Origin of the sequence: Bacillus sp. JJ783, from assembly GCF_036963225.1 — a bacterium.
GTDB classification, from domain to species: Bacteria; Bacillota; Bacilli; order Bacillales; family Bacillaceae_G; genus Bacillus_A; species Bacillus_A cereus_U.
The window spans coordinates 1-51,986 of the sequence record NZ_JBALMG010000006.1 but is presented as its reverse complement, the minus strand read 5'-3'; the positions used below and the strand labels follow the sequence as shown (position 1 = coordinate 51,986).

The window sequence follows — 51,986 nt, the reverse complement described above, 5'->3', positions numbered from 1 at the left end:
GGCAGCAGGGCTCCCACCTAACTTCTTTGCTCCACCTGAATTTTGAGGTGAGAGTTTTACTGCCCACAAATAGCGTGATAAAAAAATTGACGAAGCGAGCATCGCATAGTAATCTAGAATAACAATTTGAAACCTGCTGAAATTCAGCAGGTTTTTTTATTAAAGAATAGATGTTTAAAGAGAATTTGGAGAAATTATAAATGGATTGTAATTTATTTATTAAACTTTTTAACGTCACTAAAATATCACTTGCTAACATATTGTAATGAATGTATAGTATCATGTTGTACATTCATTATGACAAGAGAAAGGATATCAATAAGGGTATGAAACTTGGTGCTCGCATTTTAAAAACGGGTATTGCCATTACATTAGCTTTATTTGCTTGTATTTTACTTCAATTACCGAGTCCAGTATTTGCGGGAATCTCAGCTATCTTTGCTGTCCAACCGTCTGTATACCGCTCGTATTTAACAGCTCTTGAGCAAATTCAAGCAAACGTAATTGGTGCGGTATTCGCTATCGTATTTGCTACTGCTTTTGGACATAATCCTTTTATTATTGGATTAACGTGTATATTAGTAATTGCTCTTACTTTACAATTACGCTTAGAAAAAACAATATCAATCGCTTTAGTAACAGTTATCGCCATTATGGAGTATCAAGGCGAAGATTTCTTTAATTTTGCCTTACTTCGATTCGCGACGATTATGATTGGAATTATTGCGGCTTCACTTGTAAATTTAGTATTTATGCCGCCAAAATATGAAACAAAACTTTACCATCGTATCGTTGATAATACCGAGGAAATTGTTAAATGGATTCGTATGAACAGTAGGCAAGCTTCTGATTTTACAACGCTAAAAACCGATATTGATCGTATGAAAGAAAAAATGATTAAACTAAATCATTACTATTTGCTGTATAAAGAAGAAAGAAGCTATACGAAAAAAATACAATTCGCGAAAATTCGTAAGCTCGTTTTATTCAGACAAATGTTAGCGACAACAAGCCGCGCTTTAAGCACGTTAAAGTCATTGCATCGCACTGAAAATGAACTGCGCTATATGCCAGAAGAGTTTCAGGAATCTATTCAAAACGAACTGGATTCATTAACGCATTATCACGAACAAGTGTTATTAAAATTTATTGGTAAAGCAAAGAAACAACAATCTGTTGAAATGCTTGATGAAGTTGAAACAGGTAAACAAGAATTGATTGATATCTTTATGGATTATCAAAATAAGGACGATGAGGAAGCATATAAAATATGGTTACATCTCTTCCCTCTTATTTCTTCAATTATTAACTACAGTGAGGAAGTAGAGCATTTAGATTTACTTGTGGATAGCTTCTACACATACCATAAACCAGAGAGTGAACTCCAAATCGAAGATAAAAAAGAAGACGAATAAAAAACAGCTCCTTTTACGCTAAAGGAGCTGTTTCTGTTATATGCTGAAGTTGATATAGATTGTAATAAAACCCCCTCTTTTTCATTAACTCTTCATGAGAACCCTTTTCTTTTATTTCACCATCTTCAACATAAATAATTGTATCGACATGCGTAATCGTCGCTAATCGGTGTGCAATGATAATTGTTGTCCGATCTGCAGCTAACGTTTGCAGCGCCTCTTGAATATATCGTTCATTCTCTAAATCTAAAGCGGAAGTTGCTTCATCTAATATAAGTAAAGACGGATTCTTTAGAAAAACCCGTGCGATTGCTACACGCTGTCTTTGCCCGCCAGATAATTTCACACCACGTTCCCCAACGACAGTATCATAGCCCTCTGGCAACTCTATAATAAAATTATGAATTTGTGCAGCTTTGGCAGCTGAAATCACTTCCGCCTCTGTAGCTTTCGGATTACCATATAAAATATTAGCCCCGATTGTATCGCTAAATAATAAATTATCTTGTAGCACAATTCCAATATGACTACGTAAATTTCTCATATTATACTTTCTTACATCTATCCCGTCTATATAAACTGCACCTTCAGAAACATCATAAAAACGCGGAATTAAACTAGCAAGAGATGACTTTCCTCCTCCACTTGCCCCTACAAGCGCAACCTTCTCTCCCGGGCGCATAGTTAATGACAGATTATGCAATATTTCTTTTTCATCCGCATTATAACGAAAAGAAACATTATCAAATGTAACTTCCCCATTTAACCTTTTCGTTTGCACCGCATTTGGCACATTAACAATATCGTATTTTTCATCCAACAATTCAAACACTCGATCCATCGAGGCAAAAGACTGTGTTAATGTTGTAGATGAATTAACAAGGCGACGAAGCGGACTATATAAACTATCCATATATCCAACAAAAGCAACCATAGTCCCTAGAGTTAACTGACCTTGAATCACTTCATATGCTGCAAAACCAATCACAAGTAACGGTCCTAAATCCGTTAACGTATTCACTGCCGAAAACGTTCTGGCCGTCCAACTCGTATGAGTTAGTGCTTTCGTTAAAAATTCATTATTTCTCTTTTCAAACTGTCCTCTTTCATACTCTTCTAATGCAAAACTACGTGTCACTTGCATTCCTTGAATACGTTCATGTAAATACCCTTGCATAGTTGCTAACGCTTGTGAACGCTCTTTAGTTAATTTCCGAAGACGCCCGAAAAAATATTTCACTGCAACTACATAAATAGGTAAGATTAATAAAGCAACAAAGGTTAATTTTATATTCATAGAAAACATAACGATAATGGCAATAACAATTGTTGCAGTATCTAACCAGACATTCATAAGACCCGTAATTACAAAATCCTTCGTTTGTTCTACATCATGGATTACACGTGAAATAAGCTCCCCTGTTTTTGTGTTCGAATAATAACGTAAGCTCAATTTTTGCAAGTGCCCAAAAATGTATTTTCGTAAATCGTATAGTATTGTATTGGCGATACGTTGCGCGAAATATTGGCGATAATATTCTATTGGTGGTCTTACTACTGCAAAAATAAAAAAAGCAATCCCGATTGCGGTTATTAATTGGGACGTTTTTTCTTGAAGTGAGCCCGCGCCTTGAATAACATCATCAATAATATACTTTAATAACCATGGCATAATAAGCGGGATACCAAACTTCACAAGACCAATAATTATTGTAATAGCAATGAGCCATCGATATGGTTTAACAAATTGTAAATATCTTTTTATACCTTGCACATAATCCCCCCTCTAATAGGACAAACCTGCCGGGAAATCCCCTGCAGGTTTGTTTTAATTTCTGTACATTAAATATCTTTCATACCACATATCTACGAAATCCGGTGCAAATGGACCCTTTCTTTGATGAATCCACTGTGTTAAATGTGCTACATTTCGTTTTAAAATTGTATCAATAACAGGTGGATACTGCATGATTTGACTATGCTTCTCATACTCATCTTCATCTAAAAGTGTATATGTCATATCTGGATACACTTTAATGTCTAAGTCGTAATCAATATACTTTAATGCTTCAGAGTCATATGCAAAAGGAGAACTTAAATTACAATAATAATATACTCCTTCTTCCCTCAGCATTCCAATCACATTAAACCAATAATTAGCATGGAAGTAACAAATCGCAGGTTCGCGAGTAATCCATGTTCGACCATCTGATTCCGTAACTACTGTACGATCATTCGCTCCGATCACAAGACTCTGCGTCCCTTTTAAAATCGTTGTCTCTTCCCACATTCTATGAATGGAGCCATTATGTTTATAACTATGTATTTGTACCTTTTCTCCTTCTTTGGGAAATCCCATATATGCTCCCTGCTTTCAACTGCAAATGCCATTCTTAAGTTGTCTTAACTACCCCTTGAACTGCATTCACTTTTTTTCTATTATAACTTTTTTGTCGAAATTTTAAAACTAAAGCGATAGGACACTTGTTTTCATGAGGAATATAATGAAGTTTGTACTATTGAATACCACATCACCAATCCTTTTAATAAAGGAAAATCCTCTATGAATTAGCAATACGTATTTAGAAGATTAAACGAAGATATAACAAAAAGAAAAGTCCCTTCATCTCTGTTTAAGAAAGGACTTCCCCCCTAAAATCAACAACATATCTCACCCTTAATTTTAAATTATTTTTTCGGTTTCAAAAGATTGAATCACATTATTCGTTTGCTGTTCAAATTTTTCATGCAAAAGTTTTAATGCTATTTCTGTTCTGTATATTTCTTGACGGATAAAGTGCAATTCTTTTTTATCGCACGTATCCCTTCCACTCATTTCAATTTGCTGATACTTCTCTAAATGTGATTGTAACTTTAAAAGCTCATCCATCGTTTCCAACTGCTCTCCTACCAACTTATCAAAGTCGTTCATCACTTACCCCCTTTTTGATTCATTCGCCAGTTATAATTCCTATTACATATTTCTAATCGTGAACTTCTTTCTCCTTTGACTACATTTGTTGACTTATTAGAAGTTATGTCGTTCACTTTATTTTCATTACAGTGACACGCACACAAAGAAAACACTTCTCTCGAACGGAGAAGTGTTTTTCCTTCATTACTGATTTGAGCTAGAAGATTGTGATTGTTTTGCAGCTGATTGTGCATTTTGTTTTTTCACTGCATGCACATCTGTTTCAGTTGCAAACTCTGTACCATAACTAGCATTTGCACTTTGAGCACCAGAAGCTTGTGCTTTCTGTGCCTCTGATTGTGCGTTTGCTTGTTTTACTGCTTGTACATTCGTTTCAGTTGCAAACTCTGTACCATAGCTAGCGTTTGTACTTTGAATGCTAGCACCAGAAGTTGCCTTATTATAACCTTGTTGTTTTTTACTCATCTTTCTCACCTCCACAATCAATAATGTAACCAATTCACTTAGAAGTTATCCTTAATTTTCTTTTAAAAAATTCACGCATATATCTCTTATCACTCATTCAAACTACATATGATGGAGGTGGAAATATGTATACTGGACGTGATATGACTGAGCTAACTATGATTTCCAAAAATGAATGGAAAGAGGATGAATTAGCTCATTTTCATCATTCATTTCAGCAAATTATGCCTTATCTAAATGTAGAGGGACAAACGATTTATAAAGAAATTGTGAAAGAAATTGAGTCACGGGGCGGATTATAAACGCGTGGATTTTCAACCTCAAAATACAAATTTATTTTCAATATAAAAAACGTGTTCCAAAGTTCTGGAACACGTTTTTATTATTTATCCCGCTATTCGCCAGGCAGTAAGACCCCCACCTCAAAATGCAGCGAAAGCAAAGAAGTTAGGTGGGGGACGGGCTGCCCGTAAAAGCCCGATTGGTGAAGGCTAATAATCAGTGGGGGATGAAGAAAACCCCCACTGATTAAAGTTTCACTTTATTGCATTGTAATTTTCTCAACACACTTTTCGTAAATTGTACGATGTGATTTCGAGAAAGGTAACTGTTCGAACGCTTCTTTCGACACAAACTTTAATGTATCCGTTTCGACAATATTACCTGTTACTTTTCCGTAAAATATAAATATATCCCAAGTACGATGTGTAAAAGTATGTTGTACATTCATCGCGTATTCATCAATCGAAACCGAGAGATCAAAGCTCTCCTTCATATAATCCGTAAGCTGTTGTTTCTGATTACGAATACCTTCACCTAGTTCAATATTCGGGAACTCCCACATATTAGCCAGTAATCCCGTACTTGGGCGTTTATTAATTACGTAACGACCATCTTCAGTTTGAAGTACTCCTGCAACGAGCGGTACCATTGTAGGTGCTTTCGCTTTACTTTTCACTGGTAGTTCTTTTTGAACACCTTCAGCATACCCTCTGCAATGTTCACGTACAGGACAAAGTAAACAAGAGGGATTTTTCGGTATACAAATTAATGCCCCTAATTCCATCAAACCTTGGTTAAAATAAGATGGATTTTTAGCCGAAATAATTTCACGCACAATCTCTTCAAAAACTTTTCTCGTCTTCGGTTTTGCAATATCATCCCACACTGATAAAATACGAGATAATACGCGCATAACATTTCCATCAACCGCTGGCTCTGGTATGCCATATGCAATGCTTAAAATGGCACCTTTTGTATATGGTCCCACTCCTTTTAATTTTTCAATTTTCTTTACATCGCTCGGTACTGTCCCGCCGTATACTTCTTTTACCTCTTTTACTGCAGCGTGTAAATTTCGTGCTCTAGAATAATAACCTAAGCCTTCCCATGCTTTTAATACTTCTTCATCATCGGCAGTTGCTAGCGCTTCAAGCGTAGGAAACTTCCCCATAAAATTTGCGTAATATGGTTTTACAGCCTCTACCCTTGTTTGCTGTAACATAATTTCAGAAACCCAAACACGGTATGGATCTTTATTTTTTCGCCACGGTAAATCACGTTGTTCTTTTTCAAACCAACCAATTAAATCATTTTGAAACTGTTCTATGTTAAACTCATTTAATATTTCAAGTGTCAAACTTGATCCCCCTCATTTTTTTGCATATATGTACTATTATAAAGATTTTAGGAAAAAATTTAAGTAAGATGACATAGGAAATAGAAGGCAAAGGACTTGAGGTATCGAATAAAAAGAGTTACATTAATAAAAAACGGAGGTGGATTTCTATGGACACAGCCACTCACCTTGTTATGGGCGTTACTCTAGGCAGTTTGGCAACATTAGATCCAGCTATAGCACAAAGTGATATTGGGCCACAAGCAGTGATGCTTGCAACAATTGCCGGTTCCAATATTCCTGACATCGATACAGTTTTAAAATTGCGTAATAACGCTAAATATATAAGAAATCATCGCGGGATTACTCATTCCATTCCTGCAGTGATTCTTTGGTCACTCCTTATAAGTGGCATCTCTTTCGCCTTCTTTTCAGACGCTCCCTATCTGCATCTACTACTTTGGTCATTTATTGCCGTCTTTCTTCATGTCTTTGTGGATATTTTCAATGCCTATGGTACACAGGCATTAAGGCCCTTCACAAAAAAATGGGTAGCGCTCGGCATAATTAATACGTTTGATACGGTCATTTTCTTTATCCATATACTCGCTATCGCCTGTATGCTTGTCGGAGCACATAAAGGCTATACTGCTTTAGCAGCGTATATATTAATGTTTGTTTACTACATCGGCCGCATTATGATGCATCGAAATATCAAAAGTGTAGTATACAAACGTTTCAAAAATGTAGAGAAAGTGATTATTTCTCCTTCTTACAAATTTTACCATTATCATTTAGCCGTCGTTACAACTGAACATTACTACGTCGCAAGATGGCACCGCGGTAACATCCTTGTATACGATAAATTTAATCGCGTACCGTTCCCGAATACTGCCATTATGCAAGCTGCTGTGCGAGATGAAAATATATCTGCTTTCTTATCTTTCTCACCTGTATATCGCTGGGATATTTTCGATTATGATAACTATTATGAAGTTCGATTTATTGATTTGCGGTATCGAAGTAAAGATTATTATCCATTCGTCGCAATCGTTCAGCTCGATCAAAATTTAAATATTATTAGTTCCTATACAGGATGGATTTTCAGCGAAGAAAAACTTCGAAAAAAACTAGAATTGCTTCCACATTAAAAAAAAGCGACCTAAGTCGCTTTTTTTAATGTTTCAAATGATCTTCTTGATTGATTAAATGGCTATACTTCGGATTATTTGTACGCATTTCATGAAGGCGACTTCCATGATTATTAATCCATGTTCGTACCACTTGCTCAGTCATTTCCTCACCTTGGTAACGACCTGATTTAGCATAAGTTGTTCGGAAGTCTTCCCACAGTAATTCAACCCATGCACGAGCTTGTGCGTAAGAAAGGTTGTCATTCTTATCTAATAATTCTTTCGTTAATGTTTCATAAATATCATTCATGTTCTATTCTCCTTTTACCTATTTATTCCCTTAATTTCTAAAGGATAGTTTCTTCTATTTTGCACATTCTATAAGTGATACTTCTTAAAGAGGTATCGACTGATAATGAGGGGGCGTTCTTAATGGGTAGACAAGCCGAATTTTGGTCTGAGTCAAAAAACAACAGCAAAATCGAAGGTCAACCGAAAGCGAAATCACGCTTCGCTTCGAAAAGACCTAACGGCACAATTAACACGCACCCACAAGAACGTATGCGTGCTGCAAATCAGCAGGAAGAGTAGTACAGTACAGTAACAAACTAAATTAACTTCCTACACGAGGTGATAAAGATGAGCTACCGTGACCATTTAGATCGTCGTTCTGAATTATTTAACCATACGTGGACTCGTCCAAAACATGCGAAAGCGCAAGTTAATGGACAGACGCAACAAACCCAGTCTCTCATTATACTGGCAAACGAATGTAAAAAACGCCAATTTTAGAATCTCCTATCTCCTTTAACGCCTACCAAAGATGAAAACCAGAGAGATATTCACTCTCTGGTTTTTATTTTTCCTGCAGCAAGGAAATTGGTATTCCAATCTCTTCATTATCATTTTGCTTATATCCCCAAGCAAATACCCCATTGAAATACGTAATTTTAAATACCACACCAGGTTCTTCTACTAATTCATATGTCTCACCAATATGGAATTTATTTATATCTATCATATAAGCACGAGCCATAGCCATTTTTCTCATTAATACATCGAATTCATTTACAATTCCAAGTTGCTCAGCCTTTACTGCTTGCTCCTTCAAAACCCCAATTTCTTCCCTCAGCTCATGTGGCGTCATTTCACTGTAGCGTTTTGGCATACCCATCTTATTTCCTCATCCCTCTTCACGTTTCATTTGTAAAAATATATCTATCTCATCAATAGAGAATCCTTTTCGATATAACGCTTGCTTCACCTTATTTTCGAATGTCCAACCATCATACTTCTTATATTTTTCATAATATTTATTCCCATGATAGTGTAACGCTTCTTGTTGCTGTTCGTCATCTTTTTCGTCTTTCAATTCTTCCAAACAAATTTGAATTACCTCTCTAGAATACCCTTTACGAACAAGCATTTCTTCTAATTTTTGTTTCATTTGTAAAAATGAATGCTTTTGATAAGATTTTTTTTTCTTTTCTATAAGAAACAAAGCATTCTCAATTTGCTTCTCCTTTGGATACTCTTGTAAACTATGTGTAATGATTAAATCCTGAACACCTTTACTTAATAGCCCTCTCCTAATAACAGTTGGACCTTTTTGATTCACATTACTTTGCGTTCGCACGTATGAAATCGCGTACTCTTTATCATTAATATATCGATCATGTAATAATTTCGAAATGACTTCAGAGATGATGGCCTGTCCCACTTCTTTTTTTCGTAAGAAATCTTCTATTTCTTGTTTTGTTCTCATTTGATAGGATAAATAGGAAATTGCTTGTAAATATGCTTTTTGTACCTCTTCATTGTACAAAATATTTCCTAACGCTACTTCATCAATTTCTAAGCCTTTTTGTAACCCATGTTTCATTAAGATTGATTGATTGACACTAAACCCGTACTCTTCACCTTGGCCTTTATCAATATAAATATTAAATCGTTCTTTCGATCGTTTTTGCACTTCTATTTTTGTAATGACAGCCATACTCTCACCTCTCTATTATTTTAACATAGTCAAGGAACGTTTTTGCTTTTCAAGAATATATATAATGAGGAGGAAATGATTGTGAAAATCGCAATTTCTGGTGGCTCTGGCTTTATCGGCAAATACCTTTCTAATTTTTTTATTCAAAAGGGGTATACTGTTTACATTCTTACTCGAAAAAAAACTGCTGAAACTTCACATACTAACCTTCAATACGTACAGTGGACACCGGATTTACAGACCTTCCCCCTCTCCTCTATCGATGTAGTTATTAATCTATCTGGAGAGTCTATTAATAGTAGATGGACAAAGAAACAAAAAGAAACAATTTTAAACAGTAGGATTCAAACAACAAAAGGACTCATGAAACAATTACAAGCACTCGCAACAAAACCACACACATTTATTAACGCAAGCGCTATTGGATACTATGGAACATCTGAAACAGAGTCTTTTACTGAGCAACAAGAAACTCCCGGAAATGACTTTTTAGCAGAAACAGTATTTTTATGGGAGCAAGAAGCATCTAAAGCACGTTCTCTTGGAATAAGAACAATCTACTCAAGATTTGGAGTCGTATTAGGTGCAGACGGAGGAGCTCTTCCAAAAATGCTACTTCCCTATCAATTATATATTGGGGGGACAATTGGATCTGGAAACCAATGGTTATCATGGATTCATATAGACGATGTCGTTCGCATTATTGATTTCATCATTCACAAAAAAGAAATTGACGGACCTTTTAATATTACAGCGCCAACGCCAATACGGATGAAAGAGTTCGGTGAAATTATTGCCACTATAACTAGGCGACCTCATTGGTTACCTGTTCCTTCATTTGTACTGCGCGCTTTACTCGGTGAGATGAGTATACTTGTATTAGAAGGGCAACATGTATTACCCAATAAAGCGATTGAACATGGATATCGATACACATTTCCTACAGTTAACCATGCATTACAAAATATACTCTTGCATACAATGTAGTACTTCTAAAATAGTTTTACGGGTAGTTTATCTCCTTCAAAACTTCTCACTTTCTAAACTCCGGAGCATTACTACACGAACAACCTTTCAGCTACTTTGTCTTAACTTACACTAAATATTACAAAGTAGCAGAAATGAGGTACCTATGAAAACATTGCTCAAACAAGCCATCGTATATCCTATTACCTCTCCAAAATTTCAAGGAGATGTACTGGTTACAGGAGAACGAATCACCGAGGTCAAACCTTATATTAAGCCTACTCAAGATATGACTGTTATAGACGCACGAGCTCTTCATCTTTTACCTGGATTTATTGATGTGCATACTCATCTTGGTCTCTATGACGAAGGCACTGGTTGGGCTGGTAATGATGCAAATGAAACATCTGAAGTTTCAACACCACATATCCGTTCTTTAGACGGGATCCATCCTTTTGATATTGCATTTCAAGACGCTGTACAAAATGGGGTTACGACTGTTCACGTTATGCCCGGAAGCCAAAATATTATCGGCGGTACTACTTGTGTAATAAAAACTGCTGGAACTTGTATTGATCATATGATTATTCAGGAACCCGCTGGTTTAAAAATTGCCTTTGGAGAAAACCCTAAAAAGGTCCATAGCAACGGCACAAAAGAATCAATAACACGTATGGGAATTATGGGGTTACTTCGTGAAACATTCTATGACGCACAACACTACGGGCATGAAGCTGATTTTCGAATGCTCCCTATTTTAAAAGCACTCCGCCGAGAAATACCAGTACGTATCCATGCTCACCGCGCAGATGATATCACTTCAGCTTTACGCTTTGCGACAGAATTCAATCTTGATTTACGTATTGAACATTGTACAGAAGGACACTTTATTGTTGAGGAACTTTCGAAACATAATTTAAAGATTTCAGTTGGTCCGACCCTTACACGACGTTCGAAAATCGAGCTTAAAAACAAAACATGGGATACTTATCATATATTATCGAAAAGTGGCATAGAAGTTTCTATTACAACAGATCACCCTTATACACCCATTCAATATTTAAATGTTTGTGCCGCTATCGCTGTTCGAGAAGGATTAGATGAAAAAACGGCCTTGGAAGGAATAACTATTTTTCCAGCTCGTAATTTACGTTTAGAGAATAGAATTGGAAGCATTGAAGTTGGAAAAGATGCTGATCTCGTGTTATGGACTCACCATCCTTTCCATTATTTAGCCAAGCCTGTACTCACCATGATTGACGGAAAAATAATTTACAAAAAAAATAAAAAAAACTAGTTTATTTTTTTGACTAGATAAAGTATTATACGATTATAAACTGAATGAAACCATAATCAATTTGTGTCGTGATTATCATTTTCAAATTGATGAATGGGGAAGGCAAATGGTGCGCCACCAGCGTTATAAACTGGTTCTAGTGGGTTCGATTCCCACCCCGAAATTTTTTAAAGATTGATATAAAAATTTCGAGGGTGGGTGTTTTTTCGTCATGCTACCCTCGTGTGAGGAGGAGTTAGTGTGTTGAAAAAACGCGACTTACACGACAGCCACGTTCTATACGAGTTAATGGTGGATCCAGCTGTCTTCCCTTTTGTGCGTCAAAAGGCTTATTCTTATGAAGAATATTTATTTTTAACGAAACAAACAATTGAAGCCGAAGAGCGTGGAGAATTAATCTCACGCACAATTTTAGATGAATGGGGTAACCCTATCGGTACAATTACTTTATTTGATGTGCAAGAAAAAGCCGGATTCCTCGGAACCTGGCTTGGCAAACCCTATCATGGCAAAGGATATAATAAATTAGCGAAAGATTCATTTTTTAGCGAACTTTTCTACGAATTAGATATTGAAACGATTTTTATGCGTATTCGTAAAATAAATATCCGGTCTATTAAGGCTGCCGAAAAACTGCAATATGTAAATCTAGCAAACGAAACAAGAAAAGCCGTTTATGATGAAATTAACGCGCATGAAGAAGTATATAATTTATATGAAATTCCAAAAGATCAATATACACTCGCAACAATGCGAGATACAACATTCCAAGAAGCACACCAATTAAAAGAAGCGTAATCTAAAAATTCAGAAATGATAATTAATCTTTTCTAGTTTGACATATATGTATATCACCCCATGTCTTTGGAAACGATAGATAGTGACTTTAGGACACGAGGTGATTTGTAATGGATAAAAAGAAACGTGATAAAGCAAAAAACACATTATCTAGTACACAAGAAGTTCTCTATCAACGAGAATTTCGAAAAGCAGATCGTGCAGCGGGCTATCGCTCAAAAAGCATTTAAAGTGAAACTGAATAATTAGAAGGTTTCCCCCCTAATTATTCAGTTTCATTACATAAGATCTTCCAATAGATTAGCAAAAAAGGTTCCTTATAAATAAGGAATCTTTTTTGTGGACAACTTTATCCACAAAAATCGTAGAATTGTGCATAAATTCCAAAAGTATTTTACGAATTCATCTATTTAAATGAATTCTAAACGTGAGAATTGTGGATAATTTTCTAAAAATTGTGGACTATGTGGATATAGTTGTTAATATTCCGACTTTACTGTCTAATAGAAGCGCAATCCGTTGTGGATAAAGTGAAACTGTAATCAGCGGGGGTTTGTTGATTATTAGCCTTCACCNNNNCCTAACTTCTTTGCTTTCGCTGAATTTTGAGGTAGGGGTCTTACTGCCCGCAAATAGCGGGATAAGTTAATAATTCACGTTTACTTTTTTTACAACAATAAAAAAACCCTCTTTAAATGCTTAAAAGAGGGGTTTCATATTAAGTAAAAGATTCGGCAAGAGCTGGTGATTTAATAGGTATATGATTCGGCTCTGCATGATTTTCTGCCAAAATTGTATCCACAATATGACCAGCTGGCTCAGGACGATAAATACTTTTCATTGCTTCTTTCATTTGAAGAAGCTTCATATCATCTTGTAATAACGCCTCTGTTTTTGCAAAAACTTCACTATCATCACGAATTACAACTGCAGCCCCTTTTTTTTCAAAATACAACGCATTTTCATTCTCTTGTCCTGGGACAGGTTTATATAAAATGACAGGTACTTGTAATGCTGCTGCTTCGCTTAATGTAATACCACCTGGCTTCGTAATCATACAAGAAGTAACACGGAACAACTCATCAATGTTTTCAACATAACCAAATACTTTTAAAGCATCAGAACTTTGTTCCTGTAGTTCCATTAAATCCTGCTTTAAAGCTTCGTTTTTCCCACAAACGACAACTACTTGTAAGTTTGGTACTGACATAAATGACTGGCATAGCTCTTTTACACTCCCTAGCACACCATGAGCACCTGCTACAATTAGTAACATCTTTTTATCCTTACATAACTGATATTTATTATATATAATTGCTGGATTTATCTTTAGCTCAAAACTGCTGCGAATCGGAATCCCTGTTTCAACAATTTGCTCTGCAGGTACACCGATATCAACCATCACTTTTTTCACATGATCGGTTGCTACAAAATAACGATCTACTTCTCGATGGATCCATATTTTATGCACACAAAAATCCGTTAATACGTTATAAACAGGAATAGAAATACCTATTTGCTTTTTCAATTCTGGTACAGCGATGATTGGAAAGGTATTAATAACAATATCCGGTTTCTCCACCTGTAATAGCGTCTTCAAACGCTTTCTCCCAAAATTCGCATACCAAGATGCTATTTTTTTATCATAAATTTTCTCTACACCATAATAAAACAAACGATATAATTCTTTTCCTACCGTATAGCTTTTTAAATATAAATATTTTGTAATATCGGTTATAACTGGATGTGATTCTCCAAACAAGTCGCATACTATTACATCTTTGATTCCTTTTTGACGAAAGGTTTGTTCTAATGTTTTCGCTACTTGCACATGACCGTTACCGTAATGTGCAGTTAATATTAAAACCTTGGGGTTTTTTATCAAACAAATCCACTCCTAGCTTTTTGTTTCTCCATATTGCATATACGACAATAGGAAAAACATTTTCCTTAAACATTACATACTCGGATTCCAATATTCCCCTGTTAGCTATGTACCTGTCGTGGATATGCAAAGCATATAAGATTGACCCCTTAATCCTATCTGTGCTCATATCTTTACATTATACTTTCCTATAAGAGCTTTCGCAATAACTTACAAATGTTCTATATTTCATGATACTCACTCTTTTATTTCTTAATTCTTTTTACTATTTTGATTTCCCTTTACAATTATGTAAATTTCTCCGCCTATCCTTTACAAAAATATGGATATTCTCTCTTCAGTATACTCTTTTCTAAATATATACTCTAGATTTTATTATAAAGTGAAACTTTAATCAGTGGGGGGGTTATTCATCCCCCACTGATTATTAGCCTTCATCAATCGGGCTGCCCACAAATAGCGGGATAAAGAAACAAAAAGCCTAATCCAATATTTGGATTAGACTGCTTTTAAAATATATTTCGCACGCTCAACATTTTCTTCTGTCGGTGGATTCACATCCGCAAGTGGATACTTATGTCCAAGTGCCTCCCATTTATAAACACCGAGTTTATGATATGGCAACACTTCCACTTTCTTAACATTAGATAGACTTTGAATAAAGTTTGATAAATTTTGCAAATCCTCTTCACCATCGGTAACACCGGGAACCAATACATGTCTTACCCAAATTGGTTTCTTTTTATCCGATAAGTAACGAGCAAATTGTAAAATATGTTCATTTGGTTTCCCTGTTAATTTACGATGTTTCTTTGAATCAATATGCTTCAAATCCAATAAAACTAAATCTGTATAATCCATTAAAATATCTAGCTTATTTTGGAATTCTGGTTCTTCAGAATAACAACCGCCCGAAGAATCGATTGTTGTATGAATACCAGCTTCTTTGCACTTTTTAAACAACTCAATTAAGAAGTCTAGCTGCAATAGTGGCTCTCCACCGCTAACTGTTATACCGCCTCCAGAAGCTTCAATAAATGGAAGGTAACATGTCACATCCTGTATCACTTCTTCAACTGTTATTTCTTTACCTTTACCGATTTCCCACGTATCAGCATTATGACAATATTGACAACGTAATAAACACCCTTGTGTAAATATGACATAACGAATCCCAGGGCCATCAACAGTACCACAAGACTCTACAGAATGTATTCTTCCTTTTACCATGTTACTTCCTCCTTTATTGAAACAGCCTCCCTCCGCTATATATTAAAAGCGGAGAGACACTTTTTTCACTTACATGCTTTCATGCATTGTACGGTTAATTACATCAATTTGTTGTTCACGAGTTAATTTAATAAAGTTAACAGCGTAACCAGATACACGAATTGTTAATTGTGGATATTTTTCAGGGTGCTCCATTGCATCCATTAATGTTTCACGGTTAAATACGTTAATATTTAAGTGGTGTCCTTGTTTTATTGCATATCCATCAAGCATAGATACTAAGTTGCGTACTTGTACATCATCTTCTTTACCAAGTGCTTTTGGAATAATAGAGAATGTATTTGAAATACCATCTTGTGCATCTTCATATGGTAATTTAGCTACAGATAATAATGACGCTAATGCACCTTTTGTATCACGGCCATGCATTGGGTTTGCGCCCGGTGCAAATGGTTCTCCAGTACGACGTCCATCTGGAGTGTTACCAGTTTTCTTACCGTATACAACGTTAGATGTGATTGTTAAGATTGACATTGTATGAACAGAATTACGGTATGTTTTATGTTTACGAATCTTGTTCATAAATGTTTTCACAAGATTTACTGCGATTTCATCTACACGATCATCATTGTTACCGTATTTAGGGAAATCTCCCTCAATTTCGAAATCAACTGCAATACCATTTTCATCACGAATTGGTTTTACTTTTGCGTATTTAATTGCACTTAAAGAGTCTGCTACTACAGATAATCCAGCGATACCTGTTGCCATTGTACGAAGAACATTTGTATCATGAAGTGCCATTTCAATACGTTCATAGCTATATTTATCGTGCATATAGTGAATTACATTTAATGTATTTAAGTATAGACCAGCTAACCATTCCATTGTCATATCGAATTTACGCATAACTTCTTCATAATCTAATACTTCAGAAGTAATTGGTGCGTATTCAGGACCAACTTGTGCTTTTGACTTTTCATCTTTACCACCGTTAACCGCATATAGTAATGCTTTCGCTAAGTTTGCACGTGCTCCGAAGAACTGCATTTGTTTACCAATTCTCATTGCTGATACACAACAAGCAATACCGTAGTCATCACCGTAGTCAGAACGCATAATGTCATCATTTTCATATTGAATTGCTGATGTTTTAATAGACATTTTTGCACAGTAGTTTTTAAAGTTTTGCGGTAATTGTTTAGACCAAAGAACTGTTAAGTTTGGTTCTGGTGCTGGTCCTAAATTATCTAATGTATGCAAGAAACGGAATGAGTTTTTTGTTACTAACGGACGACCGTCTAACGCCATACCACCGATAGATTCAGTTACCCAAGTTGGATCTCCAGAGAATAGTTCATTGTAATCAGGCGTTCTTGCAAATTTCACAAGACGTAATTTCATAATGAAATGATCAACAATTTCTTGTGCTTTTTCTTCTGTTAAAGTACCATTTGCTAAATCTCTTTCAATGTAAACATCTAAGAATGTAGAGGTACGTCCAAGGCTCATTGCTGCCCCGTTTTGCTCTTTAATTGCTGCAAGATAAGCAAAGTATAACCATTGGAAGGCCTCTTGTGCATTTGTAGCTGGCTTAGAAATATCGAATCCATGAGAAGCAGCCATCTGTTTTAACTCTTGAAGTGCACGCATTTGCTCAGATAATTCTTCGCGTAAACGCATTGTATCTTCGCTCATTACACCGCCAGTTAAATTATAATCAGCTTTTTTCGCTTCAATTAAATGATCTATACCATATAGCGCTACGCGGCGATAGTCACCGATAATACGTCCACGTCCATATGCATCTGGAAGACCAGTAATAACACCTGATTTACGAGCCGCTTTCATTTCTGGTGTGTATGCATCAAATACACCTTGATTATGAGTTTTACGCCAGTCTCTGAAAATCTTGCTAAGTTCTTTATCCATTTCATATCCATACGCTTCACAAGCTTGTTCCGCCATACGAATACCACCATATGGTTGTAAAGAGCGTTTAAATGGTTTATCAGTTTGGAAACCGACCACTTTTTCAATATCTTTATTTAAATATCCTGGTTCATGTGATGTAATAGAAGAAACAATTTTTGTATCCATATCAAGAACGCCACCGTTTTCACGTTCCTTTGTTGTTAAATCCATTACTTGATCCCAAAGTTTTTTCGTTGCTTCAGTTGCTTCCGCTAAGAAAGAGTCTTCTCCCTCGTAAACGTTTACATTATTTAAAATGAAATCGCGAACATCAATCTCTGCTTTCCATTTTTCACCTTTAAAGTTTTCCCACGCGTTTTTTACATTTTCTAATACTTTAGTCATCCTAATCTCCTCCATTTTTGATTAGTACAGGACTGCGTTTTTTTATATAACAGCTTACACACTTAGAATACTACTTTTTTTCGGAGGTGGACGAAATAGTTGTGACATGTTTGTGAAATGTTGAGCAAACCACTATACCCGTAGTGTTAACTTCATGTAAAAGTCTTTATAACTAAACCTTTCTTTAATTGTATTTTTTTGGTACCCTTATATACGAGTCCTATTTTGTAATATAAGAACGATACCCATTGTAGAGCTGTAATACTCTTATCTCCTAATCTGTTATAGTTTTTATAACAGAGCAAAAAAGTGTACATACGTTGTACACTTTTTTTGTTACCACTATAAAACATCTCTTTTTCTATTTCCATCATAAAATCCACCACGACTGTTTGTTAATGCAATTAATTGCTCTAATCCTTCTATATGATCACCAATAATTCGAAGGACAGCTGGAGGATGACCTATTTTTGCGAAATGTTCACTGGGACGAATACGGTTCATCTTATCAACATCGATACGACTTACACAAGCGATTTCAAAACCTGAAAGTACAGCTTTAACTTGTGCTACACAAGGTGACAATAATGATTTATACCCTATTTCCTTCAAACAAGTACGACTAAATGCATTAGGTACAGCAATAAGAGAGCCTACTCCTAAATCTTTTCTATCACAAGCTAAATTTAATGCATATTTAAATGCTGTTACAAGATGAAGTGGTACTCTCAAATCTAAATAATGATTTAAATCATTTAATGCGACATCCGTTCCATCTGCAATAGCTTTTGCAAAGGGATATAGCTCACTAGCTGGGATAACAAAATCGCCGTCTATAAATAAAACAATTTCTCCTTTTGCAAAATAAGTTCCAAGTGAACGCCCCACATCGTTTCCAAGTGCTTCTTTATACACAATTGTTGTTGCTCCCTTGTCTTTTGCAATTGTTGCCGTTTTATCGGACGAACCATTTACAACAACAATGATTTCCAATGGTTCAATTTTGCGAAGCTCTTCTATAATCTTTCCAATCGTCATCTCTTCATTTTGCACAGGAATAATAACCGATAATTGCTGTCCTTTATACAAATTAGATGTAATGCCCCACCCTTGATAAAAATCTTCAAAATTTAGAGTATGGTAGACACTATTTCTTTTCCTATTTCCATCGCAATATCCCCCGCGCATATCACTGCCTAATATCCTCTCTGCTAAAGCTTCTATATGATCGCCTATCATTCGTTTTTCGGAATGAGCAAGATTCGTGCCGTATGCAGCATGCTCGAGTGGGCGAAATTTATTCGGAGTAATAACATCAATCGCACAATGACGGCTAATTCTCCATTTACTTTGTACTAGACGTAGATGAGCCACAATAGGATTAACAAAACATTCGTATCCAATATTTTGCACAACTTCCTTCGTCAGCGCATGAGGTACAGATAGTAAAGAGTCAATTTGTAATTCTTCTTTCTCTAACATTGCATTTAATATTTGGCGCCATACTGTAATAGAGTGCGGTCTTTGTTTCTTTAAAAATAATGCGCCCAAATTATTTAAAACTACATCAGCCTGATCATATAAAATTGGATTAAGAAATAATTGCAATTGTGAAGTTCGAATAGCAAAATCACCATCTACAAATAATAGAACGTCACCTTTTGCATGTTTGGCACCTACTGCACGCCCTACATCATTCCCAAGTGACTCTCTATAATTAATAACTTTACATCCTAAATTTTCAGCGACCTTATCTGTTCCATCTGTACACCCATTAGTCACTACTATGATTTCCAATGGATTTAAAGGTATTATTGAATGAATAACATCAGAAATTGTATCTATTTCATTACACGCTGGAATAATAACAGATACTGATTTAGTCATGGTTTTCTTCACGAAACCACTTCATAGTTTCTTTCAATCCTTGTTCCCACGTTACTTTCGCTTGAAACTGAACAAGTTCTCTTAATTTCGTTACATCCGGCTTTCGATTTGGAATCTCTTCAAATCCATGTGGATATACTTCCTCAAATGGAACGTGCACAATTTTGGAAACAGACTTCGTTATTTTTTTTATATCTTCCGCTACTTCCCTTATATTTTTTTCATTCTCAGAACCTATATTAATAATTTCACCATTTACCTTTTCATCCATTGCACGAATCGTTGCCTCGACCGCATCACTTACATACGTAAAGCAACGTGTCTGCTTTCCATCTCCATACACGAGAATATCGTCACCTTGCAAAGCCGCACGAATAAATCGTGGAATTACTCCTGCGTACGGACCATCTTTCGCTCTTGGACCATAAATATTAAAATAACGAACAATCGTTACAGGTAAGCCTTCTAATGCGTACCCTAAACACAATGTTTCCTCTAACGTTTTACAAATTGCATAACTCCAACGTATTTTGGAAGTTGCACCGTATAAACGATCTCCTTCTTCAGAGAATGGAGGTTTTCCCTTTCCGTATACTTCCGAAGTAGATGCGAAAACTACTTTCTTCTTCCCTTTTAATGCTGCTTGCAAAATGTTTTTCGTTCCATCAAAGTTCGTTTCAATAAGCTCTACACTTTTTTCCATTGTAGTTTTGACTCCCAAAATTGCAGCTAAATGAAACACCACATCATGTTGATTTACTAATTCATAAATTGAACTTTTATCTAACACGCTTATTGGAATAACTGAAATCTCTTTCATTAACTCATTATGATATTTATTTTTTCCTTTATAGAAGTTATCAACAATAGTAACTTCATAACCTCTTTTCACCAATTCTTCAGCTAAATGCGATCCAATAAATCCTGCTCCACCTGTAATTAAACATTTTTTACTCATACACTCACCTTCTTTATAATTCCACGTGTATCTATTAATCGCTCAATTCCTTTAAAGAGCTTCCAATCGATACTAGAGTGATCAGTTACAATTAAAATACAATCTGCTTGTTTAATTCTTTGTTCATCTAATGGAATGGATTGATATAGTGTATCCCCAATTTTCGCTGAAGAAATATAAGGGTCATGATATTCTATCTTGTACCCTTCTTTTATTAATAATTGAATAATTGGCAACGCTGGTGATTCTCTCAGATCATTTACATCTTTCTTATACGCAACCCCTACAATTAACACCGTTGCGGGTGATTGCACCATACCTTTTATTTTCCCAATTATTTTCTCTGGCATTTCTTCATTAATTACATGTGCCGCCTCAATTAATTGACTAATTGCTCCACTCTTTTTTATTCTCCATTGAAAATATAAAGGGTCTACTGGAATACAATGTCCCCCTATCCCTGGACCTGGCCAATATGGAGTAAATCCAAACGGTTTTGTAGATGCAGCTTCAAGCGCCTCATAAAAATTAACATTCAAACTTTCACAAAGTATATTTAACTCATTTACTAATGAAATATTAACTAAGCGCTGAATATTTTCAAATAGCTTACACATCTCGGCCACTTTCGGAGAGCTAACTGGAACGACTACATCAAATATAGCGCTATACAAATCCTGTACTTTTTGTTTACACTGCTCGGTTTGTCCACTAATAACTTTCGGAATAGTTTGGACTGAATACTGGCTATTCGCTGGATCAATGCGTTCTGGAGAATAGCCAATATAATAATCTTCTCCTACCTTTTTACCTGTTTGAGAAATAATTGGAATGATAACTTCCTCCAGTGTACCTGGATATGTGGAGCTTTCAAAAATGAAGGTTTGTCCTTTTTGAAGGTTTTGTTGTATATAATAAGAGGCTGAAATGAGGGCACTTAAATCTGGTTCTTTCTGCTCATTAATTGGCGTTGGCACAGTCACAATAACATACTCACTATTTTGGAACTCCGCAACACCTTTATCTGGTGTATTTACTATTAATTTTCTCTCGTTCAATAAATTTTGTAATATGTTAGAAGAAACATCAGGAATATAACTTTCTCCTTTTATAATTGATTCTATTTTCCTAGTATCCTTATCTAATCCAAGTACAGCATGTCCTCTTTCTGCAAAAAGGACCGCTAAAGGAAGGCCAACATATCCTAATCCAATAATGGTTACTTTACTACTAGCATTCATCTATATTCTCTTCTTCCCTTCTCAATTGTAGTATTATATCTCTATCCCTTTCTCCATCTGTAAAACTTCCGCGCTCGTCTGTATGCTGTAATAAATAAGCAATCGCCTCAAGCTGATCTCCGAAAATACGATCAAATGCAGGAATTCGTCCGTTTACAAACCCGTGTTGCTCTGGACGTACTCGATTTGTTTTTATAACATCTACAAATTCCACTGCTGTAATAGAGCATTCTTCTAAAATAGCTTTCATTTGAGCTAATGGTGGAATAATAAGAGAATCATATCCAATTTTCTCTATTACCTTTTTATGCATAGCATGTGGCACTGCCGTTAATGAGTTGTTCCATAAATCTGGTCGTTTCGCTACCAAATTCACGAAATATTTCCCCATACTAATTGGATCTGCCGGGTGAAACATATCTAACAAACATTGCAAATCATTTAACGCCACATCATTTCCGTCTTCAATAGCATGCAAAAATGGAATTAGCTTTTTTGCCGGAATAGCAAAATCACCATCAACAAATAAACAAATATCTGCCGTAGCATGCATAGCCCCTATCGCTCGAGCTACATTATGTCCAAGTGCCTTCGCGAATTCAACTACAATAACATTCTCTAGTTTTGCTTGTTTAATTGTCTCTACATCCGCTCCATTCGCAACAACTATAATTTCATCTACACCTGCTTTTTTCACTTCTTGTATGACAGATCTTATAGTCATTCTTTCTTCTGATACTGGTATAATCGCACTGTATTTCGCTTTTTTCCTTTGTAATAAAACTGGTTTATACTTCCCTATAAACTCTCTATCCCTGTTTCCCTCCGAAAAACCGCCGCGTTTACCATATGTTTCGATTACATATTGCAAAGCACGTAAATGATCACCCATAATACGACTAGTCGCTTTCGGATAAGGAGAACCAGGTGATGTACCCGTATGCACAGGACGAACCTTATTCGTGTGAATTACATCGACCGAAGCCATATCGGCAATATCTACTCCTCTAGACATCACCATCGCTTGAAATAATGCGGGATCTGCTAAATTCCACCACCCAAGATTCTCAATAACATCCCGATTCATCGCATGTGGAATTGCGATTAAAGAACCAACAACAAGCTCTTTTTTATTCAAATAACGATTCAACACGAATTTTCCAACTGTCGTATAATGTGGTCTCATCTTTAAATAAACAGACCATGTTAAATTATTCACAACAATTTGATGCCCCTGCTGAATTCCTTTCACGAAACGTTGTAGCTCTTTGCTCTCAATAACGATGTCACCATCTAAAAACAATACAATTTCGCCTTTTGCTTCCCTAGCTCCAATTGCCCTTCCTACATCATTGCCAAGAGAATGTTTATAATAAATCACATGGCAACTATGCTGTAATGCGACTTCCTTCGTTCCATCTGTCGATCCATTATCTACTACAATAATTTCATACGGCTTCAGCTTTTCCACTTCTACTAAAACTTGTGATAAAGTACTTGCTTCATTATGCGCTGGAATAATAACTGATATTCTCATACTTGTATCACTCTTACCCTTCCAAGCGAACATAAGCAATAATAGGAATACGCACAAGTACATCTTCATGTGGCCCATAAGAAGGAGATGTACGAACGCTTACTGCCCCGTCGGTCACAGATAAAAGAATACCTGCTACAATTTCAACAGCTGTCACAACTTGCACTAATTCACCAACATGGTTACGCAATTCATCAGTAAATAACATATATAAGTCTCCTTTCTTACGCTTCTTTCATTGATATAATACTTGTAAATGGTAATAAAACTTCTGTTCCTATTCCTTCTTGCAGCGTTAAGAAATCGTCACCAACTGCTACAATAACACCTGTTAACTGTCCAACTGTCACAGTAATTTCTACGTTTTCACCTAAATATTGCTTTGCAATTTCTTTAAAAGGTGATGTATTGCATTCTTTTAAAATGTTACAAATAATAGATTGAAATTGGCTTGATTCTATAAACTCTTCCGTAGCTTGCTTAGAATTTCTTTGAATAAATCTCGCGAAGTTTTGCGAAAATAAAAGTCGTTCCACAGCAGGCAGTAACTTGTCATCTAAAAAATAACCTAATTGTCTATTAAACAGTCGGGATAATTTATGCCAATATTTTTTGAACAGACACATATGCTTCTCCTCCTATTATTTTTAAAGTATAAGAATTTACATCCATACATCTTAATTTATACAAAGCTGACTTTTTTGTGATAGGTAAGGCATACATTTTCTAGAACATATTCATTATTTTTGTATTACATTAATTAATCATCTTGGATGTATTTCCTCAGCACGAAAAAAAGACTATCCAAAAGGACAGTCTTTTACACTTCTATATTTCGTAACATTGTATAAATGTCGTTATTCACTTTACCAAATGATTTAATGTTATTTTGAATGTTTGATAATAAAACGACATACACACTTCCGTTTTTACTAAATCCATTTAAGCAATTCCAACCTGGCATTACACCGTGATTTGAATAACTGCCTGGATCTACATACCAGCCAAATCCGTAATCCTTTTTCACGGCTGTAAACATTTGATCATAACTCTCTTTTGAAATTAATTTTCCAGAGAATAGCGCTTCATTAAATAAATATAGATCATGCGCGCTTGTATATATATCACCGCAACCATATAGTTGTGACATGCTCGGAATGTTAGGTGTTGTCATGTTGTTATTCACTATTTTATAACCCGTTGATGGGAACCTTGTTTGCTCTAACGCTTTACCAAAACCAGAATGCTTCATACCAGCAGTAGCAAAAATATGTTGTTTAATATATTCTTCTAATGGTTGTCCACTTACCTTCTCAGCAATGTAAGCAAGTATAGAGTAGTTCGAATCGGAATACTTCCATTTCTCTCCTGGACCGCCAATACGCTTTTGATTCCCTATCCGCTTTATCAGTTCTTCATGAGAGATATCTTCTGTTCCCTGCTCATATTCAGGAATTCCTGATGTATGTGTTAGTAAATGTTTTAGCTGAATGCTATTACCTTGAGGGAAATCTGGGATATACTTCGCTACTGTATCTTCTACTTGTAATTTATTCTGATCTTTCAATTGCATAATAGCGGTCGCTACAAATGCCTTTGAAATAGAGCCAATATAAAAGGTTGTTTCTGAATTATTCGGTACTTGCTTCTCTTTGTTCGCCATACCGTATCCTTTATTCAAAAGAACTTTTCCGTTCTTCACAATAACAGCTGTCCCACTAAATCCTGCGTTTTGTAAATATTGATCCAATTGAGCGTTTTCATTAATCTCTTGAGGCGGTCCTTCAGCAGGTTTCTCTATAACTTGCGCCTGTTTTATCTGTTCTTCCTGTTCTTTTTGTTTTCTTTGTTTTTCAGCTTCTTGCCTTTTCATTTCTTCTTTCTTTTTTATCTCTTCTTGCTTCTTCATTTCTGCTGCTGCTTTTAAAGTTTCCTCTTTTTTATTATGCGCAACAATTTTTGTATACATGAAATATACAAGTGAAAATAGTAGAACGAGAATGATTGTTCTTTTTATGTATACAATCGGACGACTTACTTTCCCATTAACAGTATTTTTTTCCTGATCCATGATTACCTTTTTCCCCTTATTTACCGATAATTTAATTCATCTACACAAGACTTTTTCCAAATCATTTCAGTAGATTATAGACACTCCATTCTATATCATCCCTACTTTATCACGCGCTGAACATATTACCAACCTATATGCATAAAAAAGAAAAAGAAAATTTACAAAAGTAAGATTCCCTTTGAAATTTCAACATAATAAAAGAGGATATCCTGTAAAAGACTGGCGTTATCAATCTTTTTGGATATCCTCTTATCTAACTATCTATACGTGTTTTTTCATATCATCGGCAACTGATTCAACGTTTGTACCTACGATAACTTGTACACTTGTGTTACTTAATTTCATAACACCTTTTGCACCGGCACGTTTTAATGCTGGTTCATTTACTAAACTTGCATCTTTCACTTGTAAGCGTAGACGAGTTGCACAGTTATCAATAACTGCTAAGTTCTCTTTTCCGCCTAAAGCAGCTACGTAAGTTTCACCAATTGAACCTGCAACTGGTGCATCACCCTCTTCAGCTAACTCATCTTCATCTTCATCTTCACGACCAGGAGTTTTTAAGTCGAACTTCTTAATTAAGAAGTAGAATACTGCAAAGTAAATTGCTGCGTAAATTAAACCGATTCCCGCTAATAATACTGGTTTTGTTGCAATACCAAAGTTTAAAACGTAATCGATTGCACCGGCACTGAATGAGAAACCATCATGAATGCCAAGTGTCGTTGTAATGAATAAAGAAAGACCTGTTAATACTGCATGAATACCATATAATACTGGTGATAAGAACATGAATGAGAATTCAATTGGTTCTGTAATACCAGTTAAGAATGAAGTTAATGCTAGACCACCTAACATACCTGTAACCATTTTACGTTTTTCTGGTTTAGCAGCCGCAATCATTGCGAAACATGCTGCCGGTAAACCGAACATCATGATTGGGAAGAAACCAGTCATAAACATACCTGCTGATGGATCTTTTGCAAAGAAGCGTGCAATATCACCATGAACGATATCACCAGCTGCGTTTGTAAAGTCACCAAGTACAAACCAGAAGTATGTGTTCATTACATGGTGTAAACCGATTGGAATTAATAAACGGTTTAATAATCCGAATAAACCAGCACCAACTGAACCTAAGTTCACGATGCCGTGTGCTACCGCATCAATACCACTTTGAATTGTTGGCCAAATTTGACCGAATACTAATCCTAGAAGAAGCATTACAATAGAAGTAATGATTGGTACGAAACGTTTCCCCGCAAAGAAACCTAACCATTCTGGTAATTTAATCTTATGGAATTTGTTATATAGTAACCCCGCAACAACCCCAGCAATAATACCACCAAGTATGGCCATATTTATTTTTGGCGTTAGCGCCGCTGCTTTTGAAACTTTTGTCATTGTATCTGCTAATTTAGTTGGATCTGCTGAACCGACTAAATCCTGAACACTTTTTAATTTATCATTCAGCTCTGCTGCTGAATATGCCTTACTTAGAGCGTTCGTTGTATTTTGTAAAACAAGATATCCGATTGCCCCAGCAAGTCCTGCTGCTCCACTACCATCAATAGACAAACCGATTGCAACACCAATTGCAAAAATAAGTGCTAAATTATCAAAAATTGCTGCACCGGCCTGTGCCATAACAGGAATATTAAATACATCTTCTTGCCCTAAACGAAGCAATAATCCTGCTGCTGGTAGTACTGCGATTGGAAGCATTAACGCTTTACCAATACGTTGTAAAAACTGCAACATTTTAATTCCCCCTATCAAATTTATGAAATCGTTATCATTATAAGTACGCTTTAGAAAACGCTTTCTATTACATAACCATAATAACATATAGTTGTATAGATGTGTAGTTTTTATTTCCGAACTTTTTATGGATAAGTTTTCTATTTCTAAACTGTTATATAAAAGGAAAATTCTCCTTTTTTAATAGCAGATCATTGGCACTGAAAACTCACTATAAACATTTAACTTTCGTTTTATCATTCCACTTTTTCATGTTATTATTTATTTCCGAGCATATCGGGAAAAGTAAACTTAGTTAATTCGAAATAGGAGCGTTGGTACTATGCAGTGCATTGAAACAAACAACTTACGGCAGTTGTTAGAACAAGTAAAACCATATACGAAAAAAGGAAAACTTGCTACTTATATCCCCGAACTAGGAAATGCAGATCCAGCTGATTTAGGGATTGCCATTTTCCATAAAGAAACAGAATATATCCATGCTGGCAACTCACAAACACTATTTACTCTTCAAAGTATTTCCAAAGTAATTACACTTGCACTTGCCCTTTTAGATCGTGGTGAAGAATATGTATTTTCTAAAGTCGGAATGGAGCCAACTGGTGACCCTTTTAATTCTATTATTAAGTTAGAAACGACAAGTCCTTCCAAACCTCTTAATCCAATGATTAATGCAGGAGCACTAGCTATTACAAGCATGTTAGCTGGAAAAGATAACGAAGAAAAAATGGAGCATATTCTTCATTTTGTACGTGAAATAACAGATAATCCTACTATTAATTATTCTTCTACAGTTGCTAATTCAGAATTAGAGACTGCTTACTTGAACCGTTCACTTTGTTACTATATGAAACAAAACAGCATTATCGATTGTGATATTGAAGAACTTATGGATTTATACACTCGTCAATGTGCAGTTGAAGTAAACTGTATCGATTTAGCACGTATTGGCTTAATTTTTGCAATGGATGGATATGATCCATATAAAAAGAAACAGATCATCCCTAAACATATTACGAAAATCTGTAAAACATTTATGGTTACTTGCGGGATGTATAATGAATCTGGTGAATTTGCAATTCGTGTTGGAATCCCTGCAAAAAGTGGTGTAGCGGGCGGCATTTTCGGCTGCGTAAAAGGCGAAATGGGAATCGGTATTTTCGGACCAGCTTTAGATGCAAACGGAAATAGTATCGCTGGTTTTAAAATTCTCGAATTACTTTCTGCCCAAGAAGGTTGGAGTATGTTTTAATTTAGAAGTTATCCTGCTATATTGGCAGGATTTTTTATTTCACGAAAAAGTCCGTTCTACTAGGCATCAACACAATTCAAAAAAACAGTAATAAAAGTTCTCTTTATTATGCATATTTGTTCCCCCCTCCTGAATAATATAGTACAACCTAGCGCTGTATGTGGAGGTGTAAAAGATGAAACTCATATTTCAAATGGAGAAACAACCTGTTCTCGAAAAAACAATTCTCCTTTTCATATTGAGTATTGTAGAAAGTTTGAAACTAAAAGTTGTTTCACTCGATGAAGCTCACCGATACATATTCAATTTAGAAGTGCTTGAACTATTAATGGATCGGAACATCGATGATCAAGTACTAGAACTTATTCATTTCGGAATGGGACTTGAAGACATTTACCATGTACTGCCCGAAGAACTTGAACATAGTATTGAAGAACTGAAATGGCTTTGTATTCAAGTTTTAAGTGAGTACAGTATGCATGATGATGAATGTGCACAACTAATTGAAGATATACGCTAAAAAGCACCTATAAAGGTGCTTTTATTTTTTTAAACCTTTTGCGCAAAAATTGGATAATACTTGCAAATTTTCGTTACCTTGAAAAGATTTCACGTCGATATATGCAATTTCTTAGTGTATTTCCAAGGAAATACTCGAATACTGTTTTCTCTATCCTTCTTACAACAATTGATCAATTCCAATAAGAATTAATAACACACCTGCAATTATAGTTGCCCATTTCCCTAAGTATTCAGCTAAAAATCTTTTACCCACATACGTAAAACCGCTAATACAAATAAAACTAAAAATCCCAGAAATACATGCCGTAAGCCAAAGATTTAAATTTGTTACTCCAGCATCAAATCCACCTGCAATATTATTTATGGATAATGCAACTCCTAAAACAATTGCTTCCGAAAAACTAATTGTTTTAGAACCATCAAAATCTGCTTTTTCTGGATCACGTAAAACCCCCATAAGTACACTACTATCTTTAGATCCTACGGTATCTTGTTGACTCAAGAAAGGCTGACATAAAATAAACACCCCGATTATGCCTAAAACGATTGCTCCAATAATGTTTGCTGTGAACTCTGAAATAAATAATGCGATCCAATTCCCAAAAAATCCAGCTAGTAAAGTAAATAAAAATCCAAAAAATGCGATGATAAAATTGTTAAACCACGAAATTCGAATTTTGCGAATGCCATATGCAATCCCAACACCTGCATTATCTAAATTAGACGCAATCCCGATTAAAAAAATTGAAAATAAACCCGCTGTACTCATCTTACAGTCACCCCTTTCTCACTTTTCATTGCATATTATGAAAATGTTGAGCAACTGTGCTTGTCTGTTTCATATACTTGTAATAAATGCTCAACATTTTTTCAACGATAAACAATAGAAAAGGAGTGCCTACATTATGCCCAATGAAAATCCAAATGAGCGGCTCGGTAAATTAATAAAGAAACTGTTAAAGGAGCGCGCTCTATCTATGCGCCAACTAGGAACACTGACAAATATTGATCCTGCAACAATTTCAAGAATAATTAATGGCAAACAACAACCGAAGCAAAACCATTTACAAAAATTCGCAAAATGTCTACAAGTTCCACCGCAATTATTACTTGATGAAATGTATCCCGACTCTCCACACATAAATAAAGAAAAAGCAGATATGTACACATCTCTCGATACAATTCAGCAAACATTACAATCCTCTAACCTATTCGACTTCGAGTACACAACAACTCGTGTGAAACAAGAACTTGAAAATTACGAGCGCTATGCTCAAACTACTGAAGGCGAAAAACGTATTCACGAGAGTTTCAAAAGTAAACTAGAACAAATTGATAGTGCTGGCCCTTTCATTGAACAATTAACAAGTATGTATCAACAATTTTGTACAGAAACCATTTCAAACGAAGAACGTGCAATTATTGGGGGTGCCTTACTATATTTCATTTTATCAACAGACATTATCCCCGATTATCTTTTTCCAATTGGCTATTTAGATGATGCCATTGCCGTTGAATTAGCTAAAGAGAAATTAATTGAAGTCAAACGAAGAACATAAAAAGCATAACAAGCTATTTCAGATATTGAATTTATCACCCTCTGAAATAGTTACAAAAAAATCGTACAAGCATACTTACTCGCACGATTCAAAAATCAAACTATTTCCTTATTTTCTCGTATGACACCATTCATATATAAACGCTGTTATTACTTTTGTAAATTCAATTAACTGCTCAACTTCAACCTTCTCATTTACAGAGTGTGCTTCTTCTAGTGTGCCTGGTCCATAAATAATCGCTGGAATGTGGAACTCACTAAACCAACCTCCATCAGTTACCGTTGCTGACATATCTAAAATTGCATTTTTAGATAAAATAGATTCATGTACTGAATTTAGAGTTTTTACAGCAACATGTTCGCTATCTACTTCTAAAGAAGGAAAAATTTCGCCACGATCCACAATCATTGATTCTCCGCCCCACTTAAATTGTGGTGGGTTCTCGCTTAACCATGGATCTGCTGCTGCCACTTTTCCTAAATACTCTTCTATTTCTTCTATTATTTGTTCATACGTTTCATTTGGATAAAAATGTACGGTTACCCACAATCGACACTCATCCGCAATAAATGCCGCATGACGTCCTCCTTCAATAACAGCTGGATTAATTGTTGTTGTTCCAGATGGATAGCCTTCATATGTTTTCATGACTGCCCAATGACGCTCTAATTCTTGTAAGCTTTGTACAATTTTCATCATTTTCTCAATCGCACTCGCTCCAAATAGACGTCCTCCAGCATGGATCATTTGTCTACGTGTTGCATCATGAAACGTTTGCGGGCTTTTCACAGTAATCCATCCAGTAATTACGCCGCCTTGTCCTTGCATATGTAAATCGCTCGTATCCACTACTACTGCAAAATCAGCATCGTAACCACGTTTACAGCATTGAAGTGTCCCTGCTTCTCCTACTTCTTCGCCAATTACCGATTGAAAAATTAAATCCCCAGGTAATTCAATCCCCGCTTCTTCTAAAAGCTGAATAGCAAATAAGGCTCCAGCTAGTCCACCTTTCATATCTGCCGCACCTCTCCCAACTAACCAACCGTCTTTTATAAATGGCTCAAACGGATTTGTTTCCCACGGCTCGTCCTTTGATACTTCTGCAACATCTATATGTCCATTAATAATGAGACTTTTATGTGACTCACTTGCTGTCCCTTTTTTCACTCCAACAACATTCGGATCATTCGGATATACATCCCATTTATCAATACTAAAATTTCGTTTTTTTAGAAACCCTGCAACAAATTCTTGCGCCTCATTTGTATTTCTTGCTGGTGGTGCTGGTGTTTCAAAGCGAATTAAAGCTTTTGTAAGTTCTAGTAGCTCATCTTTTCGTAAATCAATCTGTTTTAATAGCTGTGAAACTTCTTGATTCATTGCTAATTCCCCTTTGCATACGTGGTATGTTTCCAGCTTTATTTTCACAAAAAAAGAGACTGTTTACAATCTTACAGTCTCCAAATTAATCAATATTATAAAGTGAAACTATAATCAGTGGGGGGATTCATCCCCACTGATTATTAGCCTTCACCAATCGAGCGTTTACGGGCAGTTTATCTCCCACCTAACTTCTTTGCTCCAGCCAAATTTTGAGGTGGGAGTTTTACTGCCCGTTAATGCGGGGTAAACTTTCTAATTCTGTTGTATTTGTCTTTTCAATAAGTTCTACTTTACTTCGCTTATTTTTGGTAGCACGATAAAACAGTAAACAAACGATCATAAATGGAATACCACAATACAATGCCATTCTTTGTTCCGGAATAAAAGCCATTCCAACAATTACAGTTAAATTTAATACTAACGCAAGAATTGGAACAAATGGATACAGTGGTGTTTTAAATTTCAAATTCTTAATATCCCCGCCCTGCTTTAAGTATGTCCTTCTAGCTAATAGGTTAGATAAAGCAATAGATGCCCAAACTAATATCGCTCCGAACCCTGCAATTGAAAGAAGCCATAAATAAACTGTATCTTCCGCATAAATACCTGATAGTAATGAGAGACATCCTACAAACGTACTTACAATCAATGCATAAATAGGAACACCATTTTTAGATAACTTACCAAAAATTGGGCTAATCATTCCTTGATTCGACATCGACCATAGCATACGGGAAGTTGCATATAATCCTGAATTCGCAACTGATAGTACAGCTGTAATAATAACGAAATTTATAATATCAGCCGCATAAGGAATACCAATTTTATCAAATACAACTACGAATGGACTTTCTATCACACCTGCTTGCTGCCAAGGAAATAGTCCCGCAAGAATAAAAATAGATAGTACAAAGAAAATAAGTATGCGCCAAACTGTATTATTAATTGCCTTCGGGATAGTTTTCTCTGGATTTTCACTCTCACCAGCTGCAATACCAACTAGTTCTGTTCCTTGGAAGGAAAAATTAACTGCAATCATCGTAATTAAAATAGCCGATAATCCATTTGGGAATAATCCACCATAATCAGTAAAGCTAGAAAACATTGGTGCTGGTTCATTTCCTTTCATATCTAGAAAACCAAACATTGCCGCCCCGCCCAAAATAATAAATGCAATGATTGTAATGACTTTAATACTTGCAAACCAAAATTCAACTTCCGCAAAACTTCTTGAAGATAATGCATTAATAGCAAAGAGCAACACTGCAAACACTACACACCAAATCCATGACGGTACATCCGGAAACCATCGTTTCATTAAAATACTAACTGCAATTAATTCAATACCTATCGTAGCAGACCAGTTTAGCCACGACATCCATCCCACTACATAACCTGCTGCAGGAGAGATGTGCTTTGTAGCATACGTTTGATAAGATCCTGCATCAGGCATCGCAACCGCTAACTCTCCAAGGCAAAGCATCGTTAAATACATAACAAACCCACCGACAAGATACGCTACAATTGCCCCTCCAGGTCCAGCTTCATGAATTGTATAACCCGATCCTAAAAAAAGTCCTGTACCAATAACTCCCCCGAGTGCAATCATAAATATGTGCCGACTTTTCAATTCCCTTTTTAATCCCTGGTTTTGATCCATCATATAAATCCCCCCTTTTCACTTTGCAAACCCATTTAATGTAAGCGTTTTTAAAACCCTTCATAGTAAAAATAATTATTAAAAAGTGCAAAATACATATTACTTCTATTAATCACTACCTGTTATTAACAGGTCATCCCTCACTGTTATTAATAATTTTTGATCAGCGATAGCTTCGCCTTCTACCACTTCTAATGATTCAATATAACCACTGATTCCCACTTTAATTTCCACTTGCTGCTTATCTATTGTTTCAATTAACGCTAATTTCTCCCACTCATATACGTAAGAACTTTCAGTAACAAATAATTTCTCTACTTTCCCGTAACAAGGACTATACACGCCTTCTACAACCGTCTTCACTTTATAAATTCCTCCCTCTTATTAATTGGCACTGAAACGTTGCATAACCTATAAAGATTCCTAATCCCCCTACTCTTTAAATTTAGAGATCTCAACTACTATTCATGCAAAATACGTACCAACCTCAACACCTATGTGAAATTGGGATTTCTTACGAAAAAAATCTGCATAACCGCAAAATTTTTCTATCATTTGAAAAGTTTTAAGAGAAAATAGCAAAAAAATTTTGCGATTTTATGAGAATTTTAATAAAATTATAAAAAGTCAGTCTTCATAGGGTATAACGAGGAGAAGATAATACATGCATACAGAAGAAATCAATTTTAAAAAGATTATTGAAATGAATATGCTATATGAAACTTTACTAAATGAACTAGATATTGGGATTCATATTATTAATGAGGAAAGTAAAACGATTATCTATAACCGCAAAATGATGGACATTGAATCAATGGATCGTTCTGATGTGCTAGATAAAAATCCTTTAGAAGTATTTGCATTTGAAGAAAATAAAAATAGTACTCTTATAGAAGCATTAAAACTTGGAAAAACAAACAAAAATATAAAACAAACGTATTTTAACAATAAAGGACAAGAGATTACGACGATTAACGATACTTTTCCTATAATAGAAAATGGAAAAATTAAAGGCGCTATTGAAATTTCAAAAGAGATTAGTCATTTAAAGCAAACAATGAAAACGAACCTTTCTCGCAAACAAAATACTAAGTTTACCTTTGATCACATAATTGGTGATTCTAGAGCTATTCAATCGGTCATTGCAGAAGCAAAGAGAGTAATACGTACATCCTCCTCCATACTTATCATCGGAGAAACAGGGACTGGTAAAGAGCTATTTGCGCAGAGCATCCATAATGAAAGCCAGCGTTCAACAAAACCATTTATTTCGCAAAACTGTGCCGCTATACCAGAAACCTTAATGGAAAGTCTACTATTTGGTACAAATCGAGGTGCTTTTACAGGAGCAATAGATAAACCAGGTTTATTTGAAGAAGCAAACGGCGGGACTTTGTTATTAGATGAGATCAACTCATTAAGTCCAACACTTCAAGCTAAATTGCTGCGGGCTATACAAGAAAAAACAATACGAAGAATCGGAGGCACACAAGAAAAAGAAATTGATGTTCGTATTATAGCAACTATTAATGAAGATCCTCTTGAAGCCATAGCACACAATCGATTAAGGCAAGACTTATATTACCGATTAAGCGTTGTTACTCTATGTCTTCCACCTTTACGGGAACGAAAAGAAGATATTACATATCTTGTTCAACATTTTATTGAAAAATACAATATCCAATTTGATCTTAGCGTAAAAGATGTAGATTTAAACGTAAATAACTTCTTCTATAAATACGATTGGCCTGGTAATGTGAGAGAACTAGAACATATAATTGAAGGCTCCATGAACTTAATAGAAGATGAAGATATCATTACAGCGTTCCATATGCCAACGCACTTTCGCGAACTAGCAAAAAAGGAACTCAATATGCAGACTCCGCTAACTAGTCACAATACTGATACGCCACAAAATTTAAAACGTATAATCGAAGAAATGGAAAAGAAATATATCCATCAAATTCTTAAAGAAAATAAAGGTAATATCTCACAAGCCGCAAAGTTTTTAGGATTGAGCAGACAAAACTTACAATATCGAATTAAAAAATTGCATTTACACATATAAAATGACTCTCTCTTCAAGTACAAGTAATCACTTGGAAAAATATGTTATAATATACATATAACATGCTAGAAAGGGGCTATATATATGAGTAATGATAAAAAATTAAAGTTATTACAATACTTATACCTTCTCCCTGCCGTTCTATGTATGATGTTATTCATTAATGCTGATATGAGCAGCTTTCCTTATGCAAAGCTCTTAGGCACAATTAGCGGCTCCTTTGCAGCTATTATGCTTGCTGCTTTTTGGAATTTGAAGCTACTTATGAAGAAAGAAAAATCTTCTTAATTTCAAAGTACAAAAAAATCGAGCCTTATCAGCTCGATTTTTTTACTTATTATTAAAATTTAACATTCTCCAAGTACAACCCGCTCGCCTCAGCAAGACAATTAATTTGATTACGTTGTTTTTCCTCTAAAATGTTTGGAATTGCGTCCGCCTCTAATTGTCCTAATCCAACTTCAATTAATGCTCCAACAATTTTTCGCACCATGTTATGAAGGAATCCGTTACCACTTACTCTAATTTGTACAAATCCTGATTCTTCGAAAACATCAAGTGTATACACTTCTCGAACCATAGATTTTTTCTTAGACTTTGCATTTGAAAAAGCAGTGAAGTCATGTGAACCAATTAAATGTTTCGCAGCTTCTTTCATGCTTTTCACATTTAATTGTTTATTCACGTGCATGCTGTATTTACGCATAAATGGGTTCGTATGCTCTTCATTCCAAATTTTATACAGATATGTTTTTGCTTTAGAATTGTAACGAGCATGGAAACGATCTGGTACTTCTTCTACACTCGTAATACTAATATCATTTGGTAAATATTGATTTAAATATTTTTTCACTTTATGTTCTACTAACTTCTCATCACTTTGAAAGTTAGCTACTTGATTCAAAGCGTGTACACCTGCATCCGTTCTACTACAGCCGATAATTTCAGTTTCTTTTCCGACCATTTCAGATATTATACTTTCGATTTTCCCCTGAATCGTATTGTCATTATTCCCAAGACGTTGCCACCCTTTATAACGCGCACCGTCATATTGAATCGTCAATTTATAATTGTTCATCGTATTCTCCTTACTTCCATTCGCTAAATAAAATATACCCTCACATAACTCCTGCTTTGTGAGGGACATATCCTTATTGAATGTTACTTTCTAACAAGTTTCACTACATTTTCTACATGAGCTGTATGCGGGAACATATCAACTGGTTGCACATACTCCACTTCATAACTCTTCATTAATGTTTGTACATCACGTGCTAATGAAGATGGATTACAAGACACGTAAACAACTTGTTTCGGTTTCACTTTTAAAATCGTTTCAAGTAATTTATCATCGCAACCTGTACGCGGTGGATCGACAACAATGACATCTGGGCTCCAGCCTTCTTTCACCCATTTCGGTAACCATTGTTCCGCTTTACCAGCTTCATACTTTGTATTTGTGAATCCGTGGCGTTTTGCATTTTTCTTTGCATCTTCAATCGCTTCTGGAATTACATCCATACCACGTACTTCCGCTGCATCATTCGCAAGCCAAAGTCCAATCGTACCGACACCGCAATACGCATCCACAATCTTCTCGTTTCCTGTTAAAGCAGCTGCTTTTTTCGCTTCATCGTATAAAACAACCGTTTGTTCTGGATTTAATTGGAAGAATGCGCGTGCTGATAATTCAAATGATAAATCACCTAGTGTTTCTTGAATTACTTCTTTTCCAGCTAATTTAAATGTTTTATCACCGAAAATAACAGATGTTTTACGCCAGTTTACGTTTTGCATAATTGATTTAACACTTGGCATCTGTTTTTGTACTTCTGCGATAAATTGATCTTTATTTGGTAATTCTTCTTTTGTTGTAATAAGTGTGACTTGCACTTCCCCTGTTTGAACTGCAGTACGTGTCACAATTGTGCGTACTAAACCTTTTTGTTTTTTCTCATTGTAAATAGAAACATTTAATTTTTCTAATATACGTCTTACAACTTTTGTCGCTTCATTCGTTGCTTTATGCTGAATCATGCAATGAGAAATATCAATTAACTGATGTGAGTTTTGCTTATATAACCCTGTAATAACCTTTTCGTCTTTACGCCCCACTTGCAATTGACTTTTATTACGATAATGCCATGGATTTTCCATACCAAGCGTTGGGCGAATTTTCTCTTCTAGACTGTCATTCATATACTTCTCGAATGCTTGTACAACGATATCACGCTTTTGATTTAATTGTTCTTTATAATCTAAGTGCTGCAATTGGCAGCCACCACACTCCTCATATACTGAACATGGTGCTTTCACACGATGTGGTGATGATTTACGAACTTTTTTCACTTTCGCTTCAGCGAAGCCACGCTGAATTTTCGTTGCTTCAGCAACAACTTCTTCTCCTGGTAATGCCCCTGGAATGAAAACAACTTGTCTCTTAAAATAACCAACGCCTTCTCCGTTAATCCCAAGACGTTTAATTGTCACAGGAAACGTTTGACCAACTTCCAACTTACTCTCTTGTTGCTCTTGTATCATTATTACACCTCTACTCTATACTTTTCCATAAATATAACGCTGCATAACTGCAATATGGTTCACACTCTTGTTTCACTTTTTCTAAAAATGCATCATCAGGCTTATTATCTAATTGAAATACACCTTGAAGTGCACGCCTAATCCCGATATCTGCTTCTGGAAACATGTTTTTCCGGCCAAGCCCAAACATTAAAAAGTTTTGCACTGTCCATGCTCCAATACCCCTTATTGGTAACAATTGTGCCGATACTTCTTCTTCTGTTTCGTTTTCTATCCTTGCTAAATCTAATTTACCGTCTGCAATATGTTTTGCTAATCCTACTATATATTCGGCTTTTCGCTGACTAAACTTCTGCTCTCTCAATTCCTCTATTGAAATATTCGCTACTCTTTCTGGTGTTGGGAAAAAGAAAACGCCGTTCTTCTCCGTCCCATATCGTTTTACAAATTGATCTGTTAGCACCGTAGCAAATTTCAAATTTATTTGTTGATGAATAATACAACGAAGAAGACAAGCGAAATAATCAAATTCTAATATAATTGGAGTATAAGCATATGTTTCAAACAGTGGACGTAATGATGTGTTTAAAAAATGATCTTGTATATTTTGAAACGGTTCATTCCAGTGAAAAATGGACCTCATTCGTTTCATTACTTTCTCTTGATCTCCTGCCTGACTAGAAATCCAAAACTGTGGATTTTGAACAGTACCAATCCCTTGCAAACGAACAACAATTTGTTCTTCGTCTATAAAAAGCGGGACATAAATTACTTTCTCGTCTAATTGAATGACGTTTAACGGGTCGAAAGCTAAACGCTTTAGCACTTCTTCAAAATGGTACGGATATTCTAACGTAACATGTTCGCTCCACATACGTTTCCCCATCCTTTTTACACATCATTATAGCATGAGAAAACCGCAAGCATACATGCTTACGGTTGATTGCTTTTTACTAAATCATCTAGGCTTTTAAAATGATACCCTTTCTCGCGCAAATCATCAATGATTTTCGCAAGTGCTTCTGCATTATCTTTTGATATTGCATGAAGTAACAAAACAGATCCTGGATGAATCATAGTCATTACATTATTATGAGCGTATTGCCATCCTCTTTGCTGATCTACTTTCCAATCAAGAAATGCCAGCGACCAAAACACGTTATGATATCCCATTTCTTTCGTAAGAGCTAACGTTCTTTCGCTAAATACACCTCGCGGAGGGCGTACATATTTCACTTCTTTTTGCCCTGTTACTTTTTTAATCTCTTCCGTTACGCTCGTTAATTCTTCACGAAGTTTTGCATCATTTACTGTTGTAAAATCTGGATGACTCCAAGAATGATTACCAATAATATGTCCTTCATTTTTCATTCTTAATAATAAATCTTTTTGTGTTTTTATATAATGTCCCGTCACAAAGAAAGTTGCTGGTACTTTTTTCTCCTTTAATACATCTAAAATCTTTCCTGTGTATCCATTTTCGTATCCATTATCAAATGTTAAATAAATATCTTTTTTCTTCGTATCTCCTAAATAAAACCCACCATTTTTTTGTAGTAATTCTGTATATAGTTTCCCTGCATCTGGCACCGTTTCATTTTTAGGACGTGGAATTCCCCAGTTATGTGGTGTATTCGTATAAGCAAATGTTGAAACTGGAACAAGTGCCATCATAATTGAAAAAATGAGACCTATATATAACCATTTATATTTCATAAATAGTCTCCTTTCCATATATAATCGTACCTGTAGTTTCTGTTTCCCTGCTTTCTTTCATGCTGAACATGTTTTTCTATATATACCAAAAAATGCACCTCGAATAATTCGAGATGCATTTCTCTTTACTTAAATACAGGTTCTTTAAAGCTCGCCAATTTTTCAAGTGATGTTTTATCAACATCAGCATGTAGACTTTTACCATGAGAATCCATCGTTACAACTGCTTTAAAACCATCGATACGTAAATGCCACATTGCCTCTGGGATACCGAATTGTAAGAAATCAACATCTTTCACTTCTTTAATACATTCAGCATAATATTGTGCTGCACCACCAATTGCATTTAAGTACACACCACCGTGTTCTTCTAAAGCTGCTAATGTTTTAGCACCCATACCGCCTTTACCAATTACAGCACGAATACCGAACTTTTTCATAATATCGCCTTGATATGGCTCTTCACGAATGCTTGTCGTTGGACCTGCCGCTTTAATTTGCCAATTGTCATTCTCATCTTTCACTACAACTGGACCACAGTGATAAATAATTTGTCCCTTTAAATCTACTGGACAATCGTTATCCATTAAATGTTTATGAATCGCATCACGTCCTGTATACATCATGCCGTTAATTGTAACAACATCACCAACACGAAGTTCACGAATTTGCTCTTCTGTAATTGGAGCTTGTAATACGATTTCACGCTGCTCTGTTTGTTCTTGCGCAGCATCTTGCTGAAGTGTATCTTCACCTTCCTGGTACAACCAATCCATAATTTCACCTGTTTCAGGATGAATTGTTACACCAAGACGACGATATGCCCAACAATTATATGCAACAGATACGTAGAAGCTCGCTGGCAAACGATTATATACTCCAACTTTGCAACCTAATAAAGTTGTTTCTCCGCCAAATCCCATCGTACCAATGCCAAGCTTATTTGCATTCTCTAATACGTACTCTTCAAGCTTTTGTAATTCTGGAACTGAATTTACATCATCTAATGTACGGAATAATTGATTTTTTGCTAATTCGTAACCTGATGTGCGGTCTCCCCCGATACCGACGCCGATTACCCCAGCGCTACACCCTTGCCCTTGCGCTTGATATACTGCATGAAGAAGGCATTTACGAATTCCTTCTAAATCACGCCCAGCTCGTCCAAGTCCTTCTATTTCACAAGGCAAGCTATATTGAATATTTTTGTTCTCACAGCCCCCGCCCTTTAAAATTAAACGTGCATCAATGTAATCTTTTTCCCATTGTTCAAACTTAATAACAGGTGTACCTGGTCCTAAATTATTTCCGCTATTGTCTCCAAAAAGAGAATCAACAGAGTTTGGACGAAGTTTACCATCTTTTGTCGCCCGCTCAAGCGCACTATAGATAGCTTCCTTCAGTTTTAATTGATTCACACCAACTGGTGTATAAATTTTAAACGTTGGCATCCCTGTATCTTGGCAAATTGGCGAGATATTATCATCTGCCATTTTAATATTATTCGTAATTGTGCCAAGTGCCATCGCCGAACGAGTTCCTGCATTTTCTCGTTCTTTCGCTTGTTGAATTGCGCGACGAACATCTTTCGGTAAGTTCGTTGACGTTTCAACAATTAGTTGATACATGCTTTCTTGAAGCTTTTCCATTGTTACTTCCCCCTCAATTGTGAACGCTACCAAAACGTTATGAAATGAAAATTCCATTGTTATACTCTTCAGCTGTTTATTTATCCCGCATTAACGGGCAGTAAGACTCCCACCTCAAAATTCAGGTGGAGCAAAGAAGTTAGGTGGGAGATCAACTGCCCGTAAACGCCCGATTGGTTCAACTAATACTCAGTGGGGAATGACCCCCACTGAGTAAAGTTTCACTTTATTTCACGCCATTAAAGGTTAAATGAAATTTTTCACAACTTGATTATACCTTTTTTTCTATATTCCTTCTATTATCCGTACAGAAAAAGGCTGCCAATTTTGTAGTGGCAGCCTTTTTAATATATTATTCGTCTTTTTTAAATTGCTCACATTTCAGTTCTAATTCATCTAACATTGCAAGAAGACGATCTACATCTTCTAATTCTACCTCTTCTGGTTCAATCGTATCAATTACTTCAATGAACATATTTAAACGTTTTTTCAAATATACTAGTTGTGAATCTTTATCTTGAATTGCTTTTCCCATGAAGGCACTCTCCTTTTAATTCGAGTTGCTTTTATTATACCGCAAAAATGATGGCTATGGGCATGTAATTTCATCAAATTTGTCTCAGTAATTCATTATAATGTAAGCCCTCTCTCTTTTTTCACAAAAAAGTTTCACTTTATAAAAAGCACATATTCTTCTATTATAGAGAATGGACAAATTGTTATTTCAATAGTCAAAGGAGTATTTCATATGACGATATCACAAATAATGAAGCCGATTACTCCTTCTTACGATCCATGGGAAGCGTATATGGACCTTGAAGAGTACGGCAAACTACTATTAACAAACGTTGAGTTTACAACGACAACGTTATGCAATATGCGTTGCGAGCATTGCGCTGTTGGTTACACATTACAGCCGAAAGATCCAAATCCGCTTCCGATGGAGCTTTTATTAAAACGATTAGATGAGATTCCTTATCTACGTTCTTTAAGTATTACAGGCGGAGAACCTATGCTTTCAAAAAAATCCGTCGACAACTATGTAACACCACTCTTAAAATACGCCCATGAACGAGGCGTTCGCACTCAAATCAACTCAAACTTAACTATAGATTTAGCACGTTACGAACAAATTATTCCCTACTTAGATGTATTGCACATTTCACATAACTGGGGAACAATCGATGACTTCGTTGAAGGCGGATTTGCAATGATGGAGCGTAAACCTACTTATGAACAGCGCGCTAAATTATTTGAAAGAATGATTACAAATAGTAAAGCTCTATCAGAGGCAGGTGTACTCGTATCAGCCGAAACTATGTTAAACAAACGAACTCTACCACATATTGAACATATTCACCGTCAAATCGTTGAAGAAATGGGCTGTAAACGTCATGAAGTGCACCCGATGTATCCGAGTGACTTCGCTAGCACACTTGAAATTTTAACAAAAGAAGAAATTCGAAATGCAGTTGAACATTTATTAGAGATCCGTGATGAAAATGTGTGGATGTTATTCGGAACATTACCTTTCTATGCATGTAGTGATAATGAACACGATTTAGCTACACTAAAGAAATTACATGAAAGTAAAAATGTAACTGTCCGCAATGATCCAGATGGTCGTTCTCGTTTGAACGTAAATATTTTCGATGGAAATATTATCGTGACCGACTTCGGTGATGTCCCGCTTCTAGGTAATGTACAAACAAATACGCTACAAGAAGCTTACGACAAATGGTGTGACACAAAAACAGCAAAATCATTAAGTTGTCATTGTCCTGCTGTGAAATGCCTTGGACCGAATGTTCTTGTAAAAAATAGCTACTATCCAAAAGAAGATTTCTTATCAAAAACATCAAACATTATGTTATAAAGTGAAACTTTAATCAGTGGGGGTTTTGTTCATCCCCCACTGATTATTAGCCTTCACCAATCGGGCGTTTACGGGCAGCAGGGCTCCCACCTAACTTCTTTGCTCCAGCCGAATTTTGAGGTGGGAGTTTTACTGTCCGGCAAATAGCGGGATAAATAAAAAACGTCAGCTTATAAGCTGACGTTTTTTATTTCATTGTGCATGCGATGAAGAAACAAATTTGAAAAATAAATGATCATGAATTGGAATAGCAGCTCCGATTCCTTGAGATGTAATATTTTTCACGACAAGCCTTTTTTGATTCCCTTTTAACACAAGGTAGACTTCTCCAAATGTTACTTTTCCTTTTTCATTTACTGCTGGTGTATACGCATATAAATATCCAAGTTGACTTGGACTAATGTTATAAACACGCTCATGTCCAGTACCATAACCAATAGTTGTTTTAAATGAAAGTGGCAATTGTACTTTTTCAAGCGCTTTTAGAAGCATCATTTTTTTCACATCTGCAGCATCTTTCATATCCGCTGTTAAATCACCTTCGATTGTCTTTTGGGTTTCTTGCTTATAGCGAAGTGGGTATAAGCGATCTCCTCCGCGATTATCATATACATTTCGATTTACTTGCTTATATTCCCAATTAATCGATGTATCTATCGACTCATAATTTAATGCCCATTGACCTAAATAAATTTTCGCCCGGTACCCTACCGCAAGCGGTGCATTCGAAATTGTTGTTTCATTAAACATTCGAATTAAATCAGGATTTTCAATTTTGATATTTGCTGTTTTCAATAGTTCTTGAGCAAACTTACTTGGCTGTAAACGCGGTAAATCTTGTGCGTCATTTGGAAATGTATTATCCTTTGAAATATTTAAAACAGATGAAGGCATTTTTACTTCTACCGTTGTCTTTGCAAAACTACTGTTAGGAAATAATAAAATAAACGAGACCATGGTTGAAAGACATATGCTGTATACTCGTTTCACCTGTCTGGCTCCTTCCTATGTAAAGGTATATAAATTACTGTATTTAGTGTTTTCCCTCTGAAGCATTGTTATCCCTATTTTTCATAATAAATAAAAACCAATTCCCATAATGACATACGCAGCTAATAAAGTGCCTCCTTCAAACCAGTTTGTATCCCCATCATTTGAAATGGCGATAGTTAAGAAAACAGCTGTAATCATAGAAACAAGTTCTGGTATTGTAAATACTAAAGGCATCCTTTCTGCAAAAAACATCGAGAGCAGTACTAATACAGGAGCAACAAACATGGCGATTTGTAATGTAGAACCTACTGCAATTTCCACTGCGATGTTCACTTTATTTTTATATGCCATAATAATCGCAGATGCATGTTCTGCTGCATTACCAACAATTGCAACGATAATAACCCCTATAAATAACTCTGACCAGCCAAACGACTTTGCGACCGTTTCAAAAGTATGTACAAGGGCCTCTGACACATAAGCAACTGCAAGTGTTGCTATCGCTAAAATGAGTAGCGCTTTACCCTTTGACCACTCTGGCTCTTCCTCATGCGCTACTTCATCACTTTTATGTTGATATACACCACGGTGCGTAACTAACTTAAATAGCAATGCAGCAAGGTACATAATAATCATGATAATAGAAACACCAATACTTAATTGATACGTCTTTCCAGCATCCATCTTCATTGAAAAAATCTCTGGAATAACAAAGGCTACGACAACAGCGAATATTAATAAAGCTGAATTATGTCTTGCATCATAAACATTGAAACTTTGTCTTTTATACTTAAGGCCACCTATAAAGAAGGATAGCCCTCCTACCAGTAATAAGTTTCCAAGTACAGAACCAGTTAAGGAAGCTAAAACAACTTCTGTTAACCCTGCCTGAAGTGCAAAAATTGAAATGATAAGTTCAACGGCATTACCGAAAGTGGCATTTAATAAACCACCTATCCGAGGCCCAGAAACGATTGCTAAACTTTCTGTCGCCCTCCCCATAAAACCAGCTAATGCAATAATAGTAATGCAGTATACAGCAAACATAATGGTTTGTGGCCAATGAAGTGTTTTTCCGATTACAGAAAGTGGTACACCTATAAGCGCTACTGTAAGAAATATTTTATTAAACATGCTTTTCATCCTTCCATCGTATGTATTTCTCCTCGATATTATTATTATTCATCTCCTAACTTGTCCGATTTCATCACAATTACGTTTAAAAAATCGGATTGAAGAAAACAGTATGAAAGATATTTAAATTATCTTGTTCAGACAGAAAAAATTACGAATTATGAAAAGAGGCTAAAAATATGCACTTAAAAGAAAAAATCGCAACTATTATTCAAGGTCAACGTACTGGTGTATTATCTACTGTACGTAACGATAAGCCACATAGCGCCTTTATGATGTTTTTCCACGAAGATTTTGTACTATATGTTGCAACAGATCGAAATTCAAAAAAGATAACAGATATCGAAAAAAATCCCAATGTACATGTACTACTTGGACGTGAAGGAAAGAAATTAGATGAAGATTACATTGAAGTTGAAGGTATAGCTTCCATCGAAGAAGATCAAACATTAAAAAACAAATTTTGGACTAATAGCTTAAAACGCTGGTTACTCGGTGCGGAAGACCCTAATTACGTACTAATAAAAATCAATCCCGATACAATTTATTACATCGATGGTGCTGGTACGACCGAGCCCGAGTTTTTACGACTTTAAAATGAAAACAAGCCCTTTAAGCGGGCTTGTTTTGTCGAAAGGTTCTTCTAAAAAAAATAATAAAATAGGTGGAACTTTCTAAAGATTCTGTTATATAATAGCAGTAACTTAAATAAACTGTATTAAAACAGATTGAGGGGAGAAATAAAAATTGATGAAAAGAGAAGAACGAAAAAACATGATTGAGTTTATTGAAAAGAAAAAAGGGATTGAACGTGACGAATTATTATTTATGACGGATGATGAAGTAGAACATATTTATAATGTAACGTACTTTTTATATGAAGAAATAGCAGAGTAGCATAATAAACCCCCACCTTATTAAAAATATAGGGCGGGGGTTTATTTCGTTATTTATACATGAGAATGATTTTCATGTATAATAATGTAAGATCGGAGGAATTTCCCTATGAGTTCATGGCTATTATTCGCACTATTATCAGCAGTTGCCGCTGCCCTCGTATCTATTTTTGGAAAGATTGGCTTAGATGGAATCGATGCCAACGTCGCAACAACGGTTCGCTCTATTATTATGGCATTATTTATGGTAGGAGTTATTATTATACAAGGTAAATTTCAAAATATCGGTGATGTTCTCTTAAATAAAAAAGCACTGCTATTTATCACATTAAGTGGAATCGCTGGTGCTTCGTCATGGCTATTTTATTTTCTTGCATTAAAAACAGGAAAAGTTTCACAAGTAGCACCTATCGATAAATTAAGTGTAGTATTTTCCATTATTCTCGCGATGATTATATTAGGTGAAAAGTTAAACTTTATGACTGGTATTGGTGTAGTCTTTATTACAGCTGGTGTATTATTTATTGCTTTCAGCTAAAAAACCGCTATTATTAGCGGTTTTGTCTTTTCCTTATGTAAATCCACACAATCAATGTTACAATTGCCGAAACTAATAAAATCCATATTCCATAATGATGTAAACTATATTCAACAAAGCGCCACTTCTCTCCCAGTTTCCAACCTAGGCCAATAAAAACACTTATCCAAATTAGTGCACCACCGTAAGCATACAAACAAAAACGCCACCATGTTAAATTTGAAACTCCAGCAAAATATGCTGTTAAATGACGTACTCCTGGTATAAAGTATCCAATCATTAAAAGAAATGGACCGTATTTTTCAAATAAAATATGTGTTTTTTCAATATGATGTTCCTTAATTCTAACTTTCGGACCATATTTTTTTAAAACAGGAAGCCCAAGTTTTAAACCTAATATGTAACTTAATGTAATGCCAAGCATTGCCCCTGCCATTCCACTTAAAAAAGCAGCTGTTCCTGACATAACTCCTTTTGAAATGTTATATCCAATAAAAGTCAATAAAAACTCATCCGGTATAGGTAATCCAACAATCCCGCCAGCTAGAGCTATAATAATTCCAAAATAACCATAATGTGCGATTAACTCGCCAATATGTTGTTCCATTCGGAAGACACATCCTATACACGATCGTTATTCCATATTGTGCCCATTCTATCTTTAAGACAAACATGGTATACATATTCACTATACATTGTTTTTATAATGAACTCTACTTCTATTCCATTCCTTAAACAGAGATTTAATCAGTGGGTTTTTTATCCATCCCCACTGATTATTAGCCTGCATCAATCGGGATTAAAAAATAAAAATTCATAGGCTTGTTTTTTTGTTACAATAAAGGAAAGTTACTTTTCGCAACGGTTTAACTCTCAGGAAAAATGATATATCTAGCAAAAACGTAGTTTGGTCTATATAATGCAACTTCTACCTAATAGAGTAACATGCACCCTTTTACATACAACATCATTTTTCTAAATTATACAGGGGGAACGAACATGACCATTGAAAAACAATTTATCCAAAAGATTTACTATAAAACATTTTTAACAGAAGAAACTTCCATTCCGGTAACGGAAGTACTCGGTGAAGCATATATAAATGAATCAAAAAATGAATTCTCCAATATATCTAATATTCGCTTCGCACAAGGTGAAGTTTACTTTCAAAATAACGACTTTGAAGCAGCAATATTTAAATGGGAGAAAGTAAATAATGAACTTGCTCTCTGGGCCATGAAGAATATTGCAGATGCTTATTTCGAATTAGGTTTCTTACCAAAAGCAGAGGAACTTTATAAATCTATTCAATCAGAAGATACAACTCTTACGATGGAAGTTTCCCTACAACTTCTTTCTCTTTATATCGAGCAAGACCGTCTAGGACTGGCATTTAAGACGATTAGTGAAGCTGTTGCATTTCAACCAGACTATCCGAATATTACTGCGATTGCTCGATCGTTCTATGAAAAACAAGAAGATTGGAATAATGCTATTGAACTCGCTGTTCAAGAAGGAATTCGAACAAAATCATTACACTGGTTCGATACTTTAATAAATTATGTGAACAGAGGCTTTACTAAAAAAATTAAACCTGAGTATTTCTATGAATCTTTAAAAGCCTTATATACAATTGATCAAGTTCAATTTAAAGAGCTTGTTATTTCACTTTGGAACAGTTATCAAAATGAATCATTACATCTACCTTGGATTCAAACAATAAATCACTTATTCTTACATATTGAAGTAGACGCTAATGATGATTGGAATGAAATTTCTACTCGCTATCAAGAGACGTATTTTGAATTGATTACTGGACAATATTTCATGCACGAATTACAAGGACTTGTACCAGATTTATTAACAAATTGGTTTAGTTTAACGAAAACCGAGGATTCTTTACTTGTCTCCGCAGCAGTATTAGCATGGAATGAAGTTTCACCGACAACTCTAGAATCATTACTCGTAAAAAGCGCAGGTGCCTTACTTTCAAATGCATCAGCTCATGCAAATGTTGATATGGCAGACGTATCAGCATTATTTGAAACGATTGCTGTATGGGCTGAGAAGAATGATGTAGATTTAGGTCATCAATTCACACTACTTGTTCGTGAGTTATACGATTTAACTGTTACACAACTTCTAGTAGCAGGCGCTAGCGATTATGATAAATCAGCCTTTATTAACTCTATTCTAGGAGAAAATATATTAAATGGGGCTATAACAACTTCAATTACATTTAAAGATGATAGTCAAACTGAAATAACTGAGCTTACAGAGCTAGATATACGAAATATACCAAACTTTGACGAACTTCATAACATACTAGCGGCACCTTCTCAGTCAGAATTAGAAAAAAAATGTATTGAAGTTAAATTACCAAGTAGATTTTTACGAAAAAATAAGTTTTCATTCCTTGTCACACCTACTGTGCATGGACAACTTGACAAAAACAGCTCTCACTTTGAATACTTACAGGCAGCAGATAGTCTCATCTATGTACTAAATTCAGCTTCACCATTACATGATGAAGAGCTCGATACATTATTATATATTCGTGAGCAAGTACCAAATTTACAAATTCAATTCGTCTTACAAACAATTGATACGAATACTAGTGAAAACATCACGAACAACATTAAAAAGAAAATACTCGTACATTTCCCAGAAGCACAATTTTTCCCTTACTCTCCTTCACAAGAGAGTAGTGAACAGCTAGGTAACGTAACAGACTCTATTCTTTCTAACCTTACTCAGCGTAACGTTGAAAAAGAACGCATTGAAAAATTATTATGGTTTATCCAAAAAACAATCGCATACCTTGTCAATGAACGTGTGGAATTAGAAAATACGTTAGTGAAATCCGTCCGCTGGAATAAACATATTTTAGTAAAACTTGATGGTTTTATTAATAATCTTACTGCCATCCAAAAAGATAAAATTCGTTCCATTACAGAATCTTATCTTTTAACGAAAGAAGAGATTACGCAGGACATACATTCTCAAATTCCTGAATTGTTGCAGAGTTGCTCTGATCTTGTTCAAGAAGATAGTGATTTCAAATTGGTCCATGAAGAACTAAATGTAGCAATGAATGAAAGAATTCAAAAACATGTACAGCAAGTGCTTCTCCCTAAATTTACTCAATCTATTCAAGAATGGATTGAAACTGCTCATAATGAATTCATTCAAGCTCAGGCTTATTTAGATGAAATGGGCGATACCTTTAATAAGCTCTATGAGGAAGAGCGTATTAAACTTCCTTGTGATTTCAAATTACTAGATGACTGGGATAGAGATGTTGCAAGAATGACGAATAGAATTACAGTAGCTAACATCAATATTTTATTACGCTTTACACCGACACAATTTTTCTTAAAGAGTGCAGGGAAATTATTCGGTAATATGCAAAAAAATCAATCTATGCTATCAAATAAATATAAACAATATATTGAAACAGAAGATTATACAGAAGTTGCTCAGATGATTTCAAAACAATTTTTCCTTCAATTTGAAGTATTTGAAGGTGCACTAGAACGTGATATCATGATGTTCTTTAAAGACCCTCTTAGCATATTGAAACAAACCGTAGAAGCGGCCCAACTTGAAATACAAGAAGATGAGCAAACATTAACAAAGCTAAGAACGAACCCAGAAACTTATCATGATCCTTTAACACTCTTTAAATTGCAATTGTTACAACGAAAATTCATGTTAAATATCGACCGAAACAATGAAATCATTACTTCACAAGAAACAATAAATAAAACACCAACTGTTTAAATAAGAAAAACCAAGCAACTAATTCGCTTGGTTTTTCTTATTTCTAATTATCCATTTTCACATGTTCAAATGGATAATATATCGCCATGAGCTTTCCTAATACTTCTGTTCTATCAATGAGCCCTAAGCCGTTCCTACTATCCCTACTAACTAAACGATTATCTCCCATCACAAAAATTTTATTTTTAGGAATTGTAATCGGTCCAAAATCTTCAGTTAAATTGATAAGTAATTTTTCTGCCTGTTTCTTATTATTCTTTAAATACTCTTCGTTTTTCACTTGATGATTAACATATAATTGATCATTCTTCATCTCAATTACATCTCCTGGCAATCCAATAACTCTCTTCACGTAGAAATTATCTGTCTTCACGACAATAATATCCTCTCTCTCATAACTTTCAAATCTCTTTGCAAGTTTATTAATAATTACTTTATCTCCATCTTGTAACGTCGGCCTCATCGATGCGCCTTTTACAGTCGTAGGAAAAAACAAAAAGATTTTTGCCAAAAACACCACTAAGCATGCAATCGCAATTATTTCAAAGAATTCACGCAAACGTTTTTTCTTTTGCATCATTCCACCATCTCATCATCTTTTTATTTTTATTATAAGTACTCCGACCGGTGAATTTCCACAAAATTCTGAATTATAACATTAGAATATTACAAATATAAAAATAATCCCCCCATAAATTTACTATCCTTATATACTATATTTTTCATCTACTAAACAGGACTTTTTCTATGACATTCATACTTAGAAAATATAGAATACTGTATAAGTTAAAAAACAAATATAGTAGCATAGCAATAAAAAAGATACTCTCAAAATAGTCTATCAACTATTTTTGAGAGTATCTTTTTATAATCCTACATATACGATACACATCTGCGG

General features: G+C 35.3%; 53 protein-coding genes. 19 read left to right on the top strand and 34 right to left on the bottom strand.

The genetic code is table 11. The features are described from left to right. Positions 1-326: 326 nt before the first annotated feature. Positions 327-1,415, top strand: coding sequence for an aromatic acid exporter family protein (locus V7038_RS01500; protein WP_002010342.1), 1,089 nt, complete (start codon positions 327-329; stop codon positions 1,413-1,415). Positions 1,416-1,428: 13 nt separating this feature from the next. On the opposite strand, the gene V7038_RS01495 is transcribed toward V7038_RS01500, so the two are convergent. From V7038_RS01495 to V7038_RS01480, 4 genes are all read right to left on the bottom strand, one after another. Then, positions 1,429-3,189 carry an ABC transporter ATP-binding protein gene (locus V7038_RS01495; RefSeq protein ID WP_335468849.1) on the bottom strand — a complete coding sequence of 587 codons (1,761 nt, stop codon included), beginning with the start codon at positions 3,187-3,189 and terminating at the stop codon, positions 1,429-1,431. 54 nt (positions 3,190-3,243) lie between these two features. Continuing rightward, entirely contained in the window at positions 3,244-3,774 is a 531-nt protein-coding gene (gene ntdP / locus V7038_RS01490; RefSeq protein WP_000506627.1) for a nucleoside tri-diphosphate phosphatase, read from the bottom strand. Between the two features lie 324 nt (positions 3,775-4,098). Beyond that, on the bottom strand, positions 4,099-4,347 hold the full coding sequence (locus tag V7038_RS01485; RefSeq protein ID WP_002091121.1) for a YgaB family protein: 249 nt from the start codon (positions 4,345-4,347) through the stop codon (positions 4,099-4,101). Positions 4,348-4,533: 186 nt separating this feature from the next. Then, a complete protein-coding gene (locus V7038_RS01480; protein WP_002151730.1) occupies positions 4,534-4,815 on the bottom strand; it encodes a gamma-type small acid-soluble spore protein in 282 nt (93 codons plus the stop codon). A gap of 125 nt (positions 4,816-4,940) precedes the next feature. On the opposite strand from V7038_RS01480, the gene V7038_RS01475 reads away from it, so the two are divergent. Further along, complete coding sequence (locus V7038_RS01475; RefSeq protein WP_199661209.1) at positions 4,941-5,117, top strand: hypothetical protein; 177 nt, start codon at positions 4,941-4,943, stop codon at positions 5,115-5,117. Between the two features lie 239 nt (positions 5,118-5,356). Here the strand turns inward: V7038_RS01475 and mutY are convergent, their stop codons facing one another. Beyond that, on the bottom strand, positions 5,357-6,454 hold the full coding sequence (gene mutY / locus V7038_RS01470) for an A/G-specific adenine glycosylase (protein ID WP_070127871.1): 1,098 nt from the start codon (positions 6,452-6,454) through the stop codon (positions 5,357-5,359). 149 nt (positions 6,455-6,603) lie between these two features. On the opposite strand from mutY, the gene V7038_RS01465 reads away from it, so the two are divergent. After that, entirely contained in the window at positions 6,604-7,584 is a 981-nt protein-coding gene (locus tag V7038_RS01465) for a metal-dependent hydrolase (RefSeq protein WP_002125060.1), read from the top strand. Between the two features lie 25 nt (positions 7,585-7,609). Here the strand turns inward: V7038_RS01465 and V7038_RS01460 are convergent, their stop codons facing one another. Then, a complete protein-coding gene (locus tag V7038_RS01460; RefSeq protein WP_002113846.1) occupies positions 7,610-7,876 on the bottom strand; it encodes a YfhJ family protein in 267 nt (88 codons plus the stop codon). 122 nt (positions 7,877-7,998) lie between these two features. Here V7038_RS01460 and V7038_RS01455 point away from each other — a divergent pair, with 122 nt between their 5' ends. Both V7038_RS01455 and V7038_RS01450 read left to right on the top strand, forming a co-directional pair. Further along, complete coding sequence (locus tag V7038_RS01455) at positions 7,999-8,157, top strand: small, acid-soluble spore protein K (protein ID WP_002113845.1); 159 nt, start codon at positions 7,999-8,001, stop codon at positions 8,155-8,157. Positions 8,158-8,205: 48 nt separating this feature from the next. Then, a complete protein-coding gene (locus V7038_RS01450) occupies positions 8,206-8,358 on the top strand; it encodes a YpzG family protein (RefSeq protein WP_002010325.1) in 153 nt (50 codons plus the stop codon). Between the two features lie 64 nt (positions 8,359-8,422). On the opposite strand, the gene V7038_RS01445 is transcribed toward V7038_RS01450, so the two are convergent. Together V7038_RS01445 and recX are read right to left on the bottom strand one after the other, a co-directional pair. Next, positions 8,423-8,740: a YfhH family protein gene (locus V7038_RS01445; RefSeq protein ID WP_002113842.1), complete on the bottom strand. Its 318-nt coding sequence runs from the start codon at positions 8,738-8,740 to the stop codon at positions 8,423-8,425. A gap of 9 nt (positions 8,741-8,749) precedes the next feature. Next, complete coding sequence (recX, locus tag V7038_RS01440) at positions 8,750-9,562, bottom strand: recombination regulator RecX (RefSeq protein WP_002113830.1); 813 nt, start codon at positions 9,560-9,562, stop codon at positions 8,750-8,752. Positions 9,563-9,643: 81 nt separating this feature from the next. Here recX and V7038_RS01435 point away from each other — a divergent pair, with 81 nt between their 5' ends. The 4 genes from V7038_RS01435 (at position 9,644) to V7038_RS01420 (ending at position 12,853) form a co-directional block, all read left to right on the top strand. After that, entirely contained in the window at positions 9,644-10,549 is a 906-nt protein-coding gene (locus V7038_RS01435) for a TIGR01777 family oxidoreductase (RefSeq protein WP_335468844.1), read from the top strand. Positions 10,550-10,694: 145 nt separating this feature from the next. Next, positions 10,695-11,825: an amidohydrolase gene (locus tag V7038_RS01430; protein WP_002113826.1), complete on the top strand. Its 1,131-nt coding sequence runs from the start codon at positions 10,695-10,697 to the stop codon at positions 11,823-11,825. A 240-nt stretch (positions 11,826-12,065) separates the two neighbouring features. Continuing rightward, positions 12,066-12,623 carry a GNAT family N-acetyltransferase gene (locus tag V7038_RS01425; RefSeq protein WP_002091129.1) on the top strand — a complete coding sequence of 186 codons (558 nt, stop codon included), beginning with the start codon at positions 12,066-12,068 and terminating at the stop codon, positions 12,621-12,623. Between the two features lie 110 nt (positions 12,624-12,733). Then, a complete protein-coding gene (locus V7038_RS01420; RefSeq protein WP_000358484.1) occupies positions 12,734-12,853 on the top strand; it encodes a YfhE family protein in 120 nt (39 codons plus the stop codon). 488 nt (positions 12,854-13,341) lie between these two features. On the opposite strand, the gene V7038_RS01415 is transcribed toward V7038_RS01420, so the two are convergent. From V7038_RS01415 to nagE, 12 genes are all read right to left on the bottom strand, one after another. Continuing rightward, entirely contained in the window at positions 13,342-14,508 is a 1,167-nt protein-coding gene (locus V7038_RS01415; protein WP_002113823.1) for a diglucosyl diacylglycerol synthase, read from the bottom strand. A 498-nt stretch (positions 14,509-15,006) separates the two neighbouring features. Continuing rightward, positions 15,007-15,738, bottom strand: a complete 732-nt coding sequence (gene pflA, locus V7038_RS01410) for a pyruvate formate-lyase-activating protein (protein ID WP_335468841.1) — start codon at positions 15,736-15,738, stop codon at positions 15,007-15,009. A 69-nt stretch (positions 15,739-15,807) separates the two neighbouring features. Continuing rightward, entirely contained in the window at positions 15,808-18,057 is a 2,250-nt protein-coding gene (gene pflB / locus V7038_RS01405) for a formate C-acetyltransferase (protein WP_335468839.1), read from the bottom strand. 152 nt (positions 18,058-18,209) lie between these two features. Then, a complete protein-coding gene (locus tag V7038_RS01400) occupies positions 18,210-18,431 on the bottom strand; it encodes a hypothetical protein (RefSeq protein WP_002159385.1) in 222 nt (73 codons plus the stop codon). Further along, positions 18,400-19,944 (bottom strand): glycosyltransferase family 2 protein, encoded by a 1,545-nt coding sequence (locus V7038_RS01395; RefSeq protein ID WP_199661210.1) that lies wholly within the window; start codon positions 19,942-19,944, stop codon positions 18,400-18,402. The genes V7038_RS01400 and V7038_RS01395 overlap by 32 nt, the downstream gene beginning before the upstream one ends. After that, positions 19,937-20,902 (bottom strand): NAD-dependent epimerase/dehydratase family protein, encoded by a 966-nt coding sequence (locus tag V7038_RS01390; RefSeq protein ID WP_002201855.1) that lies wholly within the window; start codon positions 20,900-20,902, stop codon positions 19,937-19,939. The genes V7038_RS01395 and V7038_RS01390 overlap by 8 nt, the downstream gene beginning before the upstream one ends. After that, complete coding sequence (locus V7038_RS01385; protein ID WP_199661211.1) at positions 20,899-22,143, bottom strand: nucleotide sugar dehydrogenase; 1,245 nt, start codon at positions 22,141-22,143, stop codon at positions 20,899-20,901. Before V7038_RS01385 ends, V7038_RS01390 begins: the two co-directional genes overlap by 4 nt. Continuing rightward, the gene (locus V7038_RS01380; RefSeq protein WP_199661212.1) at positions 22,133-23,680 is read right to left on the bottom strand and encodes a glycosyltransferase family 2 protein; all 1,548 of its coding nucleotides are present in this window, start codon (positions 23,678-23,680) and stop codon (positions 22,133-22,135) included. The genes V7038_RS01385 and V7038_RS01380 overlap by 11 nt, the downstream gene beginning before the upstream one ends. A 13-nt stretch (positions 23,681-23,693) precedes the next feature. Further along, entirely contained in the window at positions 23,694-23,888 is a 195-nt protein-coding gene (locus tag V7038_RS01375; protein WP_199661213.1) for a hypothetical protein, read from the bottom strand. A gap of 16 nt (positions 23,889-23,904) precedes the next feature. Next, positions 23,905-24,306, bottom strand: coding sequence for a DUF2642 domain-containing protein (locus V7038_RS01370; RefSeq protein ID WP_335468836.1), 402 nt, complete (start codon positions 24,304-24,306; stop codon positions 23,905-23,907). Positions 24,307-24,500: 194 nt separating this feature from the next. After that, on the bottom strand, positions 24,501-25,751 hold the full coding sequence (locus tag V7038_RS01365; RefSeq protein WP_199661214.1) for a serine hydrolase domain-containing protein: 1,251 nt from the start codon (positions 25,749-25,751) through the stop codon (positions 24,501-24,503). Positions 25,752-26,015: 264 nt separating this feature from the next. Continuing rightward, the gene (gene nagE, locus V7038_RS01360; protein WP_335468833.1) at positions 26,016-27,515 is read right to left on the bottom strand and encodes an N-acetylglucosamine-specific PTS transporter subunit IIBC; all 1,500 of its coding nucleotides are present in this window, start codon (positions 27,513-27,515) and stop codon (positions 26,016-26,018) included. Positions 27,516-27,837: 322 nt separating this feature from the next. Between nagE and glsA the strand changes: the two genes are divergently transcribed. After that, positions 27,838-28,767 (top strand): glutaminase A, encoded by a 930-nt coding sequence (glsA, locus tag V7038_RS01355; RefSeq protein WP_002201862.1) that lies wholly within the window; start codon positions 27,838-27,840, stop codon positions 28,765-28,767. 175 nt (positions 28,768-28,942) lie between these two features. After that, positions 28,943-29,287 carry a DUF3969 family protein gene (locus V7038_RS01350; RefSeq protein ID WP_002091149.1) on the top strand — a complete coding sequence of 115 codons (345 nt, stop codon included), beginning with the start codon at positions 28,943-28,945 and terminating at the stop codon, positions 29,285-29,287. Positions 29,288-29,446: 159 nt separating this feature from the next. On the opposite strand, the gene ytaF is transcribed toward V7038_RS01350, so the two are convergent. Then, the gene (gene ytaF, locus V7038_RS01345; RefSeq protein WP_033716932.1) at positions 29,447-30,058 is read right to left on the bottom strand and encodes a sporulation membrane protein YtaF; all 612 of its coding nucleotides are present in this window, start codon (positions 30,056-30,058) and stop codon (positions 29,447-29,449) included. 136 nt (positions 30,059-30,194) lie between these two features. On the opposite strand from ytaF, the gene V7038_RS01340 reads away from it, so the two are divergent. Further along, positions 30,195-30,848, top strand: coding sequence for a helix-turn-helix domain-containing protein (locus V7038_RS01340; protein ID WP_002201865.1), 654 nt, complete (start codon positions 30,195-30,197; stop codon positions 30,846-30,848). Between the two features lie 108 nt (positions 30,849-30,956). On the opposite strand, the gene V7038_RS01335 is transcribed toward V7038_RS01340, so the two are convergent. From V7038_RS01335 to V7038_RS01325, 3 genes are all read right to left on the bottom strand, one after another. Then, positions 30,957-32,279: an acetylornithine deacetylase gene (locus V7038_RS01335; protein ID WP_335468829.1), complete on the bottom strand. Its 1,323-nt coding sequence runs from the start codon at positions 32,277-32,279 to the stop codon at positions 30,957-30,959. Positions 32,280-32,457: 178 nt separating this feature from the next. Further along, positions 32,458-33,897 carry an amino acid permease gene (locus tag V7038_RS01330; protein ID WP_335468827.1) on the bottom strand — a complete coding sequence of 480 codons (1,440 nt, stop codon included), beginning with the start codon at positions 33,895-33,897 and terminating at the stop codon, positions 32,458-32,460. Between the two features lie 105 nt (positions 33,898-34,002). Continuing rightward, positions 34,003-34,257, bottom strand: a complete 255-nt coding sequence (locus V7038_RS01325) for a biotin/lipoyl-containing protein (RefSeq protein ID WP_335468825.1) — start codon at positions 34,255-34,257, stop codon at positions 34,003-34,005. 301 nt (positions 34,258-34,558) lie between these two features. Here V7038_RS01325 and V7038_RS01320 point away from each other — a divergent pair, with 301 nt between their 5' ends. Then, on the top strand, positions 34,559-35,962 hold the full coding sequence (locus V7038_RS01320) for a sigma-54 interaction domain-containing protein (RefSeq protein ID WP_335468823.1): 1,404 nt from the start codon (positions 34,559-34,561) through the stop codon (positions 35,960-35,962). Positions 35,963-36,046: 84 nt separating this feature from the next. After that, positions 36,047-36,250, top strand: coding sequence for a hypothetical protein (locus V7038_RS01315; protein ID WP_002113778.1), 204 nt, complete (start codon positions 36,047-36,049; stop codon positions 36,248-36,250). Between the two features lie 52 nt (positions 36,251-36,302). Here the strand turns inward: V7038_RS01315 and truA are convergent, their stop codons facing one another. The 6 genes from truA to V7038_RS01285 all read right to left on the bottom strand — a co-directional run bounded on the left by truA (position 36,303) and on the right by V7038_RS01285 (position 42,403). Beyond that, positions 36,303-37,040 carry a tRNA pseudouridine(38-40) synthase TruA gene (gene truA / locus V7038_RS01310; protein WP_002113777.1) on the bottom strand — a complete coding sequence of 246 codons (738 nt, stop codon included), beginning with the start codon at positions 37,038-37,040 and terminating at the stop codon, positions 36,303-36,305. Positions 37,041-37,123: 83 nt separating this feature from the next. Continuing rightward, a complete protein-coding gene (rlmD, locus tag V7038_RS01305; protein ID WP_335468821.1) occupies positions 37,124-38,503 on the bottom strand; it encodes a 23S rRNA (uracil(1939)-C(5))-methyltransferase RlmD in 1,380 nt (459 codons plus the stop codon). A 10-nt stretch (positions 38,504-38,513) separates the two neighbouring features. Beyond that, positions 38,514-39,377, bottom strand: coding sequence for a DNA-3-methyladenine glycosylase family protein (locus V7038_RS01300; RefSeq protein ID WP_002113774.1), 864 nt, complete (start codon positions 39,375-39,377; stop codon positions 38,514-38,516). Between the two features lie 59 nt (positions 39,378-39,436). Next, complete coding sequence (gene pdaA / locus V7038_RS01295; protein ID WP_002201873.1) at positions 39,437-40,219, bottom strand: delta-lactam-biosynthetic de-N-acetylase; 783 nt, start codon at positions 40,217-40,219, stop codon at positions 39,437-39,439. Between the two features lie 125 nt (positions 40,220-40,344). Continuing rightward, positions 40,345-41,868, bottom strand: a complete 1,524-nt coding sequence (fumA, locus tag V7038_RS01290) for a class I fumarate hydratase (protein WP_087945984.1) — start codon at positions 41,866-41,868, stop codon at positions 40,345-40,347. A 352-nt stretch (positions 41,869-42,220) separates the two neighbouring features. Beyond that, on the bottom strand, positions 42,221-42,403 hold the full coding sequence (locus tag V7038_RS01285) for an SE1561 family protein (protein ID WP_002091170.1): 183 nt from the start codon (positions 42,401-42,403) through the stop codon (positions 42,221-42,223). Between the two features lie 213 nt (positions 42,404-42,616). Here V7038_RS01285 and yfkAB point away from each other — a divergent pair, with 213 nt between their 5' ends. Continuing rightward, positions 42,617-43,744 (top strand): radical SAM/CxCxxxxC motif protein YfkAB, encoded by a 1,128-nt coding sequence (gene yfkAB / locus V7038_RS01280; protein WP_199661222.1) that lies wholly within the window; start codon positions 42,617-42,619, stop codon positions 43,742-43,744. Positions 43,745-43,936: 192 nt separating this feature from the next. Here yfkAB and V7038_RS01275 read toward each other — a convergent pair whose 3' ends face one another. Continuing rightward, positions 43,937-44,734 (bottom strand): YfkD famly protein, encoded by a 798-nt coding sequence (locus V7038_RS01275; RefSeq protein WP_002151668.1) that lies wholly within the window; start codon positions 44,732-44,734, stop codon positions 43,937-43,939. Positions 44,735-44,815: 81 nt separating this feature from the next. Next, positions 44,816-45,871 carry a calcium/proton exchanger gene (gene cax / locus V7038_RS01270; protein ID WP_199661223.1) on the bottom strand — a complete coding sequence of 352 codons (1,056 nt, stop codon included), beginning with the start codon at positions 45,869-45,871 and terminating at the stop codon, positions 44,816-44,818. A gap of 179 nt (positions 45,872-46,050) precedes the next feature. Between cax and V7038_RS01265 the strand changes: the two genes are divergently transcribed. From V7038_RS01265 to V7038_RS01255, 3 genes are all read left to right on the top strand, one after another. Then, a complete protein-coding gene (locus tag V7038_RS01265) occupies positions 46,051-46,467 on the top strand; it encodes a pyridoxamine 5'-phosphate oxidase family protein (protein WP_002125015.1) in 417 nt (138 codons plus the stop codon). A 154-nt stretch (positions 46,468-46,621) separates the two neighbouring features. Then, complete coding sequence (locus V7038_RS01260; protein ID WP_000817786.1) at positions 46,622-46,768, top strand: BH0509 family protein; 147 nt, start codon at positions 46,622-46,624, stop codon at positions 46,766-46,768. A gap of 108 nt (positions 46,769-46,876) precedes the next feature. Further along, entirely contained in the window at positions 46,877-47,305 is a 429-nt protein-coding gene (locus V7038_RS01255) for an EamA family transporter (RefSeq protein WP_002113746.1), read from the top strand. A 13-nt stretch (positions 47,306-47,318) separates the two neighbouring features. Here the strand turns inward: V7038_RS01255 and V7038_RS01250 are convergent, their stop codons facing one another. Continuing rightward, a complete protein-coding gene (locus tag V7038_RS01250; RefSeq protein ID WP_002113741.1) occupies positions 47,319-47,912 on the bottom strand; it encodes a DedA family protein in 594 nt (197 codons plus the stop codon). Between the two features lie 392 nt (positions 47,913-48,304). On the opposite strand from V7038_RS01250, the gene V7038_RS01245 reads away from it, so the two are divergent. Beyond that, positions 48,305-51,088 carry a tetratricopeptide repeat protein gene (locus tag V7038_RS01245; protein WP_199661224.1) on the top strand — a complete coding sequence of 928 codons (2,784 nt, stop codon included), beginning with the start codon at positions 48,305-48,307 and terminating at the stop codon, positions 51,086-51,088. A gap of 43 nt (positions 51,089-51,131) precedes the next feature. Here V7038_RS01245 and lepB read toward each other — a convergent pair whose 3' ends face one another. Beyond that, the gene (lepB, locus tag V7038_RS01240; protein ID WP_002159410.1) at positions 51,132-51,668 is read right to left on the bottom strand and encodes a signal peptidase I; all 537 of its coding nucleotides are present in this window, start codon (positions 51,666-51,668) and stop codon (positions 51,132-51,134) included. Positions 51,669-51,986: the final 318 nt, after the last annotated feature.

Excerpts from the sequence above, each read along its gene's own strand:
- rlmD (WP_335468821.1), bottom strand. The coding sequence starts at position 38,503 with ATGATACAAGAGCAACAAGAGAGTAAGTTGGAAGTTGGTCAAACGTTT.
- nagE (WP_335468833.1), bottom strand. The coding sequence starts at position 27,515 with ATGTTGCAGTTTTTACAACGTATTGGTAAAGCGTTAATGCTTCCAATC.
- V7038_RS01385 (WP_199661211.1), bottom strand. The coding sequence starts at position 22,143 with ATGAATGCTAGTAGTAAAGTAACCATTATTGGATTAGGATATGTTGGC.
- pdaA (WP_002201873.1), bottom strand. The coding sequence starts at position 40,219 with ATGAAATATAAATGGTTATATATAGGTCTCATTTTTTCAATTATGATG.
- V7038_RS01350 (WP_002091149.1), top strand. The coding sequence starts at position 28,943 with ATGAAACTCATATTTCAAATGGAGAAACAACCTGTTCTCGAAAAAACA.
- V7038_RS01365 (WP_199661214.1), bottom strand. The coding sequence starts at position 25,751 with ATGGATCAGGAAAAAAATACTGTTAATGGGAAAGTAAGTCGTCCGATT.
- V7038_RS01455 (WP_002113845.1), top strand. The coding sequence starts at position 7,999 with ATGGGTAGACAAGCCGAATTTTGGTCTGAGTCAAAAAACAACAGCAAA.
- V7038_RS01250 (WP_002113741.1), bottom strand. The coding sequence starts at position 47,912 with ATGGAACAACATATTGGCGAGTTAATCGCACATTATGGTTATTTTGGA.
- V7038_RS01480 (WP_002151730.1), bottom strand. The coding sequence starts at position 4,815 with ATGAGTAAAAAACAACAAGGTTATAATAAGGCAACTTCTGGTGCTAGC.
- V7038_RS01395 (WP_199661210.1), bottom strand. The coding sequence starts at position 19,944 with ATGACTAAATCAGTATCTGTTATTATTCCAGCGTGTAATGAAATAGAT.
- V7038_RS01400 (WP_002159385.1), bottom strand. The coding sequence starts at position 18,431 with ATGATGGAAATAGAAAAAGAGATGTTTTATAGTGGTAACAAAAAAAGT.
- V7038_RS01260 (WP_000817786.1), top strand. The coding sequence starts at position 46,622 with ATGAAAAGAGAAGAACGAAAAAACATGATTGAGTTTATTGAAAAGAAA.
- V7038_RS01265 (WP_002125015.1), top strand. The coding sequence starts at position 46,051 with ATGCACTTAAAAGAAAAAATCGCAACTATTATTCAAGGTCAACGTACT.
- yfkAB (WP_199661222.1), top strand. The coding sequence starts at position 42,617 with ATGACGATATCACAAATAATGAAGCCGATTACTCCTTCTTACGATCCA.
- V7038_RS01430 (WP_002113826.1), top strand. The coding sequence starts at position 10,695 with ATGAAAACATTGCTCAAACAAGCCATCGTATATCCTATTACCTCTCCA.
- V7038_RS01370 (WP_335468836.1), bottom strand. The coding sequence starts at position 24,306 with ATGTGTCTGTTCAAAAAATATTGGCATAAATTATCCCGACTGTTTAAT.
- V7038_RS01445 (WP_002113842.1), bottom strand. The coding sequence starts at position 8,740 with ATGGGTATGCCAAAACGCTACAGTGAAATGACGCCACATGAGCTGAGG.
- V7038_RS01390 (WP_002201855.1), bottom strand. The coding sequence starts at position 20,902 with ATGAGTAAAAAATGTTTAATTACAGGTGGAGCAGGATTTATTGGATCG.
- V7038_RS01245 (WP_199661224.1), top strand. The coding sequence starts at position 48,305 with ATGACCATTGAAAAACAATTTATCCAAAAGATTTACTATAAAACATTT.
- lepB (WP_002159410.1), bottom strand. The coding sequence starts at position 51,668 with ATGATGCAAAAGAAAAAACGTTTGCGTGAATTCTTTGAAATAATTGCG.
- pflB (WP_335468839.1), bottom strand. The coding sequence starts at position 18,057 with ATGACTAAAGTATTAGAAAATGTAAAAAACGCGTGGGAAAACTTTAAA.
- V7038_RS01315 (WP_002113778.1), top strand. The coding sequence starts at position 36,047 with ATGAGTAATGATAAAAAATTAAAGTTATTACAATACTTATACCTTCTC.
- V7038_RS01420 (WP_000358484.1), top strand. The coding sequence starts at position 12,734 with ATGGATAAAAAGAAACGTGATAAAGCAAAAAACACATTATCTAGTACA.
- glsA (WP_002201862.1), top strand. The coding sequence starts at position 27,838 with ATGCAGTGCATTGAAACAAACAACTTACGGCAGTTGTTAGAACAAGTA.
- ntdP (WP_000506627.1), bottom strand. The coding sequence starts at position 3,774 with ATGGGATTTCCCAAAGAAGGAGAAAAGGTACAAATACATAGTTATAAA.
- V7038_RS01320 (WP_335468823.1), top strand. The coding sequence starts at position 34,559 with ATGCATACAGAAGAAATCAATTTTAAAAAGATTATTGAAATGAATATG.
- V7038_RS01500 (WP_002010342.1), top strand. The coding sequence starts at position 327 with ATGAAACTTGGTGCTCGCATTTTAAAAACGGGTATTGCCATTACATTA.
- fumA (WP_087945984.1), bottom strand. The coding sequence starts at position 41,868 with ATGGAAAAGCTTCAAGAAAGCATGTATCAACTAATTGTTGAAACGTCA.
- V7038_RS01255 (WP_002113746.1), top strand. The coding sequence starts at position 46,877 with ATGAGTTCATGGCTATTATTCGCACTATTATCAGCAGTTGCCGCTGCC.
- V7038_RS01485 (WP_002091121.1), bottom strand. The coding sequence starts at position 4,347 with ATGAACGACTTTGATAAGTTGGTAGGAGAGCAGTTGGAAACGATGGAT.
- V7038_RS01460 (WP_002113846.1), bottom strand. The coding sequence starts at position 7,876 with ATGAATGATATTTATGAAACATTAACGAAAGAATTATTAGATAAGAAT.
- V7038_RS01465 (WP_002125060.1), top strand. The coding sequence starts at position 6,604 with ATGGACACAGCCACTCACCTTGTTATGGGCGTTACTCTAGGCAGTTTG.
- V7038_RS01330 (WP_335468827.1), bottom strand. The coding sequence starts at position 33,897 with ATGATGGATCAAAACCAGGGATTAAAAAGGGAATTGAAAAGTCGGCAC.
- V7038_RS01285 (WP_002091170.1), bottom strand. The coding sequence starts at position 42,403 with ATGGGAAAAGCAATTCAAGATAAAGATTCACAACTAGTATATTTGAAA.
- V7038_RS01380 (WP_199661212.1), bottom strand. The coding sequence starts at position 23,680 with ATGAGAATATCAGTTATTATTCCAGCGCATAATGAAGCAAGTACTTTA.
- V7038_RS01340 (WP_002201865.1), top strand. The coding sequence starts at position 30,195 with ATGCCCAATGAAAATCCAAATGAGCGGCTCGGTAAATTAATAAAGAAA.
- V7038_RS01300 (WP_002113774.1), bottom strand. The coding sequence starts at position 39,377 with ATGTGGAGCGAACATGTTACGTTAGAATATCCGTACCATTTTGAAGAA.
- V7038_RS01475 (WP_199661209.1), top strand. The coding sequence starts at position 4,941 with ATGTATACTGGACGTGATATGACTGAGCTAACTATGATTTCCAAAAAT.
- cax (WP_199661223.1), bottom strand. The coding sequence starts at position 45,871 with ATGTTTAATAAAATATTTCTTACAGTAGCGCTTATAGGTGTACCACTT.
- V7038_RS01450 (WP_002010325.1), top strand. The coding sequence starts at position 8,206 with ATGAGCTACCGTGACCATTTAGATCGTCGTTCTGAATTATTTAACCAT.
- ytaF (WP_033716932.1), bottom strand. The coding sequence starts at position 30,058 with ATGAGTACAGCGGGTTTATTTTCAATTTTTTTAATCGGGATTGCGTCT.
- pflA (WP_335468841.1), bottom strand. The coding sequence starts at position 15,738 with ATGGTAAAAGGAAGAATACATTCTGTAGAGTCTTGTGGTACTGTTGAT.
- recX (WP_002113830.1), bottom strand. The coding sequence starts at position 9,562 with ATGGCTGTCATTACAAAAATAGAAGTGCAAAAACGATCGAAAGAACGA.
- V7038_RS01375 (WP_199661213.1), bottom strand. The coding sequence starts at position 23,888 with ATGTTATTTACTGATGAATTGCGTAACCATGTTGGTGAATTAGTGCAA.
- truA (WP_002113777.1), bottom strand. The coding sequence starts at position 37,040 with ATGAACAATTATAAATTGACGATTCAATATGACGGTGCGCGTTATAAA.